Here is a 57280-nt window from a genome sequence, read left to right as displayed (position 1 = left end):
AAGATGAGGTCAAGAAATTTCTTGATGCGATCGAGCAGAGCGACTTTAAGCAAAACTCAAACCGCAACAAGCTCATAATCAAGGTCATTATCTTTACTGGCATCCGTGTGAGCGAGGCGCTAAATTTAAAGAGAAAAGATATCACCGAAGATGGCGATCTTTTTATCATTAGAATTCGTGGTAAAGGCAACAAATACCGCATCGTAATGATAAAGCGCCACCTAATCGAAGCGCATCTAAACGCAATCGCCATAAACTACATCAACAAAGAGGGCTATCTTTTTATAAATAAAAAAGGCACGAGGCTCACGCAGGCTTATGTTAGCCGTATCGTGGAGCAAATTTTATTTAAAGCAGGTATCAGAAAAGAGAAAAATGGTGCTCACATGCTACGCCACACCTTTGCAACGATGCTTTATAAAAAGCAAAAAGACCTCGTGCTAGTGCAAGAAGCCCTTGGACATGCGAGCCTAAATACCTCGCGAATTTACACACACTTTGATAGCGATAAACTAAAACTCGCTGCCAATGTGGCTGAGGATCTGGCAAACTAGGGCACTAAAAGCAAACCATCAATAGTAAATTTAACCCATGCAAATTTAAAACGCTGCTTGAAGGACCAGCTGGCACGCTTCAGATGATATTAAATTTACCCATACAAAATTTAAAACACTAAATTTAACTACGAAACTCTATAAATACGCGAGAATTTTTAGCTTGTAAGCAGCCTAAAAGCTTGCCCTGCATCTAATTTTACGCCGCATGAATAAAAAGTCGCACGAAAATGAAATTTGGCAAGCAAATTTCACTCTACTCGCCAAATTTATATCAAACTAGCCTATCTTTCTTATCTTTGTAGTTTGTAGCACCTTGTGAGTAAAAATTTGAAGTTGAAATTTAGAGAGAAAAAGATAGAAATTTAGCTTCTATCTTTTTTAAATTTATGCTTTGTGATTTAGCATATAAAGGCGGATGACTTGCTCGGCAGTCATCTTTAAATTTCTAATGGCATTATCTTTTCGCATGGCTTCTTCAAGGCTCATTGGCTCATTTAGTATGCAAAAATAGGCATCTATGCCGTGTTTATGGCAGTCTTTGGCGCACCTTTGCACGCTTCCAGCAAGCGCGATGACTGGCTTATGATGCCTCTTAGCTAGCTTTGCCACGCCTGTTGGGGTCTTGCCCATGGTGCTTTGAAAGTCCATGCGGCCTTCGCCAGTGATGACAAGATCAGCCTTTTTGATCTCATCTTCAAGTGCTATTGTCTGCGTGATGATCTCGATGCCAGGCTTGAGCTTTGCGCCCAAAAATGCCACAAAAGCAAAGCCAAGTCCGCCAGCTGCTCCAGCGCCCTTTTGCGTATGAAATTTAGTGCCATTTTTCTCTTTTACAAGGCCTGCAAAGTGCTTTAGCCCATCATCAAGCTGCTTTACCATGCGGCCATTTGCGCCCTTTTGTGGGGCATAGACGTAGGCTGCGCCCTTTTGGCCGTAAAGTGGATTATCCACGTCACAGGCGATTAAAAATTCGCACTCTTTTAGCTCTTTTAGCGCCTCTTCATCTGAAAAGTCGCAAATTTGAGCTAGATCCTCTCCTTTGCCCTCAAGCAAAGCGCCATTTTTATCATAAAATTTAAAACCAAGAGCGCTTAGCATGCCTGTGCCAGCATCATTTGTCGCACTTCCACCGATGCCTATGATAAATTTCCTAGCACCTTTACTAATGGCATCTTTTATCATCTGACCAAAGCCAAATGTGCTAGTTTTCATAGGATTTCTCTCATCAGGATTTATGAGCGTAAGCCCAGAAGCGCTTGACATCTCAAGTATGGCAAGGTCGTCTTTTAGAGCATATCTAGCCAAAATTTCAGTGCCAAGCGGGTTTTTTACAATGGTATCTATAAATTTCGCATCAAGCGCATCAGCCATAGCCTCCACGCTGCCCTCGCCGCCGTCAGCGACTGGCTTTACGACGACGTCACAAAAATCCTCAAGCGCCTCTTTTATAGCAAGGCCCGCCTCAAGCGAGCTTAGCGAGCCTTTTAATGAATCAATCGCAACCAAAATTCTCATAAAAGCACCAAAGATAGAATATAAACGCTGATCATTCCAACAATACCCATGATAAATGTCATCGCTGTTTGCGTGCGGTAACCTTGATCTGCGGTCATCTTACTAAAGTTTGTCACGACCCAGAAATAGCTGTCGTTTGCGTGAGATACGCACATAGCACCAGATGCTATTGCCATGACACAAAGTGCAGCTGAAATTTCGCTCGTAAAGCCAAGTGTTTGCATGAGTGAGTTGTCAGCGCTAAATGCTCCCATGATAGAGGCTGTCGTGATGATAGCCACAGTCGAGCTTCCTTGAGCGGTTTTTAGCACGGCTGAGATGATGAATGGGAAGAAAATTCCTATCGCTTTTATAGTTGAGGCATTTTCTTTTATGAAATTTACAAAGCCAGCCTCAGTGATGACGTTGCCCAAAACGCCGCCAGCTGCGGTGATAAAAAGTATCGGACCGGCGATCTTTAATGATTCGTTTGTTATATGGTCAAATTCTCTCATCTTTTTAGTTTCAGCTAGTAAAAATACGCAAAAGATCACGCCGATCGCAAGGGCGATGATAGGGTTACCTAAGAATAAAAATATCTTTGGCAAGAGCGCAGCTTTATCAAGCATGCCTTGTTTTGCTAAAACATCGATCACAGAGCCAACCGCCATGAAGATGATAGGCATGATGATAGGAGCAAGGCTTAAAAATCCGCTAGGTAACGTGCCAAATTTCTTTAAAAGCTCTTCATAGCTTGCTGTTATCGTATCATCAGCCTCTTTGTCACTGATAGTTACGCTTTTAGCGATACTTTTTGAAAAGAAATAAACAGCCACCAAAACAGGCACTGAAACTACTGTACCCATGATGATGACAAGAAGTAAATTTCCTCCAAGGCCAAGTGTGCCAGCAGCGGCTATCGGGCCAGGAGTTGGCGGGATAAAGACGTGAGAAGCATATAAACCGCCGCTAAGCGCTACTGACATAGCAACTGGGCTTGCTGAAATTTTCTTATAAAGTGCCTCGCGGATAGAGTTTAAGACGACAAAACCGCTATCGCAAAATACCGGTATGCCAACAACCCAGCCCATTATAAGCATGGCAAGCTCAGGGCGTCTTTGTCCGACTAGCTTTACGACCATGTCAGCTAGCTTTAGCGCAGCTCCCGTTTTTTCAAGCACTGTGCCGATGATCGTTCCAAAGATGATGACGATGCCGATGCTCTTAAATGTGCCACTAAAACCAACGCCTATCATCGCTGGGATCTTGGATAGATCGATACCTGCGACTACTGCTAGCACCAAAGATATACTCATAAGTGCCAAAAATGGATGCACCTTGAGCTTTGAGATCATAACGATCATAAGGATGATTGCTATAACAAAACAGACAATCAAAGCTATACCGCTCATGAAAACTCCTTTATTGTGAGATTTTGCTAGTGATTTTAGCAAAATTTGCTTATATTTTTTCTAATATTTTTAAGTTTTTCTATTAGTTAAATTTTTTTCATTATTTATGTAAATTTTAGATTATCTTCCCAAATTTAGCCACTTTATAAGATTAAATTTTTAAGGCTATTTTAAAATAACAAAGCCAAGACCAACCTTGTCAGTGTGCCTATCATAGTCAATCAAGCTCTCGCCGTATCCTGTAAAATACTGCAAATAGCCATAAACGCCGCTTGAAAATATCGGAAACATATATGAAATTTCAGCTGCACCTTTATTTGTTTTATCAAAATGTAAGTTATTTCTTAGCATTAGGCTAAAGATGTGGTCGTTTAGGTTGTAGCTAAGCCTTACGTCGCCGTGTCCGATATACTTTAAAATGTCCTTATTATCGCCCTTGTCGCCAACGACTATCCAAGCTCTTGGCGAGACGCTAAAGTTGCCATAGACAAAGTCGCTTTGCACGTAGGCTCTGTTCCAGCTCCTTGATTTGCTGCCATCTCGTCCGTTTGACTCATGTAAAAGGCCAAATTTTAGGTTTTGGATGCCGATTTTCTCTAGATATTTTGGTGAGGCGAAATTTAAGAAAATTTCTGGCTGATAGTTTGTCTCGCGAAACGGCGATGACTTTTTAGTGATCTGCCACCACGAAGTCTGCGTATAGGCTGCCACTAGGCTCTCTCTAAGACCAAAAATGTCGTAAAATAGCGGCTTTGCAAGGCTTATTTGAAACTTGGTCTCAACGCTCTTTCGCCCATCATCTGGCACAGTTTTAGCGTAAGTTACTGGCAAAAGGTAGTTAAATTTATAAAGCTCGATGCCAAGTGCGTTTTGTAGATGGTGTTCAGCCTTGTTTTCTTGTGTGATCTTAGCCTGCTTTACCTTTGCTTCTGGCGTCGCTGGCTCGGCATTTAGACTAGTCTTGGAAGCTAAGCTTTGCGCATTTATAGAGTTTTCGGCAATGCTTTTATAAATTTGCATGGCACCTTTTATGTCGCCACTTTGCTCAAGTGCTTGCGCCCTTTGAAACTCGCTAAGTTCGCTTGCTGCTAAAAGGCTAAAGCCAAAAGCCAAAAATAGTATAAATTTAGGCATATTTTTGCTCCTTTTTTTGAATTTCATTTGCTATTTTGTACTCTTCTGGGAAATTTACGTTAAAAAACTGCTCTTTGTCCTCAAAATTTACTATCTTGCACTTGCAGTTTTTTCGTAAAAGCCCGATTTTGTGCTCATTTTTTTGGTAAAGCTCATGCGCGAATGGGGTTAAGCTTGGGCTAAAAAAGCCACAAAGCGAGTGGATATGCTCATCATCGCCAGCTACGACCATGTCAAATTCATCTTTAAATTTAGCCAGCTCTTCTAAGCTTTTTGGGTCAAAAAATGGCATATCAGCTGGGATGATAAAGACGCTATGATCAAAGCTTTTAAGCACAGAGTAAAGCGCTAGCATCGGCGAAAAATCCTCACTGCTCTCATCTTTTATGAGCTTTAGCGGTGGGTTAAATTTCTCAAATTTAGAGCTTACAAAAACCTCATCAAAGACTTTGCTAAATTTAGAGGCTTGATAGTGCGTAAGCGTTTCAAAGCCACCAAATGGCAACAAGGTCTTATCCTGACCCATGCGCGAGCTCTTGCCACCTGCTAAAATGACGCAAGTTTGCATCTTTTATCCTTTTAAATTTCAAAAAATTACAAAAGTATAACCAAATTTTCTAACTCATCTTGTTTTAAATTTATTATCACTTGATAAAAACTTTGCCCTTAAATTTGCAAAAAAGAGCGCTTTTTAGCAGACAAAATTAATTTTTTCTCCTCGCTAATCATAAAGCTAGAAAATAACGGCTTACTTTTAAAGAAGATCACATGAGTGAAAGAAATTTACAAATTTTAGGTTGTATAGGTACGTGCCTATCGGTTATTATGTATTTTTCATACATCCCACAGATAATGGGCAACCTCGATGGCCATAAAACGCCTTTTATCCAGCCACTAGCTGCTGCGATAAACTGCACGATCTGGACAAGTTACGGCTTGCTAAAAGCTAAAAAAGACTATCCACTTTCTGCTGCAAACTTGCCAGGCATAATCTTTGGACTTTTGGCAACTATAACAGCGTTTTAATGCGCTGATTTAGTTGTTGTGGCGAGTTCCGCAATAAAATTATTTGCTTTGCCACAACAACTAATTTATTATAGTGTTTGCGCTATTTTGGTTAATTTTTCTTTGATTATATTGCCTTTTGAGCTTAGTGAAGAGATTATTCTCGCTAGCTCCTCTGCTACTATTTCTATTTTTTTATCATCAAAATCTGAAGTGCTAAATTTGTTTAGGATAAGCGGACCAAATTCTTGATATGTAGACATAAAATCTTTATAATCCTCTTGCAGTTCTGGTGCGTAAAAACTGATAAGTGAGTGTAATTTACCAATTTCAAATTTTGGATTTTCTATATTTAAATTTGGATTTATTAACAAAGCTACTTTGTAATGTATTCCCCCTAAAATATCCCCAACTATAATAAACGCTTCCTCTAGCTTTTGTTGCCTGAGTTTATTTTTCTCTTTTTTAGTGTTTAGGTTAGCATACACCCATTGCGCGCACATTGTTAGGACTGCACCGAGTATAATTTTCAATAAGTCAGATATCAAACTATCCATATTATTTTCTATAAGTCCCTCGGATCAGCGATTTTACCTGCTATCGCTGAAGCCGCCACAACAGCCGAGTTAGCCAGATAAATTTCACTCGTTCTATCGCCCATACGACCGACGAAATTTCTATTTGTCGTTGAGATACAGCGCTCATTTGCGCCCAAAATGCCCATATATCCGCCAAGACAAGCACCACAAGTTGGGTTGCTCACAACTGCTCCTGCTTCGATGAAAATGTCGATAAGTCCCTCTTTTTCAGCAGCTCTTGCGATCTTTTGCGTCGCTGGAGTGATGATGAGCCTTGTTTTGCGAGCTACTTTTTTGCCTTTTAGAATTTGCGCTGCTATGCGAAGGTCGCTTAGACGGCCATTTGTGCATGAGCCGATAAATGCCTGATCTATAGCTAGATCGTCGCTAACCGCCTGTCTTACGCTCTTGCCGTTGCTTGGCAAAAATGGATATGCGATGACTGGATCAAGTTTTGTGACATCTATCTCTAAAATTTTGTCGTATTTTGCGCCCTCGTCTGAGTAGAAAAATTTTGGTTTATCACGTAAATTTTTATCTTTTAAAAACTCTTTTGTGATCTCATCAACCGCGATGATACCGCTCTTTGCGCCAGCTTCGATCGCCATATTGCACATTGAAAATCTATCATCCATGCTAAGGCTCTCTATCACCTCGCCACTAAACTCAAGCGCCTTGTAAAGTGCGCCATCAACGCCTATTTGACGGATGATCTCAAGGATGAGATCCTTGCCGTAGACGTGCTTATCAAGCTTGCCTTTAAAGACGACCTTGATGCTCTCAGGCACTTTAAACCAGTTTTTGCCAGTGATCATCGCATAAGCTAGGTCGGTGCTGCCCATGCCGGTGCTAAACGCTCCAAGAGTGCCGTGCGTACAGGTGTGGCTGTCTGCGCCGATGATGACGTCACCTGGGATGACTAGCCCTTTTTCAGGCAAAAGCGCGTGCTCGATACCCATATCTTTTTCGTCAAAATAGTTTTTAAGGTCGTGTTTGTAGGCAAATTCGCGTGAAATTTTGGCTTGATTTGCGCTTAGGATGTCCTTTGTCGGGATGTAGTGGTCCATCACGATGGCAAAGCCGTTTGGGTTAGCTAGCTTTTTAGCTCCACTTCGCTCAAACTGCTTGATCGAAATAGGCGTCGTGATGTCGTTGCCTATGATCATATCGATCTTGCTCTCGATGATCTCTCCTGCGCTTACCTCTTTGCCAACGTGATCTGAAAATATTTTCTCGGTGATAGTTTGTTTCATAAATTTCCTTTAAATTTTGAGGCGATTTTAACAAAAATAGCTAAATTTAAAGAAAATTTACTGAGCCAAAAGGCCCAGCAAATTTAAAATTTAACAGACGCTGTGAGCATAAACTGGCGAGCGTAGCCCATTTGAACCGGCAGCATATTTGAATTTGTTCCGGTTGAAGAAGAAGTAAAGTACATTTTATCCGTTAGATTTTTAACGTTAAATGCAAAATTCGTCTCATAGCCTGCTATTTTAGTATCGTAGCTTATAAATGCATCGTATACGACTGCATTCGGAAGCTTAAACTGCGTAGCCGTATTGGTCGCCGTGTTATAAAAATACGTATACCACGAGCCAAAATATCTTGCGCCGCCACCAAGCCTTAGTCCTTTTGCGCCCAAATGGGAGAAATCATAGTTGGCAAATAAGCTTCCTTGGTGTTTTGGGGTGCCTTCAAGCGGTTTACCGATCATGCCGATATAGGAGTCTTTTTCGGTTTTGGTTTTAGTGTAGGCATAGCTGGTAGACAGACTTAATCCGCTTATTATTCTGCCGTTAAAATCAAACTCTATACCTTTGGATGTTGCTTCGCCAACCGGTTGCGAGTTTTCCGTTATGGTTCTGCCTATATTTTTCTTATCTATCTTAAAGCTGGCTAATGTTGCGGTTATACTATCGTTTTGGAATTTGGTTCCAACTTCGATAGATTTGCCTTCCTCTGGATCGGCATTTGTTATAGCATCGCCCGCCGAGGTCGATACTTGCGGCTTAAAGCTCGTAGCATAGTTCGTATAGACTGACCACTCTGGCGTTATGAGATATAAAAGTCCCGTCTGATAGGTTAGCGCTTTATCGGTTTGATCGGTTACCGGCTTACCAGTTGCGCTTCTTCTGCCTAGCGAATCATAATACTCGTATCTAAGACCAAGAGACAATATAAGCTCGTCGGTTAAATTTATACTATCTTGAATATAACCTCCGACGGTTTTTTGCTTAACTTTTATTATATTATTTTGCCTTGAGACAGCCGACCAAGATGCTCCGGACGCCGCAACGCCGTTTAATAAATTTATCCTACCTATCGTATTAGACCAAGCGCCCGATCTTGCCCTATAGTAGTCTTTGTAATCGACGCCAAATAGCAAGTTGTGAGATATAGTGCCAGTATCAACTATGCCGTTTAGCGTAACGCTACCAGCGTGGGTTCGATGTATAAAGTCGTCGAAATATTGGTATCTACGCTCGGCGTTCGTTAAATTTCTAGGATTGGTAACGATGATGTCTGAATACTTATGCGTGGACCGAGTTAATGCATACGCGGCTTTTAAAAGCCATGCTTCGCCGATATTTTTCTCGAAATTTAAATCGACGGTATCTGTTTTGGCGTCAATATACGCTTCTTTTTCGTCGAATCTTTGTTTATCAGCGCCAAAAATAGTTCCCGCGGCATATCCGGCGGTTGCTTTAGGTAGTATATACGCGCCTCTATCGTAAGGCTTAGTCGTTTTTGAGTGCGTATAGCCTAAATTTATTCGGTAATCATCGCCTTTATATGAGATGGTTGGAGCTATAAGGAGATTTTCAAAATCGCCGAAATTTCTCCAATAATCCTTTTTCGAATAATCAAAGATTAGTCTATAAGCAAACCCGCTATCTGCTATCGGTCCGGTCGTATCAAACCCGATGCCCCGATATTTTCTATTTCCTATTCCCGTCCAAATTTCATTATGAATGCGGTCGTAAAGCGGTTTTTTGGTTACCATATTGATAACGCCACCCGGATCTTGTGGGCCGTAAAGTAAGCTAGCTGGACCTTTTAATACTTCAACCGTTTCAACTGTTTTATTAAAGCTATCCATAACGCCTGCTGGCACGCCGTTGCGCATTATTGAGCCGTCACGCTCGCTAAAAAATCCACGCTTGACGATAGCGTCAAATACGCCGCCTGTTGTGTTGCCATAGCTAACGCCGCTCACGTTTTGAAGGCTCTCGGCTAGCGTCTCTGGCTTTTTGTCTTTTAGCTGCTGCGCTGTCACGACATTTACGGTTTGTGGTATCTCAAGGATAGGTGTATTTGTCTTGCCAACTTCGCTCGTTGTCGCCCTATAACCATCATCAGCGCTATCTTCTACGCTCACGCCTTCTAAATTTACATCAGCAGCATTTAAAGCAGAAACAGCAAAACAAAGTGCGATACTAATGCGAAATTTACTCAATTATTCTCCTTTAAAAAATTAATTATTTTAAAAATCGTTATCATTATATAAAATTGAAATTTAATTTTTAATGAATTAATTTACATTATATTTATGAAAATTTCACAATCTCCATAAAAATACTACTTTTATTATCTATATATTTTAAAATTATAATTTAAGCAATTAAAATAAATTCAACGTCAAATTTAGCCTTAAATTTCATTCTAAATCCCTAAAATACTTTGTTTATTACTTTGGATAATTAAATTAATAAAATTTAGCAAAATTTATCATAACAAGCGTTATTTAGCTACTTTTTGCCATTTTTTCTTAAAAATAAAAATTAAGAGATATTATTTAACTTTTATTATAAAATACGCCGAAAATTTTAAAAGGATTTAAGATGAAAAGACTTTTTTCTAGCTTGTCTAACAAGATAGCCTTTTTGCTGACAGCTTGGATGCTAATAGGCATAGGCATATTTTTTAGCATAAACTACTCAAATTCCAAATCGGAAAAAATTCAGTCCTACAACAATGTGCGTAAAACTGGTCTAAAATCGACGATGTATTTTGTCGATGAGTTTTTAAAGTCAAGACTTCACATGGTGCAAACCTTTGCAAAAGAGCTAGAGGATAAAAAGACCTACGCCAGCAGGGACGATATAGCTGAGGCGCTAAAGGGTGCGTTTGTCATTTCGCCATTTGACGCGCTATTTGTGGGCTATGCAGATAACGGCAACGTCATCAAGACTGATCTTTTGAAAAACAACGAGCCATTTTTGATACCAAATTTTGACGGTCGCACGAGGGCTTGGTTTAAGGGTGCGAGCAGCAGCGGCAAGCCTGGATTTTCAGAACCATACGTAGATGTCACGACAAAGAATTTAACCATCACAGCCTACGCTCCTATCTTTGATAGTAACCACAAGCTTGTAGCGGTAATCGGCGCAAATATCTTCTTAAACGGCCTTAGCGAAGAGCTTTTAGAGATAAAAACAACTAAAACCTCAAACATCATGATCGCCGATGATAACGGCAAAGTGATAGTTCATCCTGATATAAATTTAGTCTCAAAAGAAGATGAAAGCTACAAAAATCTCATCAAAGAAAATATGAAAAACAGCATAGAAGGTGACAAAGTCTCGCTATTTTTCTATAACGGCATGAGAAACGTCATCTACTGCCAAAAGCAAAAACTAACAGGCTGGAACGTCTGTATAGTGGCTGATGCTGATGAGTTTGTAGCTGAGATAAAAAGCGCTTCAAACAAGCAAATTTTGATGTTTAGCCTATTTTTGATCTCAGTCATCATCGCCATCATCGTGGTCGTTAGATACTTCTTAAGGCCAGTTTTAACGATACAAAACGGGCTAATCGAGGTCTTTAAATTTATAAACAACAAAACTTCAAACGTCGAGCCTATCAAGCTAAAAAGCAGCGACGAGCTAGGCGTTATGGCTAGTATCATCAACGAAAATATAGAAAGCACAAAAGAAAATTTAAATAGTGAGCGCGAATTTCTAGCCAAAACGCAAGAATTTGTAAGCAAGATAAAAGGTGGCGACTTTAGAGCGACGCTTGAAGCGACGACAAATAGCCAAGCTCTGCTAAAGCTAAAAGAGGCATTTAGCGATCTACGTGACTCATTAAAAACAAATATCGCTTCAAATGAGCACGATATCTTGAAAGCGCTAGAAATTTACTTTAAAAACGACTTTACCGCTAGAATAAACGACGAAGGCGTCATCGCAAAAGGCATCGACGCACTTGGCGATAAGATCGCACAGATGCTAAAAAATAATGAAGATGTCGCAAAACTGCTAGAAGACCGCGCTAAAGCGCTAAAAGGCTACATGCAAGAGCTAACGACTAAAGCAAACAAGAGTGCCACATCGCTCTCTGAGGGTGCGGCTGCGGTTGAGCAAATGAGTGCGTCTATGAGGCAGGTAAATGCAAGATCTGATGATGTCAAAAGGCAATCCGAGGAGATAAAAAATATCATCACCATCATCCACGACATCGCCGATCAGACAAATTTACTAGCCCTTAACGCTGCCATAGAAGCAGCACGTGCAGGTGAGCATGGCAGAGGCTTTGCGGTTGTGGCTGATGAGGTTAGAAATTTAGCTGAGCGCACGCAAAAAAGCCTTGGCGAGATCGAAGCAAATGCAAATATCCTAACGCAAAACATCGATGATATGAGTGCAGCCATAAATGAGCAAACCATAGCGATCGCTCAGATAAACACGCTAGTTGCTGACATCGACAACCTAACAAAAGAAAATCTCGAAGTGGCAAATCAAACAAACAAGGCCACAAACGAGGTCGATGAGATCGCTGATCAGATCGTAAAAGAGGTCGCTAAAAACAAATTTTAACTTTTGTCCTAGCAAGCCAGCTAGGACTCTTTGTTAAAACATTTTTGCAACATTTCTGATATAATCCCCGCATGAAGTACGCACATTTAGTTCAAATAGCAAGTTATCTATCAAAATTTAAAAAGATAAGCCAGGCAAAGCGTGTAAGCGACATGGCTATACTTATCGAATTTAGCGGCGAAAAGATCATCTTTGATCTAAATAAGTCAAACTCTGCTATCTATAAAGATGACGAGCTAAAAGAGGCGAAAATTTATCAAGCACCCTTTGATAATGTCCTAAAAAAACGCTTTAACGCCTCACATATAAAAAGCGTCGAGTGCCTAAAAGACAATAGAATTTTAAAATTTACCTGCACGCAAAGTGGCTCATATAAAAGCGAAAATTTCATCCTTTATCTTGAATTTACAGGCCGCTTTACAAACGCCGTGATAACTGACGAAAATAGCGTGATCATCGAGGCGCTAAGACATATTGACAATAGTTACCGCAAGATAGAAACTGGCGAGGTTTTAAAAGAGCTGCCAGCCATCGCTATAAAAGAAAAGCCGTGCGAGCCGATAACGGACTTTGAGGCCTTTTTTAGAAGTGAAGCAGCTAGGATAAACGAGTCTAGGATAGCTAGCTTAAAAGAGGCAAAGCTTGCTAGCGTGCAAAAAAAGATAGATAGCATGAGCGAAATTTTAAACTCGCTTGAAGATAAAGATGAGCTTATGAAAAAGAGCGAGGAGTTTGCAAACTACGGCACGCTCTTGCTTGCAAATTTGGCAAATTTTAAAGGCTATGAGAGAGAAATTTCTCTTAATGATTTTGACGGCAATGAGATAAAACTAACTCTTAGCGATACGCCAAAAAATAGCGCAAATGAATTTTACTCAAGATCAAAAAAACTTCGTGCAAAAGCCCTTGGTGTGGAGATAGAAAAGAGAAATTTAAGCGAAAAGATCGAGTTTTTAGAAGGGCTAAAGTCACTTTTAAAAGAGGCAAAAAGTGCTTACGAGCTTGAAATTTTAAGCCCAAAAAACAAAGCAAAACAAAGAGAGAGACACATAAAAGATGTGAGCGAAAATGCTGAAATTTTTTACGTTAGGGAATTTAAAATTTTAGTTGGCAGAAACGAAAAAGGCAATATAAATTTGCTCGATCTCGCCAAAAAAGACGATATCTGGCTTCATCTAAAAGACGCCCCAAGCGCTCACGTCATCATCAAGACAAACAAGAGCAAAGTGCCAGAGGACGTGCTAGAGATGGCTGCTAAATTTTGCGTGGAATTTAGCGTAAAAGGGGCTGGCAGATATGAGGTGGATTACACTAAACGTGAAAATTTAAGGCGCGAAAATGGCGCAAATGTCACTTACACAAACTACAAAACGATCATCATAAATAAAGGCTAAAAATGGCGGTAACACCTTTAGGAAACAGCAACTTCATCAACCAAAACGCCCCAGTCGTCTCGCAGGTGCATGCAAACCAGCAAGCACGTTTTGACATGCAAGCGCTAATGGCATCTGAGCTAGCCACCCAGCAAAACGAGGAGATACAAGAGGTGCGTCCGATGGAGGAGTCATATAAAATAGACCCTGAAAAAGAGCACGAGCGTCAAAAGAGCGAAGAAGAGGCGAGCGAGTTTGAGAACGAAGAGCAAAACGCAAAAGCTAAAGATGAAGAGGTCTTTGAAGACGAGCTTGATAGCGAAGAAGAGAGCGAAGAACCGCACGTTTTGGATATAAAAATTTAAACTTTAAATTTAAGATGGTTGTTTAAATCACACCATTATTTTTAAAATTTACTAGCTAACTGTGCCTTAAAATCAAAAAAATCATTTAAAAAGTAGAAATTAAAGAAGTAAAAGTGGCGAGAGGATGAGAGAATCGAACTCCCCACCAGACGGTCAACCGCCCAGTCATCGGGTTTGAAGCCCGTGAGCATCACCAGATTACTTTATCCTCCGTGCGTGTTATTTTAGCAGATTTAGATAAATTTTAGCCCATTTTCTATAAACTTTTTGAAATTACAAAAGGATTTATGATTTCTAAATTTAGCGTTTTTGCATTTTTGGTCTTATTTTTTTGCTCTTGCTCCTCAGTCCTCACCCCAGCAACAGCGCCGCTAAATGTATATGACGCATACTCCATTTCTCGCGACAAGCGCGGCATCTACTCGATCTCTCGTGATAAATTTATCCAAAGCAAGCTACAAAGCAAAATTTTGTTTTCAAAAGGACTTAGCAACATTGACATCGAGATAGAGGTCTTTTATGGCGACGCCTATCTCATAGGGCTTGTTGATAGCAAAGAGCTTGAAGATAAGCTAGTTGAGCTTGCAAAAAGCACAGACGGAGTGCGCAAAATTTACACCTATCTTAGGGTAAAAAAGAGCGAGTATCCGTGCGATAGCCTAAGCATACTTGCAAATTTAAAGCAAAATCTCTTTAAAGATAGCGTCGTTGAGGGCACAAATGTGCGAGTTAGCATCGTTGGCTGTGACGTTGTTTTTAGCGGTGTGGTAGATAGCATCGAGCAAGAAAAGCACGCCATTTGGTACGCTAAGCACATTGACGGCGTGGCTGATGTCTATTCGTTTATCAAAGTTATCAAATAAATTTATACCTCGCGCTTTTTCACAAAGCTTGCTATCAAACTTGGCAAGATGATGAGTGCGCCAAGCAGCATAAATACCATAACAAGATCAGTTAGCAAACCAAAATAAATAGTCGGTATAAAGTTGCTAGTTATCATCACGCTAAAGCCAAGAAAAATGGTAAATGAGGTGTAATACATCGCATATCCGATGCTAGCGTGTGCAGCCTTGATGCTTTCAAAAACGCCCTTTGTAAGCAGCTCCTCTTTGAAGCGGTGGATGTAGTGGATGATATCATCAACGCCGATGCCTATACTAATGGCAGCTATCGTAATGCTCATCACATCAAGCGGTATGCCAAAAAATCCCATCACGCCAAAAAGGGTGCAAAGCGGGATCAAATTTGAAACAATGGCGATGGTCGCAAGCTTAATGCTTCTAAAAACAAAGCAAAATATAACAAAAAGTATCACAACCGTTAGTCCAAATGTATCAACCTGCGAGCTAAGTAAATTTTGAAGCATGTTGTTATAAAGCACCATCATACCAACAACTTCGATGCTTACGTTGTCATTTTTAGTAAGCTTCAAAAGCCCTTCTCTAAGCTCTTTTAGAAATAAATTTCGTCTAAGCTTTGGATCGCTATCAACGATCCTTAGGCTAAATCTAAGCTCGTCGTTTTCGACGCTTACATAAGGACTTAGCAAAATCTTTTTATACTCAAGTGGTAGTTTTTCATACATCGCAGCTAGCAAAAAATCATCACTAACGCCGTTATTTAGCTCTTTTATCGCCTTTATAAGCGTTGCAAGAGAGCTTACGTTGCCTACAAAATTTTGCTCTTTTAGATAGTCATGAACTTTTTCTGCAACTCTTGTGTGGTAGCTGTTAAACCAGTATTTTGCGCTCTTTGCGTCGTTTTCAAACTCGCTTTCAAAGTCATCTTTCTCATCACTTTTTTCTTGTTTTGGCTCGCTCTCTTTAAATTTCACTATCACATCAACTGGGATCGTGCCACCAAGCTTTGTGTCGATGACCTGCATGCCTTGGCGGATCTGTGTGCTCTCTTTAAAATAGCCAATGAAGCTGTTTTCAACCTTTATCTTACTGATGCCATAAACACCAAAGCAGACAACTAGCACGCAAACTGCGTAGATGATCTTTCTTGAGTTTAGGGCTAAATTTGCGCAGTATTTTGTAAATTTAAAGCTGTTTTCAAATGTCCTAACAGGAGCAAGCTTCTTTAAATTTACATTTATCGCGCCAAATAGCAAAAATGCAAGCACAAGTGAAACGCTAATGCCAGCACTCATCATAATGCCAAGCATGATAACTGGCTTTATATCGGCACTCATTAGTGAGCTAAAGCCAATGACTGTCGTAAATATCGCCCAAAAAGATGGAGAAAATTTGTCACGAAGGGTCAGATAAATTAGCTGATTTTGACTGTATTTTGGATGCCTTGCGTAAAATTCTCTATAGCTAACGACTAAGTGGATGACTGTTGAGATGGTGATAATTAGCTGAAGTGCGATGTAGTTTGAGCTAATGACCGTCACTTCCCAGCCAAACATACCAAAAATCCCGGTCGTAAAAATGGCACTTACCGCGCAGATAAACATCGGCAAGACGATCCATCTAACCTGTCTGAAAAATAGCCACAAACTAAAGCTAAGAAGCGCTAGAACGCTTAGGCCGTAAACCAAAAGATCGCTCTTTATAAAGCCTATCATATCATCAGCGATCATATTCGCACCGCCCAAAAACAGCTCGTCATTTGCGTTAAATTTAGCGATGGCTGCCTTTATGGCTTCAAGGTTTTTGTGATCGCTCTTTCTAAGCTCATCACGGTAGGCTTTAAACTCCGCTAAAAGCGCTTTAAATTTCTCTTTTTCAGCCTGCGTGATAGTGCCGTTTGACTCTTTTTGGCTAAGTAAATTTCGCTCATTTAAAAGCTCGTTAAATTTATCATCTTGCTTTAAATTTAGCGCGATCGCTGTGGTTTTTAGATCTTTGCTTATCAAATTTCCGCTATAAATGGGGCTTTTTGCAAACTCAAGCTTTGCTTTTGAGATATTTATATCTTTATCACTTAGTGTTGGAGTGTGATCTAAGATGCCTGTCACGCCACCTTTTACGCTATTTAAAAGTGGGACGTTTAAGATAGAGATGACGCTGCTAACCATATCGTTTTTGGCTAGCTCGTCACTTAAATTTTTAATAAGCTCTAAATTTTTAGGTGAAAAAAGATCATCTTTTGGGGTAAAAGCGACCACCAAAAGCCCTGGCGAGTCGTAGCGCTTTGCGATCTGCCTATAGGCTTTTAGATCTGGGTCATGCTCAAGCAGCAAGGTCTCAGCTGAAGCGTCGATGCTAAGCTTTGTGCTAAGGTAGCCAAAAACTACGCTTAGAACTAGCACAAGCGAGATAACAAGCTTATTTTTGGCAATGATAAATTTAAAAATTTGTCGCATTAAGGATTAGTTTTGTTTTGATCAGGCAAAACCGCTTCGTTTAGTTTTTGTAAAAGCGTATTAAAATCAGCATTATTTAGCACATCGCCAAACTGACTTCTATAAGTTTGAATGATGCTCACACCAACGATATCAAGGTCATAAATGAGCCAGCCACGCTCTTTTGCATCGTAAAATTTATAGACAAATTCATAGTTTTTGCCGTCATTTAGAAGCTCTGATGTGAGCCAGTATCTATTTTTTTGAGGCTCACTCTCTCCAGTGATGTGGATCTCTTGATCTTTGTAGCCTAAAAGTTTGTCGATATATGAGCTTTTTAGCTTTTGCTCAAATGCAGCGTCAAATTTAGCTTGCTCGTCAGCACTTAGGCTGTTGTAGCGTTTGCCAAGACTGATCTTTGCCATTTGTTTATAGTCAAATAGTGGATCAAGCAGAGCAAAAATCTCTTTTGTCTTTGCATTGTTATCTAAATTTGTATTTTTTAAAATTTCAATCACCTTTGTTGTCTTTGCCTCTATATCAGGCTTTATCTGCTCTTTTGACATAGCAAAAAGGCTAGTTGCTAAAAGTAAAATCGCCGCTATAATTTTAAAAATTTTCATACTTACTCCTTGATAAGTTTATCGCGTCTTTGCTCGTAAGCATCGCGTAAAAATGGATATAGATCGATCGCATCTTTTCTTAGTTTTTCATAAGCAGTTGGATCTTGTGAAAAGCTGTTAAACGCCCTATATGACTTGATGCCAGCTGACAAAAGCATAGGATCAATGTAGCTAATAGGATCAGCAAAATAGTCTCCAACTAGGCCTCCAGTATCTCTTAAATTTGATGGTCCAAGCAAAGGCCAAACGATATGAAAACCGCTTCCTAGCCCCCAGTAACCAAGGGTTTGTCCAAAGTCTTCGTTGTGAGCCTTTAGATCATAGTATTTTGCCCCGTCCGTTAGCCCACCAAAGCCAATTATCGTGTTTGCCAAAAAGCGCAAAGTCTCTTCGCCAGCGTTTTGAAATTTAAACTGAAGCAGGTTATTTACAAAGCGCACTGGGAAAAGGAGGTTGTCAAAGAAATTTGCAACCATCGTCCTAGCTGTGGCTGGCACGACATAAGCGTAGCCTTTTGCCACTGGAGTTAGCATGTTTACGTAGATAAAGTCATTTACATTTGTCATCACTCTGTTATAGCCACTAAGCGGGTCAAAAACATCTTTTTTTGCTTCAAATTCAACATCAAAATCATCATTTTCATTGCCATTAGTTGCGTTTATATCGGCACTGGCACAGGCTAAAAGCAGGCTACAAAAGATAGCGAGCAAAAATTTCATCATAAAACCTTAAAATTTATTTATAAAATACAGCTTGATTTTATCCTCTTGAAACTTTACAAAAAATTAAAGAAAATTTGTAATTTTAAGCTTTTGTATTAATATAATTAGATATACTTTGCAAATTATTATTATATATTTAGAGGTTAAAAATTTGAAAGCAGATATAAATTTAGAGCTATTTCTAGGCGAAGATACGCAGGTTTTGGCAAAGCATATAGCGCTACTTAAGGCGATAAAAGAGACAAAAAGTATCACAAAAGCGGCTGAGGTTGTCGGCATATCATACAAAAACGCTTGGGACTGCTTAGATACGATAAACAACAAAAGTAGCAAGCCTCTCATCATAAGAGCTGATGGCAACAAGAAAAATAGCGGCTCAGAGCTTAGCCCATATGCCAAAAAACTGATAAAAATTTACGACGCTATCCTCGAGACACAAAAGGACTTTTTGCAAAAAATTTGCCAAAAGGTTGATTTTGAAGATGTTGATATCATAAATTTACAAAGGATGAGTATGAATTTAAGTGCGAGAAATCAGCTCTCATGTGAGATCGTTAGCATAAACAGAGGCGCTGTAAATTCTGAAATCATCGCAAAGCTAAGCAATGGCAAAACGCTTGAAGCGACCATAACAGTTGAGAGCGAGAAAAATTTAGGTCTAAAAGTGGGTCAAAAGGTAGTTTTCATCTTTAAAGCGCCCTCTGTCATCCTTGCAAAAGATCTTGATATAAAAATAAGCACCAGCAACCAGCTAAAAGGCGAGGTCATCGAAGCAAAAATAGGCGCTGTAAATGCTGAGGTCACGCTAAAACTAAGTGATGAGCAAACTTTAACTGCTATCATCACAAAAGATAGCGCAATGGATATGCAAATAGGCGTTGGTGACACGCTTTTAGCAATAGTAAAATCATCTCAAATCATAATAGGAGTATAAATGAAAAGGGTTTTTAAATTTATATGTGTGGCGGCGTTGCTAGCTATAAACGCCTTTGGCGCAGAGGTAAATGTCTATGCCGCAGCAAACACGACTTATGCGTTTCCTGAGCTTATAAAAGAGTTTAATAAGCTTCATCCAGACGCTAAGATCAACCTAACTCTTGGCGCAAGCGGCGGCCTTGTCACGCAGATACAAAACTCAGCTCCAGCTGATATCTTCATGGCTGCTGATATGGGCTTTGCGCAAAAGGCCTACGACACAGGCTTTGCAGTGGATGCTCCAAAAGTTTATGCACAAGGCGCTGTGGCTATCTTTTCTATAAGAAATGTGGACTTTAAAAAGGGCATCGAAGTTGTTCGCGGCTTAAAAGCGATCTCAATAGCAAATCCAGAAACAGCACCTTACGGCAAGGCTAGTATCGAGGCTCTTAAAAATGCAAAAATTTATGACGAAGTAGAGAAAAACATCGTCTATGCTCAAAAAATTTCTGAGACACTTTCTCAAGCACTAAGTGCTTCAGATGTTGGATTTATCGCTGCTAGCGCGCTTTTTAGCGAGAAAATGGCAAAATACAAAGAGGGCACTAACTATATCTTCGTGCCTCAAGAGCTCTACACTCCGATCGATCAAGGCATCGTGCTTTTAAAACATGCTGATGGTAACGCTGATGCTAAGGCATTTTATGAATTTGTCTTAGGCGATAAAGCAAGAGAAATTTTCAAGAAATTTGGCTACAACGTCCCAGCTAAATGATAAGAGCAAAGATCGTTCAAATTTCATCCAAAGATGACGTCAGCTTTTTTGAGCTTGAGTGCCTAAATTTAGGGACAAATTTATATATGCTAGCCTTAAATGAGGCTAGCAAATTTGCCCTAAATGATGAGGTGAGCTTAAATTTCAAAAGCTCAGACGTCATCTTATCAAGGCTTAGACTTGAGGCTAGTTCGCTTGAAAATGAGCTAAAATGCGAGGTCGCTGGCATAACTCGCGGCGAAATTTTAAGCATAGTTAGCCTAAAGTGTGAGCAGCTTTGCTTTGAGGCCATCATCTCGGATCACGCTCTAAAAGGGCTAAATTTAGTGATGGGCGAGCAGGTTTTTGCCTACGTTAAATCAACAAGTATCCACGTAAGCGCTTAAAAATGATAGAAATTTCTTGCAAAAAAGAGCTAAATGGCGGTGGCGGTAAATTTATGCTTGAGGCTGAGCTTGCCTTTGAAAGTGGCGAGTTTGTCGCACTTTATGGAGCAAGTGGCGGTGGCAAGACTACGATTTTAAGGCTCATCGCTGGCTTTGAAACCCCACAAAGTGGCATGATAAAGGTTGGAGATAAGATCTTTTTTGACGAAAAGACAAATTTAGCCCCGCAAAAGCGAAATATCGGCTTTTTGTTTCAAGACTACGCCCTTTTTGAAAATATGAATGTCTTTAAAAATTTGCTTTTTGCAAATAATGATGAAAATTTAGCAAACAAACTACTTGAAATTTGCGAGCTAAAGAGCCTAAAAAACGCGAAAATTAGCACCCTTTCAGGCGGTCAAAAGCAGCGCGTGGCACTCGCTCGTGCGGTGATGAGAAAGCCAGAAATTTTACTGCTAGATGAGCCACTAAGTGCCCTAGATAACGCTATGCGCGAGAAGCTGCAAGACTATTTGCTAGCGCTTCACGATGAGTTTAAGATGAGTGTTATCTTAGTAAGTCACGACATAGCTGAAATTTACAAGCTTTGCAGCAAGGTTTTCGTCCTTGAAAATGGCAAAATTTCAAGGTCTGGCAGTGCGAGCGAGATATTTTTAAAAAGTGCTGGATCGCAGAAATTTGCATTTAACGCTAAGGTTTTGGAGATCAAAAAGCGTGACGCCATTTTTGTGGCAAGCGTGCTCATTAACCGCCAAATTTGCGAGGTCGTGCTAAGTAGCGCAGAAGCCAGTGGGCTAAGAGCTGGCGACACGGCCATAGTTAGCACAAAAGCTTTTGGCGTAAATTTGGTAAAAGCATGATGAGTGAGCTAGCAAATATTGATTTCGAGCCATTTTGGCTCTCGCTAAAACTCTCTTTTATCACGACTTTTATCCTATTTTTCTTCTGCGTAGGGCTTGCTTATTTTATGTCGCAAAAGAAATTCTTTGGCAAGGCATTTTTAGAGTCCATCATCTCGCTGCCTTTGGTGCTGCCGCCAAGCGTTCTTGGCTTTTATCTGCTCATTTTTCTCTCGCCTTACTCATTTTTTGGCAAATTTATAGAAGAGCTCTTTGGCGTGAGGCTAGTTTTTAACTTCACTGGCCTTGTCGTGGCAAGCTGCATCTACTCGCTGCCATTTATGTTTGGACCCATTTATGCCGGGCTAAATAGTCTAAAAAAGAGCCTTTTTGAGGCGAGCTACAGCCTTGGTAAAAGCAAGCTCACGACCATTTTTAGAGTGATCTTGCCAAGCATCAGGTCAAATTTACTAACCGCGATCGTTGTTAGTTTTGCTCATACGATGGGCGAGTTTGGCGTGGTTTTGATGATAGGTGGCAGCGTGGCAGGAGAGAGCAAGGTCGCTAGTATCGCGATATTTGAGGCGGTTGAGATGCTTGACTATACCAAAGCTCACATCTACGCTCTTTTGATGCTAATAATCAGCTTTTTTGTTCTTTTTGTCGTCTATCTCTTAAATTCTAAAAAAGCTTAAAGATATATAATAGATAAAATTTTTAAAGGACGAAACATGATAAAAGTGCCTACAAGTATCTATCTAAGGACCTTAGACGGTAAAGAATTTGACTTTTCAGCCTTTGCAAGGACCCACGACTGCGTAGTTTTTATCTATCCAAAGATAGGCGAGGACTTCGAGCTTTTAAGCGAACAGCTGCAAAAAACTGCTGGCATGAAAGGCTGCACGAAGCAAGCGATAAACTACAAAAAACTTCTTAAAGAATTTAACGATCTTGGCTTTATGGTAGTAGCTGTTGGCTCCCAAGATATCGCGGCTCAGAAGAAATTTGAAGAAGAGACCGCAACTGGCGTGATGTTTTTAAACGATAGCGAGTTTATGCTAGAGCGCGCACTTGAATTGCCTGTATTTGCAGCTTCAAATGGGCATAAATTTTACTTTCGTCAAACACTTATCATAAAAGGTGGCAATATAAGGCGCGCATATATCGTTGATGAACCTGAAAACGACGCTAAAAATATGCTGGAGAAGATAAAAAACGAAGACTACTAAGGATAGAAAATGGACAAAAATAGCAAGATCGAAAAGTCTTACGACGAGCTAACATATAAATCAGCAGCATTCGCGCAGTCATCGCCCTATAAACTAGAGGCTTGCGCCACACTTCTTGGTATCAATCCACCGCCTTGCAAAAATGCAAAAGTTTTGGAGATAGGGTGCAGTTTTGGTGGAAATTTGATCCCATTTGCCGTAAATAACAAGGATGCAAGAGTAGTTGGCATCGACCTTAGCGGCGAACAAATAAGGCGCGGCAAAGAGATCGTAAAAGAGATAGGTCTAAGCAATTTAGAGCTAATTCACGGCGACATCTGCGAGTTTAAAAGTGATGAGAAATTTGACTACATCATCGCTCACGGCGTCTTTAGCTGGGTACCTGACTTTGTAAAAGATGCTATTTTAAGGGTCGTAAGAGAAAATTTAAGCCAAAACGGCGTGGCGTTTATCTCTTACAATGTCTATCCTGGCTGGAAGGTAAAGGATATATTACGTGATCTTATGCTGCTTGCTGCAAAGGACAAGGATAGCACTGAGGAGAGGCTAAAGGCCGCTAAAGAGGCGCTTTTGGTTTATAAGGAGGTCTTGCTAAAAAGAGATAATGAAGAATTTGAAAAATTTATGCCTATTAAGTCGCTTATCACTTGGATAGATGATATTCTTAGCAAAGATGATTTTTATGTAGTGCATGAGTTTTTGGAGGATATAAATGATCCATTTTACTTTAAAGATTTTTGCGAAAAAATAGATAAATTTGACTTAGCTTATCTTTGTGATATTGATATGAAAGATGTATTTGTGCCTGATTTTGGAAATGCTCTTGTGGATGACTTTAAAAATGTGCATTTTGCAGATCGTATACAAAGTGAGCAGTTTTTGGATATTTTAAATATGAAGCTTTTTAGGCAGAGTCTAATCGTTCATAAAAATGCTTTTGAGGTCATTAAGGCAAAACAGATAGGACCAAGTGATATAAATAAACTTCACGTTGTGGCAAATTTTATAAAAAGAGACGACGGATGGTATGATAGATTTAATGTTATGCCACAAGATATATCTTGGCTTTGTGAGGTTTTTAACAAGATGTTTCCAGCAAGTATTAATCTCTCTCAAATCTTAGAAATTTTGCCAGAAGATAAACTCGTGGTTTATAGTGCTTTTGTAAGGCTTTTAACTAACTCAGCAAACGTAATGCTTGTAAGAGACGCATTAAAAGATATAGAGTATGCTCCAAACTATTCAAGACTAAAGGCAAATTTAATAAATTACGTTAAGTATTTTTTAAAACATAAAGATAAGACAGACATTGTTTTTGCAAACAAATTTGGTGTTTCTGAAAAACTGAATTTGGCTGATTATTATATATTTTTGCTACTTGATGGTAAAAATAACTTAGAAGATATTACAACCAAAGCTTTAAAATTTATAAAAGAAAATGATGTCAAGTTTTTTGAAACAAATGGCAAGGAGATAAAAAGAAACAAAGTTGTATCAAATATATTTAGCTATGTGGCAGGTACTATAAGAATAGCTAGCATGCTCTATTTGCTTGAGGAAATTTAAAATGAAAAGAACTTTAGCTCTTATATTTTGTATATTTTTAGCAGGTTGTGCTAGTAAGCCAAGCGTGAAAAATCTAAATCTTAAAAGCAGCCTAAACTACGGCGGCCAAGAGCTTGCAAAGATACTTGAGCAAGATGATGCAGTGGCATTTAGCAGCAACTTTCGTGAGGGAGTTTTCATCTATATAAGTAACGCTAAAGTCGCAAACTATCTTGGCGTAGTAAGAGCTGAGAGGCACGCTAAATTTAGCGTAAAAGAGCTAGGTAAAAACGATCTTTTGATAAAAAGCGTAAATGATCTAACGCAAAGCTTTGATGCCAGTTTAGAGCGAGCTAGAGAGCTAAAATGTGGCACTTTAGTGATCAGACTAAAAGATAAATTTCAAGATTTAGAAACGGCAAATAAATTTTTAGAGCAAAACGAGAGCGCATTTTTAAAGATGAGCAATGAGATAAGCTGCAAGTAGCCTTATCTGCCCTGCTCTATAAGCTTAAAAACTTCATCCTCTAAGCTCAAAGCATTTTTGCCAAAAGCTACGTAAAATGGGCTTTTTAGATCCGCTAGCTTATAGCTTGGCTCGCATCTGTCACTAACGTTTAAGACCTTGCCACCGCTAAATTTCACTACCGCCTCACCTGCAGCATTGTCCCAAAGATAGCTAGGGCTAAATCTCACATATATCCCGCCAAGCTCGGCTAAACGGCAAAATTTAATGGCAGATCCGATGCATTTTTGCTCTAAATTTAAACTATCTCTTATAAGCGTGGCCCTCTTTGTCTCGCCTCTTCTGCTTGAAAAGATGAAGTTATTTAAGCTTTTAGCTTTTTCATTTAGATCTTGTTTTTCTACGACCTCATCATTTGCGCCTAAAATTTCTTTAAAAGCGCCGTTTTCATCAGCGTAAAAAAGCTCTTTGCTAACTGGGATAAAAATGACGCCAAGCGCCGGCCTAGCCTCTTTTATAAGCGCTATACAAACGCAAAATTCGCCATTTTTAGCTAGAAATTCTTTCGTGCCATCAAGGGGATCAACGAGCCAAAACTCATCTTTGTCACTCTCTTGCAAGATGCTCTCTTCAGAGCAAATTTTTATCCCACTTTTGCTTAGCTCTTTTAGTATCACCTCATTTGCCGCTAGATCAGCGCTAGTTAGCGGCGAGCTGTCATCTTTTAGGCAGACTTTAAGCGCCTGGCCATTAGATGAGTAAAATTTCATTATCTCACCTCCAGCGCTGATGGCTGCCTTGATGGCTAAATTTAAAAGCTCGCTCATTTTGGTGTTCTGTTTGTCTCTCCGACGTAGAGCTGTCTTGGACGGACGATCTTTATACTCTCTTGCTCTTTTAGCTCGATCCACTGGCTGATCCAGCCTGGCGTCCTGCCGATGACGAAGATGACGGCAAACATATTGTTTGGTATGCCAAGCGCTTTTAGGATGAGCCCTGAGTGAAAATCAACGTTTGGATATAAATTTCTACTTACAAAGTAGTCGTCATTTAGCGCGATCTCTTCGATGCGGTTGGCGATCTTTATGAGCTCTGAGCTAATGCCGATCTCGTCCATCAGCTGATCTCTCATCTTTTTAAGCACCTTTGCGCGCGGGTCAAAGTTTTTATAGACCCTATGACCAAAGCCCATTAGTCTAAATGGATCGTTCTTATCCTTTGCTCTAGCGATGTATTTATCGACGTTTGCGACCGAGCCGATCTCTTCAAGCTGGCGGATGACGCCCTCGTTTGCTCCGCCATGAGCCCAGCCCCAAAGTGCGCCGATACCAGCGCTTATACATGCGTAAGGGTGCGCGTGCGTAGAGCCAACAGTCCTAACAGTAGTCGTTGAGGCATTTTGCTCGTGGTCAGCGTGGAGCATAAAGACCGTATCAAGCGCCTTTATCTCGATAGGCTTAAGATCGACGTGCTCGTATGGATAGCCTCTCATCATGTAGAGGAAATTTTCAGTAAAGCCACGATCTAAATTTGGATATATGATAGGAAGGCCACGTGAGTAGCGGTAACTAAAGGCCGCTATAGTTGGGATCTTGGCGATTATCCTCATAGCCATCTCGTGATACTCTTCAGGCTTGTCCATGTTTAGGTGGTCTGAGTAAAAGGCACTTAGCGCTGAGACTGCTGCTTGTAAGATCGCCATAGGGTGCGCCTTATCTGGAAATGCATCAAAAAGCTTCATCATGCCCTCATGTATGAAGCTTCTTTTTTTAAGCTCATCTTTAAAGCCCCTGTATTGCTCGCTCGTTGGTAGCTCTTTGTTTAAAAGCAGGTAGGCAACGTCTAAAAATGTCTTATTTTCAGCCAGATAGGCGATGTCGTAGCCTCTATACATGAGCTCGCCCTTTAGGCCGTCGATGTATGTTATGGCTGAGCGGCACATCGCAGTTGATGTGTAGCCCCTGTCAAAGGTAAACATCCCAGTATCGCTAAAAAAGGTCGATATGTCGATGACGTCTGGCCCCATCGTGCCTTTTAGGATAGGAAATTCATAGCTCTTGCCAGTTCGGTTGTCGATTAGTGTGGCTGTGTTTGATGACATTTTTACTCCTTGCTTTTTGATTGCATTAAAATTTTGATGATTATAGCTCCTATTATAGCTTGTGCGAGGCTTGCTAGGATGAAAGATGAGTAAGAATAGTCACTTATCTCGCCTGATTTGTGTGCGATAGTAGCAACTGCGATCAAAAGAGTGAGCGGCATAGATTGCGAAACTGAAAATAAAAATATCCCTCTAAAGCCAAGCTTGCCCAAAAAGAGCAAACTAGATACAACTCTCGTGCCAAGCATCGCTAAAAATATAAAAATAGCATCCTTTATCACTTCGCTAGATCCTAGACTTGAAAGCTTAAAAGTAGAGCCTATGTGGATGAAAAATATCGGCACCAAAAAGCCAAATCCAAAGCTTGAAAGCTTGTGCGGCAAGTCCTTTTTGTGATCAAAAAATTTCGTGATAAACATACCTGCGATAAACGCACCAAAGGCAACTTCTAAATTTAGATAGAGCATCAAGGCTATCATCGTGAAAAATACTGCGATGCAAAGCCTGATATCCTTCTCGTCCTTGTCGTAGTGTGGCATTAGAACCACTTTAAGCCCCGGATACCACCAAAAAAGCACGTCCAAAATTTTAAAGCTAAGCACGCTGATAGCCAAAAATAGGATCAAATAGCCAATCGTTAGCCATAAATTTATACTCGCTCCAAACTGCAAGTAAGCAGCGGTAAAGGTTAGAAGCGTGATGCTTAAAAGCTCGCCGATAGTTGCGATTAGCATGCTTAAATTTAGCCACTCTTGCTGCTTGCCATACTCCTTAAATAGCGTAAATATCATGCCAACGGCCATTATCGGGATGATGATGATGTAAAGTAGGCTTAGCTCAAGTCCTAGCGTTAAAGCCGTGGCTAGAGCGTAGATGAGCGCTAGATAGATGAGCCCAAGACGCAAAATTTTACGGTCGATGTTTATTAGCATCCTAAGGTCGATCTCCATGCCAGCTAGAAACATCAAAAAGAAAAAGCCAACTTCGCTAATGAGCTTAAACATCTCGTTTTCGCCGACAACTCCGATGTAGCCAGCAACCGCTCCAAGTAGTATCTCAGCAGGCGCGACTGGGATGCGTAAAATTTTAGAAATATAAGGCGAAGCAAAGACGATAAATGCCAAAACGACAAGAATGCTAAGCTCGCTTGCTTGGTGTAACTGCAAAAAGATCCTTAAAATAAAAATGCTTGATTGTATAAAAAGCTTTGTTATTTTTTGATTAAGCTAAGCGAAATTTGGGCAAAATGGCAGCTATTTTTAGAAATTTGGAGTGAAATTTTATGCGAAAATTTGGCCTTTTTGTTTTGCTGTTTTTTGGTCTCTTTTCTTTAGCAGATGAGCTAAATTTGGTTGAGAGTTTTAGGTTTGATGGTAGCACATTTTATAAAAAGCAAGTGGTTAAAAACGAGAGCTTTTACTTTTTAAAAAATGAAAATATGGACGAGCACTTTGCCTCTTTTAGAGTAAAGTTTGACAAAGACGCTAAGACAAAAAGCGAGCTAGGAGAGTTAAAAAAGGCTCTTAAGCAAGATAAAAACGTACTTTTTAGCGAAGAAAATGATCAAATTTTAGCTCTTATAAAAGATGAAACTAAAAGCAAAAATATAGAAATAATCCACTTTTTGCTTAAAAAAGATGGAGTTTTGATGCTTTCGTATGAGAGAATTTACGACCGACAAACATCAGCAGATGCACTCAAACCAGTGCTTTTAAGCGAAGCTAGAAATTTTATGCTGCAGATGCCAAGGATAGAGGCTAGGTAGAGAGACGTATGTGGCGAAGCTTCGCACTGCATGCAGTTTGCTTTTAAGAAATTTCTAATAAATTTTAAAATTTCATGAGCAAGTAATTTCGGCTCTAAAATTTGAGCTAAGCGATAAGCGAAGCCAAATTTTAGTAGTCAATTCTTAGGGGTGAATGAAATTTTAAAATTTGTTGCTACGAACTAAAATTTAATTTTTACAAAAAGGTTCTAGTAAATTTTAAAATTAGAGCTGGCATATCACGGCTCTAAATTTAGTAGTCTGCTAAGGCGAGTGAGTAAAGTTTTAAAATTTGCAGAATTGCTTTGTTAAATTAGATAGGTGTCAAGCAAATTTTAAAATTTGCAAAGATAGTTTGATTAAATTTGTAAAAGAATAATTTTAAAGAATACCTATTTATATATGTAAATTTACTAGAGAGAATTTAAGAGCCAAAAAGGCTCTTAAATTTTAGTGGAGTTCGCTCCAGACTTTGCGTTTCCAAAGCCAAGCAAAAATTCCTAAGATGAAGAAGTAGATCATGACATAAAGTCCTGTGCTCTCGCGCTCAGCCTTTTTGCTGTCGCCTACTTTTTCTATGTAAGATACTATGTCGTCTTCAGCAGCTTTGTTTAAGCCAACTCTAGGCATCGCAGTGCCTGGAAGCATCTTTTGAGTATCGTTTATAAATTTATGCAAGTAGTCAGCACCTTTTGAGCGGATCATCATAGATAGATCAGGTGGGTTTGAGCCCATATAAGCTGCAAGACTTACTTTGTTGCTGAAAGCATACTTTTTATCATACTTCATATCGTGGCATCTTTGACATGCGTCAGCGAAAACCTTTTCCTCAGTGATCTTGCTCTTTGCATCCGCCTCAGCTGATACTTTTTTAAGGTAAGCAACTATGTCAGCGATCTCAGCGTTTATATCGCCGCCAGCACCCATAAATGCAGTCATCGGATAAGGATGCTCGTCGTTAAATTTATGAGATAGTTTTACAGCCATAGTTGGATTTTTGATGAGTGCAGCCAAAAATCTCTCGTCATAAATTTTACCAGCTGTGCTAAGATCTGGTGGCACTACGCCAAAGCTTTGGCTAGCTGTCTCAGCGTCCATACTAGCTGGCATGCCAGCTGCTTCGATACCGTGACATCCTGTACATCCAGCTGCGCCAAATGTCTCAGCACCTTTTACAGCGTCGCCTTTTGCAAGGTCGATCGAATTTATATCAGTCCAAAAAGCTGTGTAGTCATCAAGAATTTTTTGTGCTGTCTCAACATCTTTTGTAGCCGCTTCTATGCTAGCTTTGTTGCCGCTAGCTTTTGCAGCTTCAAGCGCCTCTTTTTTCTGCTCTAAAAAGTGTTTAGCGTAGTCAGTATCTTCTTTTGAGAAGTTATACTCGGCATTTGCAGTGTGCGGATGAAGCTTTGTGTGAGCGTAAGGCTCGATACCCCAGTATAAAATACCTGAAAGGATAACAACGATGGCAAAAATTTTAAGCTCTTTCATGATTAGCCCCTTTTTCTTTCAAGTATTGTTATGGCTGGAAGTGCGATTATAAATAGCACTAAAAATAGCAGTGACGCGTAAAATCCTATCCAGTCGTTGATGCCGCCTGTTGGGAGCTTGCCATATATAGATAAGACGATAAGGTCAGCAACTAGCACCCAAAACCATACGAAAAATAGTGGTCTTTTGTGAGCTGGAGCTACAAGGTCGCTTCTATCAAAAAGAGGTATAAGCATAAACGCAACACCTGCGAATGCAAATGCGATAAGACCGATGTTATAAGCTGAAATTCCAGCTATATCAAAGAAGAAGCCACGTAAAATTTCATATTGCCACAAGAAGTACCACTCTGGGTAGATGTGTGGTGGAGTTTTTAGCGGATTTGCTGGCTCAAAGTTGATAGGATCCATCGCAAAGTTGAAGTGGTAGCAAACAAGATAGATGACAAAGATCATGAAAAATGATACATACATGAAGTCTTTTGCCAAAAATCCTGGCCAAAATGGTATAACTTTAGCTTTTGCTCTGTCACCGTGTAGATACTCTTGCGCCTCTACTTCAAAGTCGATATCTTCGCTTGTTAGGTTATTTACGTGAGGAACTCTTAATGAGTAGAAGTGGATAACCAAAACAACGATAGTAACAAGTGGTAGCAAGCAGACGTGAAGCATGAAAAATCTAGTAAGCGTTGAGTCGCCAACTGCATAATCGCCCCTGATCCACTCAACCAAAGCATCGCCGATAACTGGCACACCACCAAAAAGCTGAGTGATAACAGTCGCCGCCCAGTAGCTCATCTGACCCCATGGGAGCATATAGCCACTAAATGCCTCTGCTGAAAAGCAGATAAATAGCACCATGCCGCTTACCCAAATAACCTCTCTGCCTCTTTTGTATGAGCCATAGTAAAGTCCAGTAAGCAGGTGGATATACATGATAAGAAATATCGTAGAAGCAGAAACTGCGTGGATGTGACGCCAAAGCCAGCCATACTCGACCTCTTGCATGATAGTGTAATTTACGCTGTCAAAGGCCAAATTTACATCTGGCTTGTAATACATCATAAGCAAATAGCCAGTGATGATCAAAAGCAAGAAAAGTGTCGTTAGGATAACGCCCATCGCCCAAAGGAAATTTATATTTTTTGGGATCCAGTATTCGCTAACTAGGACCTTCATAAGCTTTGTAAAAGCTAGGCGCTGGTCAAGCCAGTCAATAACGCCAGTTGATTTGTGAGATAAAGACATCGCTAACCTCCTAAGCTTTAGCTACTAATTTTTCATATTCTGGGCTTGTTTCGCCTAGAACTAGCTTGGTACCATCGATCTTAAACGGTGGGATATCAAGCGGTCTTGGTGGAGGTCCGTATGTCTGCACGCCGTCTACGTTAAATTCGCCGCCATGACAGGCACAGACAAACATTTGCTTGCTCGCTTTATACTCAGGGATACATCCTAGGTGCGTGCAAAGTCCGATAAGAACTACATACCTCGCATCTCCAACGACTACATCTCTCTTGTCGTTTTTAGCCATATCTGGGCTTTTTTTAAGGATGAAAATAGGCTTTTTACGCCACTCAACCTGTCTCATCTCGCCATCTTTGATCGGGCTTAGATCGACAGTTGTAAAACCAGCAGCTTTTACGCTAGGGAGCGGATCCCAGGTCTTTTTCATGGCAACTAGTGACATCGCGCCACCAACAGCTGCCACGGCACCAAACGCAAGGCCGATAAAGCTTCGTCTTTCTTGCTTTACTGACATTAATTTCCTTTCTATAAATAAAATTTAAACGATTATACTCTCAAAAAATTAAAAAACTATAATCTCACAATATAGTTTGTAAAAATAAAGTGAATTTAAGCTTTTTTTAGACCAAAATTTGAGATAAATTTATCTAAAAGTACCTATATATCGTAAATTTAAACTTTTTATAAAAGAGAAATTTGATCTAATGTCTAAATGTTAAGATAAAAAAATTTTTCTATTTTAGCATTTGTAAAATAGAAAATTTTAATAATAAAATTTATTAAACTTAAAAAATTATAAATAGCAACTATTAAAAACGAGAAGCTTTGTTTTAAATTTTAAATACTAGTTAAACTTTAAAAACCATAAAAGGCTTAAATTTAAGCCTTTTTCTCGCTCATCTTTATGTAGATATGCAAGATATCGATCGCTGCTGGCGTGATACCTGAAATTTCACTCGCCGCAAAGAGCGTTGGCGGGGCAAATTTCTCAAGCTTTTCGACCACTTCGTTGCTAAGTCCGCTTATGCTTCTAAAGTTGAAATTTTCAGGGATTTTCACATCCATCATATCTTTCATTTTTTCAATCTGATTTTTTTGCTCGCTGATGTAGTGCTGATACTTGCACTCGGTTAAAATTTGATCCATGCTCGCATCGTCTAAATTTATAAATCTCTCATCAAGCTTTCTTAGTTTCTCAGCCGTGAAGCTCTTACGTGCGACTATCTTTTGAAGGCTCACGTTTTGACTGATCGGCTCTTCATCAAGACTTGCTAAAAGCTCTAAATTTGCCTTGCTTGGCGTGATCTGAGTCTCGTTTAAAAACTCCAGCCCCTCTTTTAAATTTCTTCTTATGTTTTCTATCTCGTTAAAAGTCTCATCATCAAGCAGCCCAAGCTCATGACCATATCCGCCAAGCCTTAAAATGGCATTTTCCTCACGCAAAAGCAAGCGGTACTCCGCCCTACTCGTAAACATCCTATATGGCTCTTTTGTCCCTTTTGTGACAAGATCATCTATCAAAACGCCGATATAAGCCTCATCACGGCGCAAGATGAGCGGCTCTTTGTCATCCAACGAAAGCGCTGCATTTATACCAGCCATTAGCCCCTGAGCGCCCGCCTCCTCGTATCCAGTCGTGCCGTTTATCTGCCCAGCCAAGTATAGCCCTTTTACCTTTTTGGTCTCTAGGCTATGTTTTAGCTGCGTTGGCTCGACATAGTCGTACTCTATGGCGTATCCATGCCTTACTATTTTGGCATTTTCAAAGCCATTTACGGAGCGGAGCATCTGCACTTGTACCTCATAAGGCAGGCTTGTTGAAAAGCCGTTTATGTAGTACTCTGTCGCTTCAAGGGTCTGAGGCTCGATGAAAAGGTGGTGTCTGTCGCGGTCGCCAAAGCGGTTTATCTTATCCTCGATACTAGGGCAATATCTTGGTCCGATACCCTCTATCTGACCTGTAAAAAGTGGCGCTTTGTCGAAATTTGAGCGGATTATCTCATGGGTGGTTTCATTTGTATAGGCGATATAGCATGGTAGCTGCGTTGGGGAGAAATTTTTTGTTCTAAAACTAAATGCAACTGGCTTTGCATCGCCATCTTGCTTCTCTAAAATTTCAAAATTTATCGTTTTTGCGTCGATCCTTGGGCATGTTCCAGTCTTTAGCCTGCCTAAATTTAGCCCAAGCTCCCTTAAGCTAGAGCTTAGATCCTTTGCGCTTAGCTCGCCCACGCGGCCAGCTTCAAGTTTGTTAAATCCAACGTGGATTAGCCCGTTTAAAAATGTGCCAGTTGTGATTATCACCTTTTTTGCGTTATATGTGTTATTTAGGTGGGTTTTAACGCCAGTTACTTCGCCATTTTCGCTTAAAATTTCAGTGGCGATCTCTTGAGAAATTTCTAAATTTGGAGTGTTTAAAAGCAAATTTCTCATATAAACGCGGTATCTATCCATATCGATCTGAGCGCGGCTACCACGCACAGCTGGGCCCTTGCTCTCATTTAGCACGCGAAACTGGATACCAACGGCATCAGTTGTAAGTCCCATTTGACCGCCAAGTGCGTCGATCTCTTTTACAAGATGTCCCTTTGCAAGGCCTCCGATGGCTGGGTTGCAGCTTGCAGCGCCTATTTGCTCGGCTAAGATAGTGATCAGTAAAGTTTGTTTGCCCATTCTAGCAGCCGCAAGACTTGCCTCAATGCCAGCATGTCCGCCGCCAACGACGATGATTTCATAGTCCATGATAAATTTTTCCTTATTTTTGATAGGCGGATTTTATCAAAAAGCATATAAAATTTAAATTTTTTCAAAGAAATTTCACCACAAAATTTATGGCTAGAGTTTTTTATTAATGATATTTTAAATATTTTACTGCTAGATTTACAAAATTTAAAATCCAAAAAGGCTTTATTCATGAGGAATTTACTAAAAGTCACTGGCTTTTTGCCCTACCTTGCGATCGCATTTTTAAACGCAAGTGTCGATCTAGCACACAAAATAACCATCCAAAATGTCCTTTTAAAGACCTACTCAGGCGATACGCTTTTTATCCTAACAGCCGTTATAAATGCGATGATCTTGCTTCCATTTATATTTTTATTTTCGCCTTCAAGCTTTATAAATGATAAATTTGCAAAGACAAAGGTTATTAGAATTTGCGCCGTCTTTGGCGTTGTTATCAGCGTTGCGGTGCTTATTAGTTACCTTTTGGGTGCCTTTGGCGTTGCATTTGCACTCACGCTCATACTTGCCGCTCAAAGTGCGATCTACTCGCCTGCAAAATATGGCATCATCAAAGCACTTGTCGGCACTGAGCGACTTGGCACAGCAAACGGCGTCATCCAAGCGCTTACCATCGTAGCGATACTTGTTAGCTCATTTTTGTTTTCATTTATATTTGAAAATTTATACATCCAAGGCGAAAACTCAGAAGAAATTTTAAAAAGCGTCTATCCTATCGGCATCTTTTTGGTTGTATTTAGCGCACTTGAGGCATTTTTTGCCTACAAGCTGCCATATATCAGCGAAACAAACGAACAAAGCGGAGAATTTGAGCTTAAAAGATACATCAGTCTTAGCTACTTAAGAGAAAATTTAAAAGAGGTAAGATCAGATAAAAATATCTGGCTAAGCATCGCTGGGCTAAGCATATTTTGGGGAATTTCTCAGATCATCATAGCAGCTTTTCCAGCTCACTACAAGGCAGTTTTTAACGACGACAGCTCTCTAGCAGTCCAAGCGATCCTTGCAGTAAGCGCCATAGGCATCGCATTTGGCTCATACGTGGCTGGCTCTATGTCAAAGCTTCACATCGAGCTTGGCATAGTGCCGATGGGTGCTATTGGTATATTTTTCTCGCTTTTATTTTTCGCATTTGGCTCAAGCATCGGCGTAGTGAGCCTTAGCTCATTTGCGTTTGGCTTTTTTGGAGGCATATTTATAGTGCCGCTAAATGCGATGATCCAGTACTTTGCCCCACAAAAGAGCACCGGCAAGATAATGGCGGCAAATAACTTCTTGCAAAACGTCTCTATGCTGCTATTTCTAGCCATTGGCATAGGCTTAGTATATTTTGAAATTTCAACTACCGGACTCTTTGTCTTTACAGCGCTTGTTTGCTTGATCGGCAGTTTTTACGCCATTTTACAGCTTCCACATCTTTTTACAAGGCTACTTTTACTACCATTTTTAAAGACAAAGTACCGCTTTTTCGTTGAGGGACTTCAAAATTTACCACAAAGTGGCGGCGCGCTACTTCTTGGTAATCACATCAGCTGGATAGACTGGCTCGTGCTTCAAGCTGCAAGCCCAAGGGGCATAAGATTTGTCATGTATAGAACTATCTATAACAAATGGTATCTAAAGCAAATTTTTAAATTTTTTAAAGTGATCCCAATAGGCGCAGGCGCTAGCAAAGAGTCGATCGAGCTAGTTAGAGAGTGCCTAAAAAATGGCGAAGTAGTCGCACTTTTCCCAGAGGGCCACATTAGCTACAACGGCCAGATAAATGAATTTCAAAAGGGCTTTGAGCTTATCATCAGAGATCTAGAAGAAATTTGCATCGTGCCATTTTACCTTCGTGGCCTTTGGGGTTCGAGCTTTTCAAGAGCTAGTAAATTTTACAAAGACCTCACTTCTAAAAACGGCAGACGCGACATCATCGTCGCCTTTGGCAAACCAATAACCACATTTATAAACGCTGCAAAGATGAAGCAAAAGGTGCTTGAGCTTAGCTTTTCATCGTGGGAGAGCTTCATCTCAAGGCAAAAACCACTAACAAGCGAGTGGCTAAATAACGCAAAAGAGGATAAATTTAAAGAGTGCGTGAGCGACAGCACTGGGTTAAATTTAAGCAACTTGAAATTTATAACAGCTGTTTTAGTCTTTATCAAAATTTTCAAACGCGAACTAAAAGATGAGAAAAATATAGGCATCTTGCTACCTAGCTCAAGCATCGCAGCTATCGTCAATATGGCGCTTCTTGCCATGGGTAAAGTGAGCGTAAATTTAAACTATACGTTAAATGAGACCTCGCTAAATCACGCCTTAAAAAAGGCAGATATAAATACGGTCATCACCTCAAGCAAATTTCTTGAAAAGCTCGCACTTAAGGGCTTTGATCTAAAAGATGCGATGAGCGGCAAGGCTAAATTTGCAGAAGATCTCTCAGCTAGCGTCTCAAAAAAAGAGAAATTTCTAACGCTTTTAACGGCATTTTTTGCTCCGACTTGGCTTATTAAGCTTTGCTATTTTAAGCGTGTAAGCTTAGAGGATACGGCTACCATTTTATTTAGTAGCGGCAGCGAAGGCGAGCCAAAAGGCATCGAGCTAAGCCATAAAAATTTACTTGCAAACATTAAGCAAATAAGCGAACTTCTAAATTTCAAAAAAGATGACGTGATCTTAAACTCACTCCCAGTATTTCACTCATTTGGCCTAACAGTCACCACACTTATGCCACTTTGCGAGGGGATAAAAATGGTAAGCGTACCTGACCCAACAGACGGAGCGACTATCGGCAAAATGGCCGCAAGACACAGCGCTAGTATCATCTTTGGCACCTCGACCTTCTTTAGGCTCTACACTAGAAACAAAAAGCTTCATCCGCTGATGTTTCAAAGTGCCAGAATGGTCGTAGCTGGGGCTGAAAAGCTAAAACCTGAGATAAAAGACGAGTTTAGGCTCAAATTTGGCATAGAAATTTATGAAGGATATGGCGCGACAGAAACGGCGCCTGTAGCTGCTGTAAATATGCCAAATATCCTAGAAAAAGAGAGCCTAAAAGAGCTTACATTTAATAGACCTGGCAGCGTTGGCATGCCTCTACCTGGCACCATCATAAAAATAATCGACCCAGAGACGCTTGAAGAGCTAGAAACTGGCGAGGACGGACTCATCGTCATCGGCGGATCGCAGGTGATGAAGGGCTATCTAAACGACGAAGCCAAAACAAGCGAGGTCATCACGCACATTGATGGCGTAAGATACTATAAAACTGGCGATAAAGGCCACATCGATGAAAACGGCTTTGTGTTTATCGTAGATAGATACTCAAGATTTGCTAAAATTGGCGGCGAGATGATAAGCCTTGGAAGCGTCGAAGAAGAGCTTGCAAAGGTGCTTGGGGGCGACGTTGTCTTTAGTAGCGCAAACGTGCCAGATAGCAAAAAAGGCGAAGCGATCGCACTTTTAGTAAAAAGTGGCACAGAGCCTGAGAATATCGAGCAAATTTTAAAAGAGAGCAGCCTAGCTCCTATAATGATGCCAAGCTATATATTCATCGTTGATGATATCCCAACGCTTGCAAGTGGCAAGGTTGATTTTAAGGGAGTAAAAGCTCTAGCGGTCTCACTTTTAGCGGAGTGAGCCGCCGCCCTTTTATTTTTGTGATAAAATAGCGCCAAAATATTACCTAGGTCGCAGTTGCGACTGACATTTGCATAAATCTTAAATTTTTATCTTTTTTTGCAAATTCCGTTATTGATTTTATTTTTTTCTATAATGAGTTTTGTATGAAATTTTCTAGTGCTTTTAAATTTGGTGTGCTCTGCGTAGTTGCTTGCTTGCTCTCTTTAAATTCTGCCTTGGCAAATTCTTACGAGCAGATCAAAAAAGATGGCGTCATAAGGATAGCAACAGAAGGCGTTTATTCGCCATTTTCATTTCACAATGAAAAAGATGAGCTAATGGGCTATGACGTGGAGATAGCAAGAGCCGTGGCTAAAAAACTAGGCGTAAAGCCAAAATTTATCGAAGCTTCATGGGATGCGATGCTTGCGGCATTTGACGCTGGCAAGGCGGACGTGGTGTTTAACCAAGTAAGCATAACCGACGAGCGAAAGAAAAAGTATGACTACAGCGTGCCATATATGCTCTCTTACTCAGCCATCGTCGTGCATAAAGACAATAACGACATCAAAAGTTTTGCTGATCTAAAAGGCAAAAGAAGCGTGCATTCAGTAAATAGCATGTGGATACCAACAGTTGAAAAGTATGGCGCTAAGCTAGTTGTGGCCGATAGTTTGAGCGATCAGATAAATTTGATCATCACAAAAAGAGCTGATGATACGATAGATGATGCGGTGATGTTTTATGACTACATCAAACAACATCCAAACGCCCCTATAAAGATCATCGAAGCTGGCGATGAGCCGATGTATACGGCTGCGATTGTTAAAAAAGGTAACAAAGAGCTACTAAATAAGATAAATAATGCCCTAAATGAGCTTAGCAAAGAAGGAGTTTTAAGCGAAATTTCGCTTAAATACTTCGGCAAAGACATTTCTAAATAAGGAGAATCAATGAATTTTAAGCCCATTTTTGGCTTTATCGCAGGTGCTTTTTTAGCTTTAAATTTAAATGCTTCAACTATCAAAAAAGGCGAGCTTATAGTTGCAACTGAAGGCACTTACTCACCTTACTCATTTTATGACGAAAAGGGCGAGCTAGTAGGTTATGACGTAGATATCGCAAAAGCTGTAGCAAAGAAGCTAAATTTAAAGATAGAGTTTCTAACAGCTCCATGGGACGCGATGCTTGCAGCATTTGACGCTGGCAAAGCGGACGTGGTGTTTAATCAAGTTAGCATAAACGAAGATAGAAAGAAAAAGTATGACATGAGCGTGCCTTACACCATGCCATATCCTGTAATAGTCGTACATAAAGACAATAACGATATCAAAAGTTTTGCTGATCTAAAAGGCAAAAAAAGCGTGCACTCTGCAACTAGCAACTGGGCAGCGATAGCTGAGAAAAACGGCGCAACAGTGGTCGTAGCTGATGGCTTTAGCAAAGGCGTGGAGCTTATCATCTCAAAAAGAGCTGATGATACGATAAATGACAACGTCACATTTTTTGACTACATCAAACAACGCCCAAATGCACCGCTCAAGATCGCATACACTAGCAACGAGCCGATGCCAACAGCTGCACTTCTTAAAAAGGGCAACACCGAGCTACTAGAAGCTATAAACAAAGCGCTTAATGAGCTAAAAGCCGAGGGCAAGATAAGCGAAATTTCGATGAAATATTTTGGAAAAGATATTTCAAAATAAAGGATAAAAATGAAATTTACAAATTTATTAAAAGTAGTAGCAGTGCTTGCAATGGCTCTAAATTTGCAAGCAAAAACTATAAAAGATGGCGTGCTAACAGTAGCAACAGAAGGCACTTACGCTCCTTTTACATTTTATAATGACAAAAATGAGTTAGTTGGATACGACGTAGATATCGCAAGAGCAGTAGCGCAAAAGCTAAATTTAAAAGTTGAGTTTCTAACAGCTCCTTGGGACGCGATGCTAGCAGCATTTGACGCTGGCAAAGCAGACGTTGTGTTTAATCAAGTTAGTATAACTGATGAGAGAAAGAAAAAATATGCTTTTTCAGTGCCTTATACTGTGACATTTGGCGCTATCATCACTAGAAAAGATAATAACGATATAAAAAGTTTTGCTGATCTAAAAGGCAAAAAAGATGCCGACTCAGCGACTAGTAACTGGGCGAAAGTCGCTGTAAAATACGGTGCTGAACACGTCGTAACAGATAGTTTTGCTAAAAGCATGGAGCTTCTTATATCAAGACGTGTAGATGCTGTTGTAAGAGATAACATCGTATTTTATGACTTTATAAAAGAGCGTCCAAACGCACCTGTGAAGATAGCTGCCTCACTTGACGAGAAAGACTACACAGCAGCAGCTGTCAAAAAAGACAATGCCGAACTTGCAGAGCAAATTTCAAATGCTTTAACTGAACTTTCAAAAGAGGGAAAACTAGAAGCCATCTCAAAAAGCTACTTTGGCAAAGACGTCTCAAAATAAATTTATAAACCAACAAGGCAAAAATGGAAAATTTAGATAGAGTGATCGAGCTTGTTTCAAGCTCGACGCTACCGATGATCATCGCACTTTTAAAAGTGACGATCCCACTTACTTTGCTCTCGTTTTCGCTAGGGCTTGTCATCGCCATTATCACAGCAGTAGCAAGGCTTTCAAATATAAAAATTTTAAAATTTATATTTGCCACCTATGTTTGGATATTTCGTGGCACGCCGCTTCTTGTGCAGCTTTTTATTGTATTTTACGGACTTCCTAGCATCGGCATCACGCTTGATACTTGGAGTGCGGCGACTATCGCATTTAGCCTAAACGTGGGCGCTTATGCGTCTGAGTCTGTAAGGGCTGCCATACTTTCTGTGCCAAAAGGTCAGTGGGAGGCCGCTACATCGCTTGGCATGACGCACTATCAAATTTTAAAGCGTATCATCGCGCCTCAAGCAGTGAGGATCTCACTCCCTCCGCTTTCAAACACATTCATAGGCCTTGTTAAAGACACTTCACTAGCAGCTTCTATAACGATGGTAGATATGTTTATGGTCGCTCAAAGGATCGCAGCAAGAACCTTTGAGCCACTCATCCTCTACATCCTAGCAGCACTCATCTATCTAGTGGTTTGCACACTTTTAACCTATCTTCAATCAAGGCTTGAAAAAGCTGTCTCAAGGTATGTCTAATGGCTATAAATTTTAAAAATATAAGCAAATCTTACGGCGATCATTTGGTGCTAGATAACATAAATACAAGCTTTAAAGAGGGGCAAACAACCGTGATAGTTGGCTCATCTGGTTGTGGCAAATCAACGCTTCTTAGGTGCATAAATTTACTTGAGATCCCACAAAGTGGCACTTTAGAGTTAGATGGTAGGAGTGTAAATTTTAAAGAGAAGCTTAGCTCAAAAGAGCTTTTAGAAATTCGCAAAAAAACAGGCATGGTCTTTCAAAGCTTCAACCTCTTCCCGCACCTAACAGCGCTTCAAAATGTCACCGAAGCTCCAATCTACGTTCAAAAAAAGGATAAAAACGAGGCGATAAAAGAGGCAAAAGAGCTTTTAGCTAAAGTGGGGCTTAGTCACAAAGAAGATACCTATCCAAACAGGCTCTCAGGCGGACAAGCGCAGCGTGTAGCCATCGCTAGAGCACTAGCTGTAAATCCATACTTTTTACTGCTTGATGAGCCTACAAGTGCGCTAGATCCAGAGCTTGAGGCTGAAGTTTTAAAGGTCATCTTATCTCTTGCAAAAGAGAAAAAGTCTATGATCATAGTCACTCACAATATGAATTTTGCTAGAAAGATAGCTGATAGAATTTTGTTTTTAGATAAAGGCGTGATCGCCTTTGATGGCTTAGTTGATGAGTTTTTTAATAGCCAAAATGAGAGGATAAAAAGCTTCATCTCGGCTATGGATATATAAATTTAGCTAGAAGATCTAGCTAAATTTATTATGCAAAGTATGGTTTTATCCGCTCGATCCAGGCTGAAATTCTACCCTCAGTTTTGTCACTTTGGTTATCAGCATCAAGCGCTAGACCTACAAATTTACCGCCTCTTACGGCATCAGAGCCATCAAATGTATATCCATCAGTGCTAACTTCGCCAACTACTTTTGCACCTGCTTTTACCACCTCATCGTAAAGCTTTGCCATGCCGTTACAGTACTCATCTGAGTAGCTCTCGCTATCGCCCATGCCAAAAACAGCGACCGTTTTGCCGTTTAAATTTAACGCTTTAAAGTCAAACGCGTCCCAGTCGTCTTGCAAGTCGCCACTGCCCCAAGTCGATGTGCCAAGGATGAGCTTATCAAAGCTATTTATCTTTGCCCCATCCACATCAGAGACGTTTAGAAGCTCGTTTTCAAGCCCCAAACCCTCGCTTATAAGCTTTGCTGCATCTTCGGTATTTCCCATGCTACTTCCATAAACTATACCTATCATTTTTATCCTTTTTAAAAAATTTTACTAATAATCGTATAAGGCACGAGCTTTATGCACCCTCTTGCAAAGCAGTGCCTAACCTCAACATGCCGCCTAAATTCCTCATTTCTAGGACAAACGATATAAACCATCTCGCACTCGCGACCAAGCGCGCAAACGGCTGCATCGATGTCGTCGTTTAAATTTCTCATATCATCAAAGCTCACCCTTTTAAAGCTTGGCATGACGCTGAGTAAATTTTTGCCATCTTTTTTGACCGAGATGACACCGCCATTTAGCACAACCTCTTTGTCCTGATGGCGGAGGCGTATTTTATCATAAACAAACTGGCAAAACATCTGCCCTGCGTCAATGAAAAACTCAAATTTCCCGCTTTTATAAAGCATCTTTATCATCTTTGCAGCTGCCATCTTTGGCTCTTTCGCTACAAATTTCAACGCTTTAAAGTCATTTTTCAAATAAGCATTTATGATGATGTTTGAAGGCATGCAAAAGCTATCAACTGGTTTGAAATTTAAAAATTTCTCACGCAGCAAGAAATTTATCCTAGCCTCAAAAATATCTTTGAAATTTAGAAATTTAGCGTAAGAAAGCGGGATCTTTAGCTCGCCCTCAACGCCAACATTATAAAGTGCGATGAAAATTTTCGCACGTGAAAGCTTGTCAAGCTTTGCAAAAATACTTGGAGTTATTTCGCCAATATCTGATAAAAACCCGAACTTCATCGATTATTCTTTGCATCCAAATTCCTTATCTAGGCCAAAGACCTTACAATACTCGCAAAATACGCAACTAACGCTTCTTTTAGCACAAACGATAGGGATATTTCTCTTTTTTGCTTGAGTTTTAATGGTCTTCATCGTGTTGTGATTTAAAAAGCTAGTGAGCATCACCACGCACTCGGTGTCTTGTGGGATCGGCTTGCGATTTACGCGGTTTTCGTTTCTAGCGTCCCAGTGCTCTATCTTTTCAGCTCCTAAATCATGCAAAACAGCCTTAATAGGCGTGATCTCATCTGCTCCGATAACTAAAACTGACATAACAAGCTCCTAAAATTTATTCGTTTTCTGATAACGATTATAAAAAAGCTTAGCTAAAATTATTCTTAGTTATGATATTTATTATCACTTATTTGTAGAAATTTGTAACGTTTTTGGTTGTTTAAAAAGGCTAAATTTAATTAGCCTTTTTAAATTTAACCGCTGCAACAAGAAAGATAACAAGCCCAGCCACTGCAAAAAGGCTGCCAACGTTGCCGATATTTTGCTCGCCAAGGCGGACTATCGTCTGATGTCCTATGAGAGCGCCAGCTCCTATGCCGATATTGTAAATAGCCGAGTATATCGCCATCGCAGCGTCCGTGGCATTTGAGGCTAAGCTTAGCACCTTTATCTGAAAGCTCATATTTATCCCAGCTATGCCAAGCCCCCAGATAAAGGCAAGCACAAGCATCAAGCTCTCGTTTGTAGCGATCAAATTTAGCGCAATCAAGCAGGCTAAAATGATCGCTATTGAGATAGCTGTAAAAGCATTTGGTATGAGCTTATAAAATTTAGAGAAAAGCGCGCTTGCTACGATACCAGCGACACCGAACAAAAGCAAAAATATGGTGATAAATTTACCATCAAAGCCACTAATATCTTTAGTAAACGGCTCGATGTAGCTATAGGTGCTAAAATGCGCGCTGATAACGATAGCGGTTAGCAAAAATATCACCATCAAAAAGCCATTTCTTGCAAGCTCTGGCAAACTCTTTAGCGAGCCTGAGTTTTTGCTAGGCAAAAGTGGCAAAATTTTATATAGCCAAGCCCCAACGCCCACAGCAAAAAGCCCGATCAGCCCAAATGTGACACGCCAGCCCAAGCTATCGCCTAAAATTCTACCAAGTGGCAAGCCAAGTATCATCGCCATCGATGTGCCAAGTGCTAAAAGTCCCAGAGCTTGCGAGCTTTTATTGATAGGTGCCACCCTGACGGCAAGCGAGGCGGTGATAGACCAAAATATGGCATGTGAGATGGCTATTAGCACGCGAGCTATGACTAAAACCGTGAAATTCCAAGCGACTGCACAAAGTGCGTGAGAAGCGACAAAGATGATAAAAACCTTTAAAAGCAGCGACCTTCGCTCTAAATTTGCAGTTAAAAGCATAAATGGTAGCGAGAGTATCGTCACGCTCCAAGCATATATCGTGATGATTAGCCCAGTATCAGCCGTACTCATGCCAAAATCCTTCGCCATGTCGCTTAAAAGAGGCACTGGCACGAACTCAGTTGTATTAAATATAAAAGCTGCAAAAGCTAACGCGATAACCCTTAGATAGGCTATTTTATGAATATTTATCAAAATTTCATCCTTTTTACTTTGCCTCTACAATATTAAAATTTGACTTACATCTTAGTTATTTATAAATTTTAATTTTTTAATGATAGAGATTAATGACAAATTTTGGATTATTTCCTTATAATAAAGCCATTTTTAAGATAATTTTAAGGCGGAAATATGTCAAAAATAATGAAAACTATGGACGGAAACGAGGCCGCAGCTTACGCGTCATACGCATTTACCGAAGTAGCTGGAATTTACCCTATCACTCCTAGCTCGCCTATGGCTGACTACACTGACCTTTGGGCAGCGCAGGGCAAGAAAAATTTATTTGGTATGCCAGTAAAAGTGGTCGAAATGCAAAGCGAAGGCGGCGCAGCTGGCACGGTGCATGGCTCACTACAAGTCGGCGCGCTAACTACGACCTACACAGCTTCTCAAGGCCTACTTTTAAAAATTCCAAATATGTATAAAATAGCAGGCCAGCTCCTCCCTGGCGTCATTCACGTCTCAGCTCGCTCTCTAGCAGCGCAGGCACTTTCAATATTTGGTGACCACCAAGACATCTATGCCTGTCGCCAAACCGGCTTTGCTATGCTAGCAAGCGGCTCAGTGCAAGAGGTGATGGATATAGCAGGAGTTGCGCATTTAGCGGCGATAAAAGGCAGAGTGCCGTTTTTACACTTCTTTGACGGCTTTAGAACGAGCCATGAAATTCAAAAGGTCGAGGTGCTTGACTACGCGCACTTTGATAGACTTCTTGATAGAGAGGCGCTACAGAAATTTAGAGACAATGCACTAAATCCAGAGAGCCCAAAAACTCGTGGCACAGCGCAAAATGATGATATCTACTTTCAAACAAGAGAGCTAAGCAACCGTTTTTATGATGCAGTGCCAGATATCGTGGCAAACTACCTAGCTGAAATTTCAAAGATCACTGGCCGTGACTACAAGCCGTTTAACTACTACGGCGACCCAGAAGCGACGCGCGTTATCGTAGCCATGGGCTCAGTGACGCAAACTCTTGAAGAGGTCGTGGACTATCTAAACGCAAAAGGCGAAAAGGTGGGCATCATCAAGGTGCATTTATACCGCCCATTTAGCACGAAGTATCTTTTTGACGTGATGCCAAAGAGCGTGAAAAAAATAGCCGTTCTTGACCGTACAAAAGAGCCTGGCAGCCTTGGCGAGCCACTATATCTTGATATAAAAGCTGCATTTTATAGCCAAAAGGACGCCCCGATCATAGTTGGCGGCAGATACGGCCTAAGCTCAAAGGACGTCGATCCTGCGCAGATGCTAGCTGTATTTGAAAATTTAAACCAAAACGAGCCAAAAGATGGCTTTACAGTGGGTATCGTTGATGACGTAACTTTTACGTCACTACCGACTGGAGAGAAAATTTCACTAAGCGACGAGAGCGTTAAAGAGTGCTTATTTTACGGCCTTGGCGCTGATGGCACCGTGGGCGCAAACAAAAACTCGATAAAGATCATCGGCGATAAGACCGATCTTTACGCACAGGCATATTTTGCCTACGATAGTAAAAAATCAGGCGGTTACACACGCTCGCACCTTCGCTTTGGCAAAAAGCCGATCCGCTCGACCTATCTCGTCTCAAACCCGCACTTTGTAGCCTGCTCAGTCGCAGCATATCTTGAAATTTACGACGTGATTGACGGCATCAGAGAAAACGGCACATTTTTATTAAATTCTATATGGGACGCAGAGCAGACCATAGCGAAGCTGCCAAATAAAGTTAAGAAAATTTTAGCTAGCAAAAATATAAATTTCTACATCATAAACGCAACAAAGCTAGCACACGATATCGGCCTTAAAAACCGCACAAATACCATAATGCAGTCGGCATTTTTCAAGCTTGCAGACATCATACCATTTGAAGATGCGCAAAAATATATGAAAGAGTACGCTCACAAAGCCTACGCTAAAAAAGGCGAGGCGATCGTGCAGATGAACTACAACGCTATCGACGTTGGCGCAAATGGGCTCATAAAAGTGCCGGTTGATCCTGCGTGGGCAAATTTAGCAGATGATGAACAAAAAGATGAAAAATATATCGGCAACAGCTTCATCGAAAACGTCGTAAAACCGATAAATGCGGCCAGAGGCGATAGCCTACCAGTCTCTGCCTTCATAGGCTACGAAGACGGACACTTCGAAGCTGGCACGACAGCTTACGAGAAGCGCGGCGTTGGCGTAATGGTGCCAAAATGGATCGAGCAAAACTGCATCCAGTGCAACCAGTGTGCATTTGTCTGCCCACACGCTGTAATCAGGCCATTTTTGATAGACGAAAACGAGCTTAGCGCAGCACCACAAGGCGTAAAAGAGCACAACCTAGAGGCAAAAGGCAAAGAGCTTAAAGGGCTAAAATATAAAATCCAAGTAAGCCCGCTAGACTGCACCGGCTGCGAGCTGTGCGCGCAAAACTGCCCAAGCAAAGAAAAATCGCTCGTCATGGTGCCGCTTGAAGAAGAGCTAGGCAAAAACGAGCAAGAAAATGCTGATTATCTATTTAAAAAGGTCGCTTACAAAGACGATCTCATGAACAAAGAGAGCGTTAAGGGCGTTGGCTTTGCTAAGCCGCTCTTTGAATTCCACGGCGCTTGTCCGGGATGTGGCGAAACTCCGTATATCACGCTTATAACAAGGCTCTTTGGCGAGCGCATGATCGTTGCAAACGCAACTGGTTGTAGCTCGATATATGGCGGCTCAGCTCCATCTACTCCATACACCACAAATGACGAAGGCAAGGGCGTTGCGTGGGCAAATTCGCTATTTGAAGATAATGCTGAGTTTGGCATGGGTATGAACGTAGCGATGGAGACTATGCGCCACCGCATCGAAGATATAATGAGAAACAACATAGATAGCGTGCCAAACGCACTTTCAGCTCTTTACAACGACTGGATAAATTTCAAAAATGATGGCATTAAAACGCAAGAGATCACGAAAAATTTATTGCCTATTTTAGAGCAAAATTTAAGCGTGCCAGGCGTGAAAGAAATTTTAGAGCTTAAGAAATTCCTAGTCAAGAAGTCGCAATGGATCATCGGCGGCGACGGCTGGGCGTATGACATTGGCTTTGGCGGACTTGACCACGTGCTTGCAAGCGGCGAAAACGTAAATGTGCTAGTGCTTGACACCGAAGTTTATTCAAACACTGGCGGCCAAAGCTCAAAATCAAGCCGCGCAGGCTCGATAGCGCAATTTACGGCTAGCGGCAAACCAGCCCAGAAAAAGGACCTTGGCTACATCGCGATGACTTACGGCAATATTTTTGTAGCGCAGATCAACTCAAACGCGAGCCAAGCAAACGTGATAAAAGCGATCGCAGCAGCTGAAGCGTATGACGGCCCAAGCCTCATCATCGCCTACTCTCCATGCATCGCTCACGGCATCAAAGGCGGCTTGTCGCAGTCAGGCGGCCAAGGCGAGCTCGCGACCAAGTGCGGATACTGGCCGACATATCTATATGATCCGCGCCTTTTAAAAGAGGGACAAAATCCGCTCAAAATCACCTCAAAAGAGCCAGACTGGTCGCTTTATGAAGAGTTTTTGCTAAACGAGGTTCGCTACAACTCGCTTAAGAAGACCAACCCTGAGCACGCAGACGAGCTACTAGCTAAAAACAAAGCTGACGCTCAAAGACGCTACCGCCAGCTAAAACGCCTTAGCCTAGCAGACTTTAGCGACGAGATCAACTAAATTTTAGGTGCTTTTGCACCTAAAATTTACTCTAACAGCTAGAATACATCTTGCTTGAAATTTTTTTAAATTTAATACCGCCTATCTCGTCAAAGGCAAAATGACGCTCATTAAGATCGCCCATCATATATGAAAAATAAAATTTATTCTCCGCAAAAGCCACTTCACTGGCTATGATCTCGCCAAGGGCTCTATCGTCTATATGAAAATTTTTAAAAAGGACACTTAGCTCAAAGTAGCCATTTTGCAAGTCTCCGATATAAAATTTAATCCTAGTGCCGCTTTTCATAAAGGCAAAAGATACTATCTTTGCATCACTAAAATTTATATCTACAAAAATTCTCTCCAGTGTCTTTAGCTCGCCATAAAAAGACCTTATATACGAGCCATAATCCTCTTTCCTCTTTTCAAACTCATCATCGTCCAGATCGCCATTTATCCAGCTCTTATCGAAAAACCTCATCTTGCGCCAAGGCACTGTAGCTCCTTAAATTTAACTTCTAAAGCAAATTTTATATATCATTATCTAAAATTATTCATAAATTTAAAAGGTGAAAAATGAGCCATACGCACCCTTTTAAGCCAATCTTTGACAAAAACTCTAAAATTTTAATCCTAGGCTCATTTCCCTCTGTCATCTCTCGTAAATTTGGCTTTTATTATACAAATCCACAAAACCGCTTTTGGCGGGTGTTGGCTGGGATTTTAAATGCTGATGTGCCAGAAAGCATTGATGAAAAGATAAAATTTCTACTCTCTCATCACATCGCGATATATGACGCAGCGATATCATGCGAGATAGAGGGCTCAAGCGACGCCAAGATGAGCAAGATCGTGCCTGCAAATTTAAAGCCGATATTTGAAGAGGCAAAGATTAGGCAAGTTTATGCAAACGGCGGCAAGGCTTACGAAATTTGTAAAAAATATTTAGAAGGTGAGATCATAAAAGCGACAAAAAATGAAGTGATAAAACTACCATCAACCAGCCCTGCAAATGCTAAATTTAGCCTTGAAAAGCTTGCAAAAGAGTGGTCGGTGATAGCTAGAGCGCTAGAATAACAAAAATCAAAATGACTTTACCTTTGAATTATTTTTGCCTTGCTCCCTTTTTGCATTACAAAATTTATAAATTTATCTCTTTAACTTTCGCTTTTTATTTCTAGGCTTTGATCTAAGCAGCAGCTCGGTCTTTGGTTTTGGCCTTGTTTCATAGTGTGTGTTATAGCATTTTAGTAGCTCTTGTCCGCACCCTTTACATGTAGTTTCGCCTATATGATAAAATTTCATGCAGTCAGGGCACCACATGCCCTCTAGCCTTTGCACGATTGGCGGCTCTTTTCTAAAAGCCATCCAAAAGCTATATATACCCAAAAATAAAAAACTAAAAGCTGGCAAAAGATATAAATTGCCAGCATCGTCAAATTTAAAAAATTTTTCGCCTACTTTTACATTTTTATGTATTAGCATAGATATGCAATCAAACAAGCACATAAATCCTATAAAAGACCAGCCTATGCGTTTAAATATATAAAACATTATAAAAATTAAATCTTCACTAATACAAAAGCTAACTATTTTTATATTTTGCAAACAAATTTAGTATTATTCTTGCAGCCAAAATAGTAAATATAAAAATAGCTATATATTTCATATAAGAGTCATCAAAAATATTCAAGATAAGCCTAAAGCCTAGTAGATATATCAAGAGCAATGCAATGAACGACAGAAGGTCAAATTTAATTAATCCACTTGCTTTGCTATTCTTGACAAAAAATGGCGCAACACAATAGATAAAAGTGCAAACAAAAAAGGAGACCGAAAGAAGATCGGCTTCACTCCAGCCCCTAATATAGTACTTCCCATAGACCATACATAAAACGAGCTCTACAAACGATATACAACCCACAGCTACTCTTTCACCTTTTTCCATTCCACTCCCTATTTTGGCAATATCGCCTAAATTTTAAATGAATTTATATGGAATTTACATAGCCAATGAAAGAGCCTATATTTTAGATGCTTTTTTACCGTGCTTGTCGTTAAATTTAGTTAGTGACTTACCACAATCTGGGCACCAAAAGACATCTTTGCCGACTTTAATAGCTTTGCCACAGCTATTACACCATTTGTCTTCAAATTCTTTCTTGATATTTTTAAATTTAATAGACCTATATCCAAGCCAAAAAAATAATATGGCGCCAACTAATGCCGCCACACCAGAAAGCAAGTAGAAATCTCCCATCAAAGAGTAGTCGGTACTATCATATGCTCTTGCTATTTTCTTGCTAGCAAAAATTTGAATAGCAGTTATCAAAAATCCAGTAGATATAATAAAATTACTCATTTTTCATTACCTTTAAGCCAACAAGAGTCAAATTTACAGTTCCTCAACTACTTTTTTAACTCCCTATATATAAAAAACAAACCAAGCAACGCCATGACAGATCCCATTGGTATATTTAGACCATAAGGGATAACATCTCCTTTTGGCAGACCAAAAATATTTATCAGTGGGGCCGGATCCTCTAGGATAGACAGCCCTCCGGCAAAAATAACAAAACCTATTAAATAGTTCATTTTACCTCCTTTAATCAGATTACCGTAATACCTTTTATTTTGGAGCATATATAAAATCTGTATAAAAAAATTTATCATCATCTAGAGACACGGTCAAGATTAAAGACCTGAGCCTATTAACTCTATCAGATATGCTGGGTCTCAAAGGACTGATTAGATAGTTGCTTTTCTTTTTAAAAGACCTCTCACATGTTTTTACCTTGAAAGGGCCAAAGTGATATAAAGGGGTATTCAATAGCCAAACTATACCCCTCATTATCCTAATCGGTAGCTCTTTTTTATGATATTTTTTATATATATCTATAAGGTCGCTCTCTAATAGCCAATACTTCTCATCACTCCACTCAAAATAATCCATAAGACCTGCAACAAATGAGTTCTCATCATAGCATTTTTCATATGCTAAATTTTTATAAAAATACTTCATAAGTCCTCTATGTAATCAAAATCAACACTTCTAATATCGCCATCATATATTCCAAATATGTAGCTACTTATCACCTCCAGTCTCTCTTTTGGGTCAAATTCCAATGATAGATATGGCCTTTTGATAGACTTTTTCTCAAATATAAGCTCTTGAGTACTATGCATAATAAAAACATCCAATATAGACACTATCCCTGCAAACAGTTCTCTTGGAATTTTTACTTCACATTTGTTATCATAAATTTCAAGCAGATCTTTTTCTAGTCGCCAATATTTATCATCATACCATATGCCGTTAAGAACTATTTGTCCTATAAATGAATCCTTATCAAAATACTTACTTGTTTTTACATTTTTATAAAAATTTTCAAATTTCATCAATCGCCTGCTCCATTTATGTTTTTTAAAAATTTGATTTTCCAAATTTTAAAATATTTATGTTATTAGTTCACAACAAATTTAGGCAAACCCCTTAAATAAAGACCAAATTTTATAGCCATTCTTTTTATTATCTCTTCGCTTTCATCTTTGCAATAAACCATATAATAATAATCGCTCAAAGATGCGATATAGATACAAATTCCAGAAAAATATATACGATATGCAAACTGCACACCAAAAGTGTCCCTAAAGCTAAGCATTGTAAAAATTTCGATATCTTCTTGGCAAGTTATACTTTTTGCTCTAAGTAAATTTTCTAATCTTCTTTGCGAATATTTTGCATCAAAAAGAAGCTTTGTGACTTTTTTATAGTTGCAAAAACGAATTCTTGTTGATGCTTTTTCTTTGATAGCAAAAAGTGCTAGAAAAAATTTTAAATATTTATCTTCGTTGCCTAAATAATAGCTTTTCTCTTCATCACCCATTTCCGTAAAGCTATTTTTAAAATATTCTTGAGCTTCATCTTCATTTAAATTTCTATTAAATACATCCAAAATAAAACACTTCATTTTCTTAGTACCTTGCCTTCTTTGCTACTTAAAATCAATTAAATAAGCTTCTGTAACTTCATAAATTTTTCTTTTCGTTTAGAACCAGCAATATATTGATCTATTTGTGAATATAAAAGTGGTAGTTTTTGAAGATCGCTAGTTAGTATCTCAAAATCATTTTTGACACAGAACGATATGATAAATTTTAAAATATCCTTATATTCACTAGTGAAATTGATACGCAGTAATGCCCCATCTACCAATCCATTGTTGTCAAAAGAGATCTGCAGGCAGCTATCCTCTAGACTGCCATAAATGTCCAAGCTGTCCGACCATGATTTTACTTGTGGCAAAATATAAGCAACACTATTAAAAATTTCTTTATTAACTGATACTTTATGCCAAAGGATAGAATCATCAAATGTTTCTAAATTTAAAACCGCCTCATCTCTGTTACTCGGTAAAATGTAAAAATCACATTGCCAAATCGCCAATACTAACTCCTTTTATGAATATAGTTTTACAGCATAAAAATTACCATTGATATTTTTGCATGCAACAGTATCATTAAAACCAAATTCTAGCATCTCGTCAAGTTTTTCAAAATCGGTCTTATCTACTATCTTAAAAATATTTTCCTTTAAACAAACTGCTTTGACTGGACGCCAAGCGTGTATATCTTCATTTAGTATTTTTACATAAATATTAGTAGTCATATTTAACTCATTTTACTCATATTCTTCTTCTAATTGGCAACTGAAATTTTCTATATCTATTTTAATACCAAATTTTTCAAACAGTATCTTGTTTATCTCTGGCGTTATATCGTAAGCTCCGCTTAGGTATTCATTTCCATTTTCATCTAATTGGATATGTTTTTCATCTGGATAGACATTTAATAAAACATTCTCAATATCATTTAACGTACAATTTTCAATAGGGACAGATTTTACAAAACTATCATCAAATTTATTATAATAAATAACGCAAATATTAGTTTTTGGCTTAGATTTCATTTTTTACACCCCTACCCATTAGCCTCTCACAAATACCTACTTTTATTATCAATATGTTCCCAACTATTATGTAATTCATCAAGACTATATAAAACGCCGGTGCTTTTGTTGATACAAATTTCTACCACTTTGAGCAATAACTAATTTTTACATCTTTTTTAGCCTACCTTAAAGACTCTCCGCTTGTTCCAGAAATTTCTATTTTATTATTGCCCCTCAATTCCACCTAGATAAAGTTCATAAAAGAATTATTTATATTTATCTATCAATTTGTTTAAATTTACAAAAAAAGAACAAGCAAGATAGCAAATATCAACTATGAGCTGAAGACATAAACAAGCAAATGCGATATAGAGTAAATTTCTATCACCTAGGTCGTATGCAAAAAATTGAGGAATGTTTATAAAATTTGTCAGGATGATCATTATAGCACCAAGAAAAATAAACAAGTATCTAATCATAAATTTTCGACCCTTGTTTTTAGACTCTTTTAGCCAAAAAATCAAAAATATAAAACTTGCAATAGATCCGAAAATTAGACCAATATTATTAAAAGCCAACGTTATCTCCCATCAAAAAAATAGTAACTATCAGAAATATATTCAAAAATAGTTGATAATAGCCAGAAAAGTGCTTATGGTTATTTTGCCAATCTATCACTATAATGGCTGGCCAGATCATATTCATAAAAAAAACAACTATCATGGCCATTAATATTCCAGTGCTTATTTCTGACCAATTGTTGTGATAATAGACAATATAGCAAGCAAAATAGACAAGTATGGCAAAACCTATAACAATACATAAAATAGATAAAAATCTCAGAAATTTATATATGAAATTTAGCATAAATCGCTTACTTATATATAGTATTAAATAAAGCACTAAATTTGATATTAAAAAAATAGATACTAGTTCCACTTGTTATCCTGTCACTTTGTAAGCTGAAAAATGGATTTACTCCAAACCTTGTCAATTAGTTCAAAATCCGCCAACTTTTGCTTTTATCCTTTAATTTTACATTTTTAACCTTTAGCAAATTCTTGATTTTCTTTTTTTGATTTCTCTTTTTGGATTTTGGTGTTATAAAATGAAAATTTTCATTACTCGGGCATTTTTTGATGTTTTTTGTGAAGCGCAAAGCAAGATAGAAAATGTGAAACAGCTGCCAAGCTCATAATAACTGAAACAAAACAAGTATCACCCAAACTGGAAAAATCATGTTCTATTGCAAATCTTTCGAATTTTTTATTTGCAAATATCCTAATAGATATAAATAAAAATCCAAAACCAATAAAGACATAGCAAAATTTATAAAACATAGTTATTTCTTGAATTTGTTGTTATTGTTTTTGTTTTTTAAATTTTATTTTTTCAAATTTGACTTATTTTTGGATTTTTCTCTTTTTTATTTTGGTACACAAAAAGAGAATTTGTAAATTTATTGTTTCCAGTATTCTTTTTTATAATAATATATTAAAGATATTGTTACAATTACATGAAATATAATATCTTCTATTTCGGCATTGTGCCAACCACGAAAATAATATTTACCATAAAAGATACACAAAAAACTTTCTATCGACATTACAATAATTGATATTACTATATAATATTTCAAAGGAATAGAGTAATTCATAATTTTATACCTTAATTGTTTCTGCTGGCATACTATCACCAAAATTTAACCTCGGTTGCTCCATTTTACCTATTGATTTGCTATACTGGCGATCCGCTTATATCTTTTTTGCGATATTTTATTCATTTAGGATTCTTTTTATAAAAAATGCCAAAAAGACAAAAACTGGCAAATATAAAAAAGGACGCAAAAAATATAAATTTTTCAACATCATTTGAAAAGTAATATTTAAATCCACGATATGAAATATAATTAAACTCCAAAAAACTAAAAGCGTAAATATATGAACTAATAGATATAAAAATCAAAAAAATCTTAGTTCTCATTTGTCGTTTTTCCACTCTTTATAAACTCCACACAAGCCAGCTCCTACTGCCCAAAGCAAGAGAATGTCTAAACACTTTTATCTTTTTCTAAATTTTTCAACTCATCTGGAAACTGTCCATAATATTTTTCAACTTCTATTGTTTCAACATTACATTTAGGGCATTTACTATTTTTAGTATCAGCGTAATTATAACTATTTTTACACTTTGGACACTTTGTAAATTCTGGCATTTTAGAATTTAGCCTTATCAAATATATCGTATATGTGATCAACAAAATAATTAAAACTATCTGCATGATTATAGACTGCGCAGTTGATACTACATATACTTTTCCGCCTTTATAGCCCTCTTCTGTTAATAATTTATATAAATTTAAAGATGATAACAATGTAAAAAATATTGCTATCACTATCCGTATTTTAATCATGACTTAAGCCTATTTACTCGTAAATTTACATCAATCATCAACGTTACCTTTATCTTTTTTTCGTTTATTTCTAACACTTCTTCTTTTGGGTCCTTTTTTTCTTTTTTCTAAAAATTCTAGTTTTCTTATATAGTCGCCATATTTACTTGCATCCATCACCTCGCCACCACAAAAATTGCATTTACTTTTATCACGTAAATGCCCAAACCACCAAGTAGTTTTACATTTAAGACATACTAAATACTCTGGGTATTTTTTGATGTTTTTTGTGGAACGCAAGGCAAGATAGAAAAATGCAAAACTAGCTGCCAAGCTAATAATAGCTGGAATAACATAAGTATCACCCAAACTGGAAAAATCATGTTCAATTGCAAATCTTTCAAATTTTTTGTTCGCAAATATCCTAACAGATATAAATAAAAATCCAAAGCCAATAAAGACATAGCAAAATTTATAAAACATAGTTACTCCTTGAATTTGCTATTATCAGTATTTATTGCATTCACTAGTTTCTTTCCTGATTTTCTTATTGTATTATAGATGTCAATAATCGATTCTCCAAATTCTTCAGGGTGTAAAAATTGATATGTTGCATAACCAATAGCGCCAGCAATAGTAGCATCTGGAACACCTCCTGGAAGATAACTGTTTATATATTCCATGGTCATAGCAGGATTATTTACGATGCTAAAATCGCTAGCTTTCTTAAATTCCTGTTTTGAGATAGTTTTTATACCTGATCGCTGCAATGCGTTTTTCCCAACAGCCAAAAGCCCATCTTGTGTAATTTCATAATGATTTCCAACAAGCACCTTTTCTTCTTTTATTACCCCAGTTGGTCTTATTATATAATTTTTAGTTAAAGGATTATGCCCTACCACTGCATACTCTTTACCGCCTATATTTATTGTTTGAACACCTTTTATTGTTATTAGTTGATCTAGTTTAACAATAGAGCTTAATGCCGCATCTGCAAAATTTGTATTTTTTACTAAATTTACGCCTTTTGCTCCAACCTTACCTACCGCAACCACTCCGTCTTTTGCTAACTTACCTAAACCAACAGCGCCTTTTCCAAGACCAACACCCACTCCTTTGCCTATTGCTGCTACACCAGTTAAACTAGATGTATCAAATCCTGATATTAATGCTATATCATCGCTTATGCCATTATAATCATAAACTTTTTCTAAAATCTTTTTATCGTTGTTAAATATATTATAGTACATATTTCTTACGCCACTTACTCCGTTTACGGTTATATCTTTCGCCAAAGATATAGCACCGTCACGCAAGCTAGAGGCGGTAAAAGTCTGATCTTTATACCAGTTTTGCAAGTTGCTTGGTATTTTATCTGCATTAGATGCCAAGTTTAATATACTATTTTTAACTGTTTCTAGCGGCAAAGAGTCTATGTTTGGATGAATATATTTATTGTAAAAATCTATATTATTAATAGCTACATCTAAATTTAATCTATTATTTCTATTATCAAATTTATCAACTACAAATAGACCATCTTTGTTGTCAGATTTTGTCAAAAACTCTTTTGCTAAGGCATCATCTTTATTAAACATCAAAGACCAAACATTATCACTTTGCTTTAGTGCTTGCACTGAAAGTCTTGAAATGGCTTCATCTTGAGAAATATCTATACCTGTTCTCTCTCTAATGAAGTTAGCAAAATTATTGCCATTAGCCTTTAACCATTCTATTTCTGGCTGACTAAATTGTCTATTATCCCCCTTACTCTTATCTAGTCCATTAAACATATAAGAATTTAAAAGTAGAGTATTTAAGCTACTTTGATTTTTAATATAGTTTATCGCTGCATCTTTGGCATTGATGCCACTATCTTGTAAATTTAGAGCTTTGCTTAGATAGTCACTAAAACTATTTTCTTTTAGTTTTGCATATCTATCTTGCTTACTATCTCCTGGTATAAATTTGCCAGCTTTATAATCCATAGCATGTTTTAACTC

At 39.0% G+C, this 57280-nt stretch carries 58 protein-coding genes, 1 tRNA gene and 1 pseudogene (1 of these 60 cut by a window edge); 24 read left to right on the top strand and 36 right to left on the bottom strand.

Translation table 11 applies throughout. The annotated features are described in order from the left end of the window. A protein-coding gene (locus tag UNSWCS_RS08240) for a tyrosine-type recombinase/integrase (RefSeq protein WP_021088110.1) crosses the window boundary here: on the top strand, positions 1 to 554 show its 3' portion. Its footprint begins 499 nt before the window's first position; the window shows 554 of its 1053 coding nt (coding positions 500-1053); its start codon lies beyond the left edge, outside the window; it ends in the stop codon at positions 552 to 554. A gap of 387 nt (positions 555 to 941) precedes the next feature. Here the strand turns inward: UNSWCS_RS08240 and UNSWCS_RS08235 are convergent, their stop codons facing one another. The 4 genes from UNSWCS_RS08235 to UNSWCS_RS08220 all read right to left on the bottom strand — a co-directional run bounded on the left by UNSWCS_RS08235 (position 942) and on the right by UNSWCS_RS08220 (position 5165). Beyond that, a complete protein-coding gene (locus tag UNSWCS_RS08235; RefSeq protein WP_021088122.1) occupies positions 942 to 2072 on the bottom strand; it encodes a glycerate kinase in 1131 nt (376 codons plus the stop codon). Next, positions 2069 to 3463, bottom strand: a complete 1395-nt coding sequence (locus UNSWCS_RS08230; protein WP_021088148.1) for a GntP family permease — start codon at positions 3461 to 3463, stop codon at positions 2069 to 2071. The genes UNSWCS_RS08235 and UNSWCS_RS08230 overlap by 4 nt, the downstream gene beginning before the upstream one ends. Before the next feature lie 165 nt (positions 3464 to 3628). Then, positions 3629 to 4597 (bottom strand): phospholipase A, encoded by a 969-nt coding sequence (locus tag UNSWCS_RS08225; protein ID WP_021088108.1) that lies wholly within the window; start codon positions 4595 to 4597, stop codon positions 3629 to 3631. Next, positions 4590 to 5165 carry a molybdenum cofactor guanylyltransferase gene (locus UNSWCS_RS08220; RefSeq protein ID WP_021088120.1) on the bottom strand — a complete coding sequence of 192 codons (576 nt, stop codon included), beginning with the start codon at positions 5163 to 5165 and terminating at the stop codon, positions 4590 to 4592. Before UNSWCS_RS08220 ends, UNSWCS_RS08225 begins: the two co-directional genes overlap by 8 nt. A 200-nt stretch (positions 5166 to 5365) precedes the next feature. Between UNSWCS_RS08220 and UNSWCS_RS08215 the strand changes: the two genes are divergently transcribed. Continuing rightward, positions 5366 to 5623 carry a SemiSWEET family transporter gene (locus tag UNSWCS_RS08215; RefSeq protein WP_035143775.1) on the top strand — a complete coding sequence of 86 codons (258 nt, stop codon included), beginning with the start codon at positions 5366 to 5368 and terminating at the stop codon, positions 5621 to 5623. 68 nt (positions 5624 to 5691) lie between these two features. Here UNSWCS_RS08215 and UNSWCS_RS08210 read toward each other — a convergent pair whose 3' ends face one another. The 3 genes from UNSWCS_RS08210 to UNSWCS_RS08200 all read right to left on the bottom strand — a co-directional run bounded on the left by UNSWCS_RS08210 (position 5692) and on the right by UNSWCS_RS08200 (position 9637). Further along, positions 5692 to 6159 (bottom strand): hypothetical protein, encoded by a 468-nt coding sequence (locus tag UNSWCS_RS08210; protein ID WP_035143774.1) that lies wholly within the window; start codon positions 6157 to 6159, stop codon positions 5692 to 5694. Between the two features lie 8 nt (positions 6160 to 6167). Next, on the bottom strand, positions 6168 to 7433 hold the full coding sequence (leuC, locus tag UNSWCS_RS08205) for a 3-isopropylmalate dehydratase large subunit (protein WP_021088131.1): 1266 nt from the start codon (positions 7431 to 7433) through the stop codon (positions 6168 to 6170). 83 nt (positions 7434 to 7516) lie between these two features. Further along, positions 7517 to 9637 carry a TonB-dependent siderophore receptor gene (locus tag UNSWCS_RS08200; protein ID WP_021088123.1) on the bottom strand — a complete coding sequence of 707 codons (2121 nt, stop codon included), beginning with the start codon at positions 9635 to 9637 and terminating at the stop codon, positions 7517 to 7519. Between the two features lie 385 nt (positions 9638 to 10022). On the opposite strand from UNSWCS_RS08200, the pseudogene UNSWCS_RS12765 reads away from it, so the two are divergent. The 4 genes and pseudogenes from UNSWCS_RS12765 to UNSWCS_RS08185 all read left to right on the top strand — a co-directional run. Further along, positions 10023 to 10799: pseudogene (locus UNSWCS_RS12765) on the top strand (cache domain-containing protein); the annotation flags it as partial. Continuing rightward, positions 10785 to 11999 carry a methyl-accepting chemotaxis protein gene (locus UNSWCS_RS12760; RefSeq protein ID WP_414531022.1) on the top strand — a complete coding sequence of 405 codons (1215 nt, stop codon included), beginning with the start codon at positions 10785 to 10787 and terminating at the stop codon, positions 11997 to 11999. The pseudogene UNSWCS_RS12765 and the gene UNSWCS_RS12760, both read left to right, overlap by 15 nt. A gap of 71 nt (positions 12000 to 12070) precedes the next feature. Then, positions 12071 to 13393 carry an NFACT RNA binding domain-containing protein gene (locus UNSWCS_RS08190; protein WP_021088137.1) on the top strand — a complete coding sequence of 441 codons (1323 nt, stop codon included), beginning with the start codon at positions 12071 to 12073 and terminating at the stop codon, positions 13391 to 13393. A gap of 2 nt (positions 13394 to 13395) precedes the next feature. Next, the gene (locus UNSWCS_RS08185; protein ID WP_021088094.1) at positions 13396 to 13737 is read left to right on the top strand and encodes a hypothetical protein; all 342 of its coding nucleotides are present in this window, start codon (positions 13396 to 13398) and stop codon (positions 13735 to 13737) included. Between the two features lie 114 nt (positions 13738 to 13851). Here the strand turns inward: UNSWCS_RS08185 and UNSWCS_RS11870 are convergent. Continuing rightward, positions 13852 to 13949, bottom strand: a tRNA-Sec gene (locus tag UNSWCS_RS11870). A 75-nt stretch (positions 13950 to 14024) separates the two neighbouring features. On the opposite strand from UNSWCS_RS11870, the gene UNSWCS_RS08180 reads away from it, so the two are divergent. Continuing rightward, on the top strand, positions 14025 to 14600 hold the full coding sequence (locus UNSWCS_RS08180) for a BON domain-containing protein (RefSeq protein WP_021088141.1): 576 nt from the start codon (positions 14025 to 14027) through the stop codon (positions 14598 to 14600). A 2-nt stretch (positions 14601 to 14602) separates the two neighbouring features. On the opposite strand, the gene UNSWCS_RS08175 is transcribed toward UNSWCS_RS08180, so the two are convergent. Genes UNSWCS_RS08175 through UNSWCS_RS08165 form a run of 3 tightly spaced genes read right to left on the bottom strand, consistent with a single transcriptional unit; the run spans position 14603 to position 18374 of the window. Then, positions 14603 to 17053: an efflux RND transporter permease subunit gene (locus UNSWCS_RS08175; protein WP_021088143.1), complete on the bottom strand. Its 2451-nt coding sequence runs from the start codon at positions 17051 to 17053 to the stop codon at positions 14603 to 14605. Next, positions 17053 to 17655 carry an ABC transporter substrate-binding protein gene (locus UNSWCS_RS08170; RefSeq protein ID WP_021088109.1) on the bottom strand — a complete coding sequence of 201 codons (603 nt, stop codon included), beginning with the start codon at positions 17653 to 17655 and terminating at the stop codon, positions 17053 to 17055. The genes UNSWCS_RS08175 and UNSWCS_RS08170 overlap by 1 nt, the downstream gene beginning before the upstream one ends. Before the next feature lie 2 nt (positions 17656 to 17657). After that, positions 17658 to 18374, bottom strand: a complete 717-nt coding sequence (locus UNSWCS_RS08165) for a VacJ family lipoprotein (RefSeq protein ID WP_021088145.1) — start codon at positions 18372 to 18374, stop codon at positions 17658 to 17660. Between the two features lie 154 nt (positions 18375 to 18528). On the opposite strand from UNSWCS_RS08165, the gene UNSWCS_RS08160 reads away from it, so the two are divergent. From UNSWCS_RS08160 to UNSWCS_RS08125, 8 genes are read left to right on the top strand one after another with little or no spacing between them, the layout of a single operon-like run. Next, positions 18529 to 19311 (top strand): TOBE domain-containing protein, encoded by a 783-nt coding sequence (locus tag UNSWCS_RS08160; protein ID WP_021088146.1) that lies wholly within the window; start codon positions 18529 to 18531, stop codon positions 19309 to 19311. After that, entirely contained in the window at positions 19312 to 20067 is a 756-nt protein-coding gene (modA, locus tag UNSWCS_RS08155) for a molybdate ABC transporter substrate-binding protein (RefSeq protein WP_021088159.1), read from the top strand. Next, positions 20064 to 20453 (top strand): TOBE domain-containing protein, encoded by a 390-nt coding sequence (locus UNSWCS_RS08150; protein ID WP_021088104.1) that lies wholly within the window; start codon positions 20064 to 20066, stop codon positions 20451 to 20453. The genes modA and UNSWCS_RS08150 overlap by 4 nt, the downstream gene beginning before the upstream one ends. 2 nt (positions 20454 to 20455) lie before the next feature. Then, positions 20456 to 21313, top strand: coding sequence for a sulfate/molybdate ABC transporter ATP-binding protein (locus tag UNSWCS_RS08145; protein WP_021088119.1), 858 nt, complete (start codon positions 20456 to 20458; stop codon positions 21311 to 21313). Beyond that, positions 21313 to 21987 (top strand): molybdate ABC transporter permease subunit, encoded by a 675-nt coding sequence (modB, locus tag UNSWCS_RS08140; protein ID WP_035143782.1) that lies wholly within the window; start codon positions 21313 to 21315, stop codon positions 21985 to 21987. The genes UNSWCS_RS08145 and modB overlap by 1 nt, the downstream gene beginning before the upstream one ends. 36 nt (positions 21988 to 22023) lie before the next feature. Then, complete coding sequence (locus UNSWCS_RS08135) at positions 22024 to 22521, top strand: redoxin family protein (protein ID WP_021088103.1); 498 nt, start codon at positions 22024 to 22026, stop codon at positions 22519 to 22521. A gap of 9 nt (positions 22522 to 22530) precedes the next feature. Beyond that, entirely contained in the window at positions 22531 to 24087 is a 1557-nt protein-coding gene (locus tag UNSWCS_RS08130; protein ID WP_021088165.1) for a class I SAM-dependent methyltransferase, read from the top strand. Between the two features lies 1 nt (position 24088). After that, complete coding sequence (locus UNSWCS_RS08125) at positions 24089 to 24553, top strand: hypothetical protein (RefSeq protein WP_021088126.1); 465 nt, start codon at positions 24089 to 24091, stop codon at positions 24551 to 24553. A 2-nt stretch (positions 24554 to 24555) separates the two neighbouring features. Here the strand turns inward: UNSWCS_RS08125 and UNSWCS_RS08120 are convergent, their stop codons facing one another. From UNSWCS_RS08120 to UNSWCS_RS08110, 3 genes are read right to left on the bottom strand one after another with little or no spacing between them, the layout of a single operon-like run. Then, positions 24556 to 25359, bottom strand: a complete 804-nt coding sequence (locus UNSWCS_RS08120; protein ID WP_021088106.1) for a 3'(2'),5'-bisphosphate nucleotidase CysQ — start codon at positions 25357 to 25359, stop codon at positions 24556 to 24558. After that, positions 25356 to 26633: a citrate synthase gene (locus tag UNSWCS_RS08115; RefSeq protein WP_021084651.1), complete on the bottom strand. Its 1278-nt coding sequence runs from the start codon at positions 26631 to 26633 to the stop codon at positions 25356 to 25358. The genes UNSWCS_RS08120 and UNSWCS_RS08115 overlap by 4 nt, the downstream gene beginning before the upstream one ends. A 2-nt stretch (positions 26634 to 26635) precedes the next feature. Beyond that, the gene (locus UNSWCS_RS08110) at positions 26636 to 27799 is read right to left on the bottom strand and encodes a cation:proton antiporter (protein WP_021088142.1); all 1164 of its coding nucleotides are present in this window, start codon (positions 27797 to 27799) and stop codon (positions 26636 to 26638) included. Positions 27800 to 27915: 116 nt separating this feature from the next. On the opposite strand from UNSWCS_RS08110, the gene UNSWCS_RS08105 reads away from it, so the two are divergent. Then, positions 27916 to 28398, top strand: a complete 483-nt coding sequence (locus UNSWCS_RS08105; RefSeq protein ID WP_035143772.1) for a hypothetical protein — start codon at positions 27916 to 27918, stop codon at positions 28396 to 28398. Positions 28399 to 28848: 450 nt separating this feature from the next. On the opposite strand, the gene UNSWCS_RS08100 is transcribed toward UNSWCS_RS08105, so the two are convergent. The 4 genes from UNSWCS_RS08100 to mnmG form a co-directional block, all read right to left on the bottom strand. After that, positions 28849 to 29889 (bottom strand): c-type cytochrome, encoded by a 1041-nt coding sequence (locus UNSWCS_RS08100; RefSeq protein ID WP_021088099.1) that lies wholly within the window; start codon positions 29887 to 29889, stop codon positions 28849 to 28851. Positions 29890 to 29891: 2 nt separating this feature from the next. Then, positions 29892 to 31136 carry a cytochrome b gene (locus tag UNSWCS_RS08095; protein ID WP_021088129.1) on the bottom strand — a complete coding sequence of 415 codons (1245 nt, stop codon included), beginning with the start codon at positions 31134 to 31136 and terminating at the stop codon, positions 29892 to 29894. A 10-nt stretch (positions 31137 to 31146) separates the two neighbouring features. Continuing rightward, positions 31147 to 31650: a ubiquinol-cytochrome c reductase iron-sulfur subunit gene (petA, locus tag UNSWCS_RS08090; RefSeq protein ID WP_002939267.1), complete on the bottom strand. Its 504-nt coding sequence runs from the start codon at positions 31648 to 31650 to the stop codon at positions 31147 to 31149. Between the two features lie 365 nt (positions 31651 to 32015). Next, positions 32016 to 33878, bottom strand: coding sequence for a tRNA uridine-5-carboxymethylaminomethyl(34) synthesis enzyme MnmG (mnmG, locus tag UNSWCS_RS08085; RefSeq protein WP_021088088.1), 1863 nt, complete (start codon positions 33876 to 33878; stop codon positions 32016 to 32018). 171 nt (positions 33879 to 34049) lie between these two features. On the opposite strand from mnmG, the gene UNSWCS_RS08080 reads away from it, so the two are divergent. The 6 genes from UNSWCS_RS08080 to UNSWCS_RS08055 all read left to right on the top strand — a co-directional run bounded on the left by UNSWCS_RS08080 (position 34050) and on the right by UNSWCS_RS08055 (position 41381). Continuing rightward, positions 34050 to 37502: an acyl-[ACP]--phospholipid O-acyltransferase gene (locus tag UNSWCS_RS08080; RefSeq protein WP_021088138.1), complete on the top strand. Its 3453-nt coding sequence runs from the start codon at positions 34050 to 34052 to the stop codon at positions 37500 to 37502. Positions 37503 to 37648: 146 nt separating this feature from the next. Further along, positions 37649 to 38428, top strand: coding sequence for an amino acid ABC transporter substrate-binding protein (locus tag UNSWCS_RS08075; RefSeq protein ID WP_021088144.1), 780 nt, complete (start codon positions 37649 to 37651; stop codon positions 38426 to 38428). Positions 38429 to 38437: 9 nt separating this feature from the next. Next, entirely contained in the window at positions 38438 to 39190 is a 753-nt protein-coding gene (locus tag UNSWCS_RS08070) for an amino acid ABC transporter substrate-binding protein (protein ID WP_012001170.1), read from the top strand. A gap of 9 nt (positions 39191 to 39199) precedes the next feature. Beyond that, on the top strand, positions 39200 to 39952 hold the full coding sequence (locus UNSWCS_RS08065; RefSeq protein ID WP_021088117.1) for an amino acid ABC transporter substrate-binding protein: 753 nt from the start codon (positions 39200 to 39202) through the stop codon (positions 39950 to 39952). Positions 39953 to 39975: 23 nt separating this feature from the next. Beyond that, on the top strand, positions 39976 to 40644 hold the full coding sequence (locus tag UNSWCS_RS08060; RefSeq protein ID WP_021088124.1) for an amino acid ABC transporter permease: 669 nt from the start codon (positions 39976 to 39978) through the stop codon (positions 40642 to 40644). Next, on the top strand, positions 40644 to 41381 hold the full coding sequence (locus UNSWCS_RS08055; protein ID WP_021088118.1) for an amino acid ABC transporter ATP-binding protein: 738 nt from the start codon (positions 40644 to 40646) through the stop codon (positions 41379 to 41381). The genes UNSWCS_RS08060 and UNSWCS_RS08055 overlap by 1 nt, the downstream gene beginning before the upstream one ends. Positions 41382 to 41409: 28 nt before the next feature. Here the strand turns inward: UNSWCS_RS08055 and fldA are convergent, their stop codons facing one another. The 4 genes from fldA to UNSWCS_RS08035 all read right to left on the bottom strand — a co-directional run bounded on the left by fldA (position 41410) and on the right by UNSWCS_RS08035 (position 44244). Beyond that, a complete protein-coding gene (gene fldA / locus UNSWCS_RS08050) occupies positions 41410 to 41901 on the bottom strand; it encodes a flavodoxin FldA (RefSeq protein WP_021088114.1) in 492 nt (163 codons plus the stop codon). Between the two features lie 11 nt (positions 41902 to 41912). Next, positions 41913 to 42626 (bottom strand): hypothetical protein, encoded by a 714-nt coding sequence (locus tag UNSWCS_RS08045; RefSeq protein WP_021088128.1) that lies wholly within the window; start codon positions 42624 to 42626, stop codon positions 41913 to 41915. A gap of 3 nt (positions 42627 to 42629) precedes the next feature. Beyond that, entirely contained in the window at positions 42630 to 42941 is a 312-nt protein-coding gene (locus UNSWCS_RS08040; RefSeq protein ID WP_002939277.1) for a DUF2325 domain-containing protein, read from the bottom strand. 136 nt (positions 42942 to 43077) lie between these two features. Continuing rightward, positions 43078 to 44244, bottom strand: a complete 1167-nt coding sequence (locus tag UNSWCS_RS08035; RefSeq protein WP_021088164.1) for a sugar transporter — start codon at positions 44242 to 44244, stop codon at positions 43078 to 43080. A gap of 156 nt (positions 44245 to 44400) precedes the next feature. Here UNSWCS_RS08035 and nifJ point away from each other — a divergent pair, with 156 nt between their 5' ends. After that, on the top strand, positions 44401 to 47952 hold the full coding sequence (gene nifJ / locus UNSWCS_RS08030) for a pyruvate:ferredoxin (flavodoxin) oxidoreductase (protein WP_021088150.1): 3552 nt from the start codon (positions 44401 to 44403) through the stop codon (positions 47950 to 47952). Positions 47953 to 47983: 31 nt separating this feature from the next. Here the strand turns inward: nifJ and UNSWCS_RS08025 are convergent, their stop codons facing one another. Further along, positions 47984 to 48415: a hypothetical protein gene (locus UNSWCS_RS08025; protein WP_200862621.1), complete on the bottom strand. Its 432-nt coding sequence runs from the start codon at positions 48413 to 48415 to the stop codon at positions 47984 to 47986. 95 nt (positions 48416 to 48510) lie between these two features. Here UNSWCS_RS08025 and UNSWCS_RS08020 point away from each other — a divergent pair, with 95 nt between their 5' ends. After that, complete coding sequence (locus UNSWCS_RS08020) at positions 48511 to 49011, top strand: DNA-deoxyinosine glycosylase (RefSeq protein WP_021088130.1); 501 nt, start codon at positions 48511 to 48513, stop codon at positions 49009 to 49011. A gap of 72 nt (positions 49012 to 49083) precedes the next feature. Here UNSWCS_RS08020 and UNSWCS_RS08015 read toward each other — a convergent pair whose 3' ends face one another. The 13 genes from UNSWCS_RS08015 to UNSWCS_RS12000 form a co-directional block, all read right to left on the bottom strand. Then, positions 49084 to 49488: a hypothetical protein gene (locus UNSWCS_RS08015; protein WP_021088139.1), complete on the bottom strand. Its 405-nt coding sequence runs from the start codon at positions 49486 to 49488 to the stop codon at positions 49084 to 49086. Positions 49489 to 49519: 31 nt separating this feature from the next. Further along, positions 49520 to 49882 carry a hypothetical protein gene (locus UNSWCS_RS08010; protein ID WP_035143769.1) on the bottom strand — a complete coding sequence of 121 codons (363 nt, stop codon included), beginning with the start codon at positions 49880 to 49882 and terminating at the stop codon, positions 49520 to 49522. 75 nt (positions 49883 to 49957) lie between these two features. Further along, positions 49958 to 50296, bottom strand: coding sequence for a hypothetical protein (locus tag UNSWCS_RS08005; RefSeq protein ID WP_035143767.1), 339 nt, complete (start codon positions 50294 to 50296; stop codon positions 49958 to 49960). A gap of 47 nt (positions 50297 to 50343) precedes the next feature. Further along, complete coding sequence (locus UNSWCS_RS08000) at positions 50344 to 50529, bottom strand: hypothetical protein (RefSeq protein WP_035143764.1); 186 nt, start codon at positions 50527 to 50529, stop codon at positions 50344 to 50346. A 34-nt stretch (positions 50530 to 50563) separates the two neighbouring features. Continuing rightward, entirely contained in the window at positions 50564 to 50956 is a 393-nt protein-coding gene (locus UNSWCS_RS11535; RefSeq protein WP_051267842.1) for an Imm41 family immunity protein, read from the bottom strand. Beyond that, the gene (locus UNSWCS_RS11530) at positions 50953 to 51333 is read right to left on the bottom strand and encodes an Imm41 family immunity protein (protein ID WP_051267841.1); all 381 of its coding nucleotides are present in this window, start codon (positions 51331 to 51333) and stop codon (positions 50953 to 50955) included. The genes UNSWCS_RS11535 and UNSWCS_RS11530 overlap by 4 nt, the downstream gene beginning before the upstream one ends. A gap of 65 nt (positions 51334 to 51398) precedes the next feature. Further along, positions 51399 to 51905 (bottom strand): hypothetical protein, encoded by a 507-nt coding sequence (locus UNSWCS_RS07985; protein ID WP_035143763.1) that lies wholly within the window; start codon positions 51903 to 51905, stop codon positions 51399 to 51401. Between the two features lie 38 nt (positions 51906 to 51943). Next, positions 51944 to 52381: a hypothetical protein gene (locus tag UNSWCS_RS07980; RefSeq protein WP_035143761.1), complete on the bottom strand. Its 438-nt coding sequence runs from the start codon at positions 52379 to 52381 to the stop codon at positions 51944 to 51946. A 12-nt stretch (positions 52382 to 52393) separates the two neighbouring features. Next, positions 52394 to 52603 carry a hypothetical protein gene (locus tag UNSWCS_RS07975; protein WP_021088121.1) on the bottom strand — a complete coding sequence of 70 codons (210 nt, stop codon included), beginning with the start codon at positions 52601 to 52603 and terminating at the stop codon, positions 52394 to 52396. 12 nt (positions 52604 to 52615) lie between these two features. After that, entirely contained in the window at positions 52616 to 52903 is a 288-nt protein-coding gene (locus tag UNSWCS_RS07970; RefSeq protein WP_021088091.1) for a hypothetical protein, read from the bottom strand. A gap of 2032 nt (positions 52904 to 54935) precedes the next feature. Next, the gene (locus UNSWCS_RS07955) at positions 54936 to 55280 is read right to left on the bottom strand and encodes a hypothetical protein (protein ID WP_155242308.1); all 345 of its coding nucleotides are present in this window, start codon (positions 55278 to 55280) and stop codon (positions 54936 to 54938) included. 48 nt (positions 55281 to 55328) lie between these two features. Then, the gene (locus tag UNSWCS_RS07950) at positions 55329 to 55760 is read right to left on the bottom strand and encodes a hypothetical protein (RefSeq protein WP_035143753.1); all 432 of its coding nucleotides are present in this window, start codon (positions 55758 to 55760) and stop codon (positions 55329 to 55331) included. Positions 55761 to 55762: 2 nt separating this feature from the next. Continuing rightward, positions 55763 to 57280 (bottom strand): hypothetical protein (locus UNSWCS_RS12000; RefSeq protein ID WP_035143752.1); only part of this gene is annotated, 1518 nt, incomplete at its 5' end.

It is taken from the genome of Campylobacter concisus UNSWCS (assembly GCF_000466685.1).
GTDB lineage: Bacteria > Campylobacterota > Campylobacteria > Campylobacterales > Campylobacteraceae > Campylobacter_A > Campylobacter_A concisus_A.
Note: the sequence above shows the minus strand (reverse complement) of the source record. Positions and strands in the feature narration are given on the sequence as shown.

Coding starts and splice junctions, on each gene's coding strand:
- UNSWCS_RS08185 (WP_021088094.1), top strand. CDS start 13,396: ATGGCGGTAACACCTTTAGGAAACAGCAACTTCATCAACCAAAACGCC.
- UNSWCS_RS08175 (WP_021088143.1), bottom strand. CDS start 17,053: ATGCGACAAATTTTTAAATTTATCATTGCCAAAAATAAGCTTGTTATC.
- UNSWCS_RS08230 (WP_021088148.1), bottom strand. CDS start 3,463: ATGAGCGGTATAGCTTTGATTGTCTGTTTTGTTATAGCAATCATCCTT.
- UNSWCS_RS08135 (WP_021088103.1), top strand. CDS start 22,024: ATGATAAAAGTGCCTACAAGTATCTATCTAAGGACCTTAGACGGTAAA.
- UNSWCS_RS08130 (WP_021088165.1), top strand. CDS start 22,531: ATGGACAAAAATAGCAAGATCGAAAAGTCTTACGACGAGCTAACATAT.
- UNSWCS_RS07985 (WP_035143763.1), bottom strand. CDS start 51,905: ATGAAGTGTTTTATTTTGGATGTATTTAATAGAAATTTAAATGAAGAT.
- fldA (WP_021088114.1), bottom strand. CDS start 41,901: ATGATAGGTATAGTTTATGGAAGTAGCATGGGAAATACCGAAGATGCA.
- nifJ (WP_021088150.1), top strand. CDS start 44,401: ATGTCAAAAATAATGAAAACTATGGACGGAAACGAGGCCGCAGCTTAC.
- UNSWCS_RS08005 (WP_035143767.1), bottom strand. CDS start 50,296: ATGAGTAATTTTATTATATCTACTGGATTTTTGATAACTGCTATTCAA.
- modB (WP_035143782.1), top strand. CDS start 21,313: ATGAGTGAGCTAGCAAATATTGATTTCGAGCCATTTTGGCTCTCGCTA.
- UNSWCS_RS08100 (WP_021088099.1), bottom strand. CDS start 29,889: ATGAAAGAGCTTAAAATTTTTGCCATCGTTGTTATCCTTTCAGGTATT.
- UNSWCS_RS11535 (WP_051267842.1), bottom strand. CDS start 50,956: ATGAAGTATTTTTATAAAAATTTAGCATATGAAAAATGCTATGATGAG.
- UNSWCS_RS08095 (WP_021088129.1), bottom strand. CDS start 31,136: ATGTCTTTATCTCACAAATCAACTGGCGTTATTGACTGGCTTGACCAG.
- UNSWCS_RS08065 (WP_021088117.1), top strand. CDS start 39,200: ATGAAATTTACAAATTTATTAAAAGTAGTAGCAGTGCTTGCAATGGCT.
- UNSWCS_RS08075 (WP_021088144.1), top strand. CDS start 37,649: ATGAAATTTTCTAGTGCTTTTAAATTTGGTGTGCTCTGCGTAGTTGCT.
- UNSWCS_RS08150 (WP_021088104.1), top strand. CDS start 20,064: ATGATAAGAGCAAAGATCGTTCAAATTTCATCCAAAGATGACGTCAGC.
- UNSWCS_RS08020 (WP_021088130.1), top strand. CDS start 48,511: ATGAGCCATACGCACCCTTTTAAGCCAATCTTTGACAAAAACTCTAAA.
- UNSWCS_RS08180 (WP_021088141.1), top strand. CDS start 14,025: ATGATTTCTAAATTTAGCGTTTTTGCATTTTTGGTCTTATTTTTTTGC.
- UNSWCS_RS12760 (WP_414531022.1), top strand. CDS start 10,785: ATGAGAAACGTCATCTACTGCCAAAAGCAAAAACTAACAGGCTGGAAC.
- UNSWCS_RS08025 (WP_200862621.1), bottom strand. CDS start 48,415: ATGAGGTTTTTCGATAAGAGCTGGATAAATGGCGATCTGGACGATGAT.
- UNSWCS_RS08220 (WP_021088120.1), bottom strand. CDS start 5,165: ATGCAAACTTGCGTCATTTTAGCAGGTGGCAAGAGCTCGCGCATGGGT.
- UNSWCS_RS08070 (WP_012001170.1), top strand. CDS start 38,438: ATGAATTTTAAGCCCATTTTTGGCTTTATCGCAGGTGCTTTTTTAGCT.
- UNSWCS_RS08145 (WP_021088119.1), top strand. CDS start 20,456: ATGATAGAAATTTCTTGCAAAAAAGAGCTAAATGGCGGTGGCGGTAAA.
- UNSWCS_RS08210 (WP_035143774.1), bottom strand. CDS start 6,159: ATGGATAGTTTGATATCTGACTTATTGAAAATTATACTCGGTGCAGTC.
- modA (WP_021088159.1), top strand. CDS start 19,312: ATGAAAAGGGTTTTTAAATTTATATGTGTGGCGGCGTTGCTAGCTATA.
- UNSWCS_RS08105 (WP_035143772.1), top strand. CDS start 27,916: ATGCGAAAATTTGGCCTTTTTGTTTTGCTGTTTTTTGGTCTCTTTTCT.
- UNSWCS_RS07970 (WP_021088091.1), bottom strand. CDS start 52,903: ATGAAATCTAAGCCAAAAACTAATATTTGCGTTATTTATTATAATAAA.
- UNSWCS_RS08055 (WP_021088118.1), top strand. CDS start 40,644: ATGGCTATAAATTTTAAAAATATAAGCAAATCTTACGGCGATCATTTG.
- UNSWCS_RS08060 (WP_021088124.1), top strand. CDS start 39,976: ATGGAAAATTTAGATAGAGTGATCGAGCTTGTTTCAAGCTCGACGCTA.
- mnmG (WP_021088088.1), bottom strand. CDS start 33,878: ATGGACTATGAAATCATCGTCGTTGGCGGCGGACATGCTGGCATTGAG.
- UNSWCS_RS08170 (WP_021088109.1), bottom strand. CDS start 17,655: ATGAAAATTTTTAAAATTATAGCGGCGATTTTACTTTTAGCAACTAGC.
- UNSWCS_RS08015 (WP_021088139.1), bottom strand. CDS start 49,488: ATGTTTTATATATTTAAACGCATAGGCTGGTCTTTTATAGGATTTATG.
- UNSWCS_RS07950 (WP_035143753.1), bottom strand. CDS start 55,760: ATGTTTTATAAATTTTGCTATGTCTTTATTGGCTTTGGATTTTTATTT.
- UNSWCS_RS08125 (WP_021088126.1), top strand. CDS start 24,089: ATGAAAAGAACTTTAGCTCTTATATTTTGTATATTTTTAGCAGGTTGT.
- UNSWCS_RS08040 (WP_002939277.1), bottom strand. CDS start 42,941: ATGTCAGTTTTAGTTATCGGAGCAGATGAGATCACGCCTATTAAGGCT.
- UNSWCS_RS08010 (WP_035143769.1), bottom strand. CDS start 49,882: ATGGAAAAAGGTGAAAGAGTAGCTGTGGGTTGTATATCGTTTGTAGAG.
- UNSWCS_RS07975 (WP_021088121.1), bottom strand. CDS start 52,603: ATGACTACTAATATTTATGTAAAAATACTAAATGAAGATATACACGCT.
- UNSWCS_RS08120 (WP_021088106.1), bottom strand. CDS start 25,359: ATGAGCGAGCTTTTAAATTTAGCCATCAAGGCAGCCATCAGCGCTGGA.
- UNSWCS_RS08235 (WP_021088122.1), bottom strand. CDS start 2,072: ATGAGAATTTTGGTTGCGATTGATTCATTAAAAGGCTCGCTAAGCTCG.
- UNSWCS_RS08080 (WP_021088138.1), top strand. CDS start 34,050: ATGAGGAATTTACTAAAAGTCACTGGCTTTTTGCCCTACCTTGCGATC.
- UNSWCS_RS08165 (WP_021088145.1), bottom strand. CDS start 18,374: ATGAAATTTTTGCTCGCTATCTTTTGTAGCCTGCTTTTAGCCTGTGCC.
- UNSWCS_RS08000 (WP_035143764.1), bottom strand. CDS start 50,529: ATGAACTATTTAATAGGTTTTGTTATTTTTGCCGGAGGGCTGTCTATC.
- UNSWCS_RS11530 (WP_051267841.1), bottom strand. CDS start 51,333: ATGAAATTTGAAAATTTTTATAAAAATGTAAAAACAAGTAAGTATTTT.
- leuC (WP_021088131.1), bottom strand. CDS start 7,433: ATGAAACAAACTATCACCGAGAAAATATTTTCAGATCACGTTGGCAAA.
- UNSWCS_RS08215 (WP_035143775.1), top strand. CDS start 5,366: ATGAGTGAAAGAAATTTACAAATTTTAGGTTGTATAGGTACGTGCCTA.
- UNSWCS_RS08225 (WP_021088108.1), bottom strand. CDS start 4,597: ATGCCTAAATTTATACTATTTTTGGCTTTTGGCTTTAGCCTTTTAGCA.
- UNSWCS_RS08190 (WP_021088137.1), top strand. CDS start 12,071: ATGAAGTACGCACATTTAGTTCAAATAGCAAGTTATCTATCAAAATTT.
- petA (WP_002939267.1), bottom strand. CDS start 31,650: ATGTCAGTAAAGCAAGAAAGACGAAGCTTTATCGGCCTTGCGTTTGGT.
- UNSWCS_RS08045 (WP_021088128.1), bottom strand. CDS start 42,626: ATGAAGTTCGGGTTTTTATCAGATATTGGCGAAATAACTCCAAGTATT.
- UNSWCS_RS08115 (WP_021084651.1), bottom strand. CDS start 26,633: ATGTCATCAAACACAGCCACACTAATCGACAACCGAACTGGCAAGAGC.